Annotated in this window: 47 protein-coding genes and 3 pseudogenes (1 of these 50 cut by a window edge); 18 read left to right on the top strand and 32 right to left on the bottom strand. The window is 37.8% G+C overall.

Annotated features, from left to right (window positions below):
- Nucleotides 1-9: 9 nt before the first annotated feature.
- Nucleotides 10-126 (bottom strand): annotated as a pseudogene (gene rpsE / locus QM923_RS02615) (30S ribosomal protein S5); the annotation flags it as partial.
- 41 nt (nucleotides 127-167) lie between these two features.
- Between rpsE and QM923_RS02610 the strand changes: the two are divergent.
- The 3 genes from QM923_RS02610 to QM923_RS02600 all read left to right on the top strand — a co-directional run bounded on the left by QM923_RS02610 (nucleotide 168) and on the right by QM923_RS02600 (nucleotide 7,283).
- Entirely contained in the window at nucleotides 168-2,447 is a 2,280-nt protein-coding gene (locus QM923_RS02610; protein ID WP_414290758.1) for a family 16 glycosylhydrolase, read from the top strand.
- 303 nt (nucleotides 2,448-2,750) lie between these two features.
- A complete protein-coding gene (locus QM923_RS02605; RefSeq protein WP_414290757.1) occupies nucleotides 2,751-4,970 on the top strand; it encodes an Ig-like domain-containing protein in 2,220 nt (739 codons plus the stop codon).
- Between the two features lie 345 nt (nucleotides 4,971-5,315).
- Nucleotides 5,316-7,283 (top strand): Gamma-glutamyltranspeptidase, encoded by a 1,968-nt coding sequence (locus QM923_RS02600; RefSeq protein ID WP_414290756.1) that lies wholly within the window; start codon nucleotides 5,316-5,318, stop codon nucleotides 7,281-7,283.
- 155 nt (nucleotides 7,284-7,438) lie between these two features.
- On the opposite strand, the gene QM923_RS02595 is transcribed toward QM923_RS02600, so the two are convergent.
- From QM923_RS02595 to rexB, 7 genes and pseudogenes are all read right to left on the bottom strand, one after another.
- On the bottom strand, nucleotides 7,439-9,529 hold the full coding sequence (locus tag QM923_RS02595; RefSeq protein WP_414290755.1) for a glucosaminidase domain-containing protein: 2,091 nt from the start codon (nucleotides 9,527-9,529) through the stop codon (nucleotides 7,439-7,441).
- Between the two features lie 221 nt (nucleotides 9,530-9,750).
- Nucleotides 9,751-10,176: a hypothetical protein gene (locus QM923_RS02590; protein ID WP_414290754.1), complete on the bottom strand. Its 426-nt coding sequence runs from the start codon at nucleotides 10,174-10,176 to the stop codon at nucleotides 9,751-9,753.
- Nucleotides 10,151-11,062, bottom strand: coding sequence for a phosphodiester glycosidase family protein (locus tag QM923_RS02585; RefSeq protein WP_414290753.1), 912 nt, complete (start codon nucleotides 11,060-11,062; stop codon nucleotides 10,151-10,153). The genes QM923_RS02590 and QM923_RS02585 overlap by 26 nt, the downstream gene beginning before the upstream one ends.
- A pseudogene (locus tag QM923_RS02580) lies at nucleotides 11,059-12,103 on the bottom strand (glycosyltransferase). The gene QM923_RS02585 and the pseudogene QM923_RS02580 overlap by 4 nt, the downstream one beginning before the upstream one ends.
- Before the next feature lie 211 nt (nucleotides 12,104-12,314).
- Nucleotides 12,315-12,812, bottom strand: coding sequence for a YkgJ family cysteine cluster protein (locus tag QM923_RS02575; RefSeq protein ID WP_006152239.1), 498 nt, complete (start codon nucleotides 12,810-12,812; stop codon nucleotides 12,315-12,317).
- Between the two features lie 89 nt (nucleotides 12,813-12,901).
- On the bottom strand, nucleotides 12,902-16,552 hold the full coding sequence (addA, locus tag QM923_RS02570; protein WP_414290752.1) for a helicase-exonuclease AddAB subunit AddA: 3,651 nt from the start codon (nucleotides 16,550-16,552) through the stop codon (nucleotides 12,902-12,904).
- On the bottom strand, nucleotides 16,549-19,800 hold the full coding sequence (gene rexB / locus QM923_RS02565; protein ID WP_414290751.1) for an ATP-dependent nuclease subunit B: 3,252 nt from the start codon (nucleotides 19,798-19,800) through the stop codon (nucleotides 16,549-16,551). Before rexB ends, addA begins: the two co-directional genes overlap by 4 nt.
- Before the next feature lie 116 nt (nucleotides 19,801-19,916).
- Between rexB and QM923_RS02560 the strand changes: the two genes are divergently transcribed.
- The 3 genes from QM923_RS02560 (at nucleotide 19,917) to QM923_RS02550 (ending at nucleotide 22,673) form a co-directional block, all read left to right on the top strand.
- Nucleotides 19,917-20,726: a Cof-type HAD-IIB family hydrolase gene (locus QM923_RS02560; protein WP_414290750.1), complete on the top strand. Its 810-nt coding sequence runs from the start codon at nucleotides 19,917-19,919 to the stop codon at nucleotides 20,724-20,726.
- Between the two features lie 269 nt (nucleotides 20,727-20,995).
- Nucleotides 20,996-21,904, top strand: a complete 909-nt coding sequence (locus QM923_RS02555) for an ATP-binding cassette domain-containing protein (RefSeq protein ID WP_414290749.1) — start codon at nucleotides 20,996-20,998, stop codon at nucleotides 21,902-21,904.
- 10 nt (nucleotides 21,905-21,914) lie between these two features.
- Complete coding sequence (locus QM923_RS02550; protein ID WP_414290748.1) at nucleotides 21,915-22,673, top strand: ABC transporter permease; 759 nt, start codon at nucleotides 21,915-21,917, stop codon at nucleotides 22,671-22,673.
- Between the two features lie 38 nt (nucleotides 22,674-22,711).
- Here QM923_RS02550 and QM923_RS02545 read toward each other — a convergent pair whose 3' ends face one another.
- From QM923_RS02545 to glmU, 8 genes and pseudogenes are all read right to left on the bottom strand, one after another.
- The gene (locus tag QM923_RS02545) at nucleotides 22,712-23,590 is read right to left on the bottom strand and encodes a sensor histidine kinase (protein WP_414290747.1); all 879 of its coding nucleotides are present in this window, start codon (nucleotides 23,588-23,590) and stop codon (nucleotides 22,712-22,714) included.
- A pseudogene (locus QM923_RS02540) lies at nucleotides 23,587-24,287 on the bottom strand (response regulator transcription factor). The gene QM923_RS02545 and the pseudogene QM923_RS02540 overlap by 4 nt, the downstream one beginning before the upstream one ends.
- 105 nt (nucleotides 24,288-24,392) lie before the next feature.
- Nucleotides 24,393-24,653: a SemiSWEET family transporter gene (locus QM923_RS02535; RefSeq protein ID WP_045763891.1), complete on the bottom strand. Its 261-nt coding sequence runs from the start codon at nucleotides 24,651-24,653 to the stop codon at nucleotides 24,393-24,395.
- Nucleotides 24,654-24,783: 130 nt separating this feature from the next.
- Nucleotides 24,784-27,072 carry a DNA helicase PcrA gene (gene pcrA, locus QM923_RS02530; protein WP_414290746.1) on the bottom strand — a complete coding sequence of 763 codons (2,289 nt, stop codon included), beginning with the start codon at nucleotides 27,070-27,072 and terminating at the stop codon, nucleotides 24,784-24,786.
- A 126-nt stretch (nucleotides 27,073-27,198) separates the two neighbouring features.
- A complete protein-coding gene (locus QM923_RS02525) occupies nucleotides 27,199-27,894 on the bottom strand; it encodes a 5'-methylthioadenosine/adenosylhomocysteine nucleosidase (RefSeq protein ID WP_414290745.1) in 696 nt (231 codons plus the stop codon).
- A 10-nt stretch (nucleotides 27,895-27,904) separates the two neighbouring features.
- Nucleotides 27,905-28,216 (bottom strand): cell wall synthase accessory phosphoprotein MacP, encoded by a 312-nt coding sequence (macP, locus tag QM923_RS02520; RefSeq protein WP_016465808.1) that lies wholly within the window; start codon nucleotides 28,214-28,216, stop codon nucleotides 27,905-27,907.
- A gap of 11 nt (nucleotides 28,217-28,227) precedes the next feature.
- Complete coding sequence (locus QM923_RS02515) at nucleotides 28,228-28,773, bottom strand: NUDIX hydrolase (protein WP_414290744.1); 546 nt, start codon at nucleotides 28,771-28,773, stop codon at nucleotides 28,228-28,230.
- A 9-nt stretch (nucleotides 28,774-28,782) separates the two neighbouring features.
- The gene (gene glmU, locus QM923_RS02510) at nucleotides 28,783-30,162 is read right to left on the bottom strand and encodes a bifunctional UDP-N-acetylglucosamine diphosphorylase/glucosamine-1-phosphate N-acetyltransferase GlmU (RefSeq protein ID WP_414290743.1); all 1,380 of its coding nucleotides are present in this window, start codon (nucleotides 30,160-30,162) and stop codon (nucleotides 28,783-28,785) included.
- Nucleotides 30,163-30,319: 157 nt separating this feature from the next.
- Between glmU and QM923_RS02505 the strand changes: the two genes are divergently transcribed.
- The 5 genes from QM923_RS02505 to lysS all read left to right on the top strand — a co-directional run bounded on the left by QM923_RS02505 (nucleotide 30,320) and on the right by lysS (nucleotide 34,802).
- Nucleotides 30,320-31,120 (top strand): glycoside hydrolase family 25 protein, encoded by an 801-nt coding sequence (locus QM923_RS02505; protein ID WP_414290742.1) that lies wholly within the window; start codon nucleotides 30,320-30,322, stop codon nucleotides 31,118-31,120.
- Between the two features lie 105 nt (nucleotides 31,121-31,225).
- Entirely contained in the window at nucleotides 31,226-32,068 is an 843-nt protein-coding gene (locus tag QM923_RS02500) for a DUF368 domain-containing protein (RefSeq protein WP_414290741.1), read from the top strand.
- Nucleotides 32,068-32,550: an aminoacyl-tRNA deacylase gene (locus QM923_RS02495; protein ID WP_414290740.1), complete on the top strand. Its 483-nt coding sequence runs from the start codon at nucleotides 32,068-32,070 to the stop codon at nucleotides 32,548-32,550. Before QM923_RS02500 ends, QM923_RS02495 begins: the two co-directional genes overlap by 1 nt.
- Nucleotides 32,550-33,176 carry a histidine phosphatase family protein gene (locus QM923_RS02490; protein WP_414290739.1) on the top strand — a complete coding sequence of 209 codons (627 nt, stop codon included), beginning with the start codon at nucleotides 32,550-32,552 and terminating at the stop codon, nucleotides 33,174-33,176. The genes QM923_RS02495 and QM923_RS02490 overlap by 1 nt, the downstream gene beginning before the upstream one ends.
- 135 nt (nucleotides 33,177-33,311) lie before the next feature.
- A complete protein-coding gene (lysS, locus tag QM923_RS02485) occupies nucleotides 33,312-34,802 on the top strand; it encodes a lysine--tRNA ligase (RefSeq protein ID WP_074324119.1) in 1,491 nt (496 codons plus the stop codon).
- 84 nt (nucleotides 34,803-34,886) lie between these two features.
- On the opposite strand, the gene QM923_RS02480 is transcribed toward lysS, so the two are convergent.
- Nucleotides 34,887-36,557, bottom strand: a complete 1,671-nt coding sequence (locus QM923_RS02480) for a formate--tetrahydrofolate ligase (RefSeq protein ID WP_414290738.1) — start codon at nucleotides 36,555-36,557, stop codon at nucleotides 34,887-34,889.
- A 233-nt stretch (nucleotides 36,558-36,790) separates the two neighbouring features.
- Between QM923_RS02480 and coaB the strand changes: the two genes are divergently transcribed.
- The 3 genes from coaB to QM923_RS02465 are packed head-to-tail and all read left to right on the top strand — an operon-like array spanning nucleotide 36,791 to nucleotide 38,590.
- Nucleotides 36,791-37,477 (top strand): phosphopantothenate--cysteine ligase, encoded by a 687-nt coding sequence (gene coaB / locus QM923_RS02475; RefSeq protein ID WP_414290737.1) that lies wholly within the window; start codon nucleotides 36,791-36,793, stop codon nucleotides 37,475-37,477.
- A 14-nt stretch (nucleotides 37,478-37,491) separates the two neighbouring features.
- Entirely contained in the window at nucleotides 37,492-38,043 is a 552-nt protein-coding gene (gene coaC, locus QM923_RS02470) for a phosphopantothenoylcysteine decarboxylase (RefSeq protein ID WP_414290736.1), read from the top strand.
- Nucleotides 38,027-38,590: an ECF transporter S component gene (locus tag QM923_RS02465; protein ID WP_049496359.1), complete on the top strand. Its 564-nt coding sequence runs from the start codon at nucleotides 38,027-38,029 to the stop codon at nucleotides 38,588-38,590. The genes coaC and QM923_RS02465 overlap by 17 nt, the downstream gene beginning before the upstream one ends.
- Before the next feature lie 34 nt (nucleotides 38,591-38,624).
- Here QM923_RS02465 and udk read toward each other — a convergent pair whose 3' ends face one another.
- The 3 genes from udk to QM923_RS02450 form a co-directional block, all read right to left on the bottom strand.
- Complete coding sequence (udk, locus tag QM923_RS02460) at nucleotides 38,625-39,263, bottom strand: uridine kinase (RefSeq protein WP_004253618.1); 639 nt, start codon at nucleotides 39,261-39,263, stop codon at nucleotides 38,625-38,627.
- A 121-nt stretch (nucleotides 39,264-39,384) separates the two neighbouring features.
- Nucleotides 39,385-41,118 carry a phosphoenolpyruvate--protein phosphotransferase gene (gene ptsP, locus QM923_RS02455; RefSeq protein ID WP_414290771.1) on the bottom strand — a complete coding sequence of 578 codons (1,734 nt, stop codon included), beginning with the start codon at nucleotides 41,116-41,118 and terminating at the stop codon, nucleotides 39,385-39,387.
- A 4-nt stretch (nucleotides 41,119-41,122) separates the two neighbouring features.
- Entirely contained in the window at nucleotides 41,123-41,386 is a 264-nt protein-coding gene (locus QM923_RS02450) for a phosphocarrier protein HPr (RefSeq protein WP_000146952.1), read from the bottom strand.
- Between the two features lie 361 nt (nucleotides 41,387-41,747).
- On the opposite strand from QM923_RS02450, the gene nrdH reads away from it, so the two are divergent.
- From nrdH to QM923_RS02430, 4 genes are all read left to right on the top strand, one after another.
- The gene (nrdH, locus tag QM923_RS02445) at nucleotides 41,748-41,966 is read left to right on the top strand and encodes a glutaredoxin-like protein NrdH (protein WP_004253610.1); all 219 of its coding nucleotides are present in this window, start codon (nucleotides 41,748-41,750) and stop codon (nucleotides 41,964-41,966) included.
- Between the two features lie 69 nt (nucleotides 41,967-42,035).
- The gene (gene nrdE, locus QM923_RS02440) at nucleotides 42,036-44,195 is read left to right on the top strand and encodes a class 1b ribonucleoside-diphosphate reductase subunit alpha (protein WP_414290735.1); all 2,160 of its coding nucleotides are present in this window, start codon (nucleotides 42,036-42,038) and stop codon (nucleotides 44,193-44,195) included.
- Nucleotides 44,196-44,332: 137 nt separating this feature from the next.
- Nucleotides 44,333-45,295, top strand: coding sequence for a class 1b ribonucleoside-diphosphate reductase subunit beta (gene nrdF, locus QM923_RS02435; RefSeq protein WP_004253599.1), 963 nt, complete (start codon nucleotides 44,333-44,335; stop codon nucleotides 45,293-45,295).
- Nucleotides 45,296-45,425: 130 nt separating this feature from the next.
- The gene (locus tag QM923_RS02430; RefSeq protein WP_414290734.1) at nucleotides 45,426-46,193 is read left to right on the top strand and encodes a DeoR/GlpR family DNA-binding transcription regulator; all 768 of its coding nucleotides are present in this window, start codon (nucleotides 45,426-45,428) and stop codon (nucleotides 46,191-46,193) included.
- A gap of 39 nt (nucleotides 46,194-46,232) precedes the next feature.
- Here the strand turns inward: QM923_RS02430 and lacG are convergent, their stop codons facing one another.
- From lacG to QM923_RS02370, 12 genes are all read right to left on the bottom strand, one after another.
- On the bottom strand, nucleotides 46,233-47,639 hold the full coding sequence (gene lacG / locus QM923_RS02425; RefSeq protein ID WP_414290733.1) for a 6-phospho-beta-galactosidase: 1,407 nt from the start codon (nucleotides 47,637-47,639) through the stop codon (nucleotides 46,233-46,235).
- 213 nt (nucleotides 47,640-47,852) lie between these two features.
- The gene (locus QM923_RS02420) at nucleotides 47,853-49,544 is read right to left on the bottom strand and encodes a lactose-specific PTS transporter subunit EIIC (protein WP_414290732.1); all 1,692 of its coding nucleotides are present in this window, start codon (nucleotides 49,542-49,544) and stop codon (nucleotides 47,853-47,855) included.
- Nucleotides 49,544-49,861: a PTS lactose/cellobiose transporter subunit IIA gene (locus tag QM923_RS02415; protein WP_414290731.1), complete on the bottom strand. Its 318-nt coding sequence runs from the start codon at nucleotides 49,859-49,861 to the stop codon at nucleotides 49,544-49,546. The genes QM923_RS02420 and QM923_RS02415 overlap by 1 nt, the downstream gene beginning before the upstream one ends.
- 33 nt (nucleotides 49,862-49,894) lie before the next feature.
- Nucleotides 49,895-50,731, bottom strand: a complete 837-nt coding sequence (locus QM923_RS02410; RefSeq protein WP_414290730.1) for a PRD domain-containing protein — start codon at nucleotides 50,729-50,731, stop codon at nucleotides 49,895-49,897.
- A gap of 231 nt (nucleotides 50,732-50,962) precedes the next feature.
- A complete protein-coding gene (lacD, locus tag QM923_RS02405) occupies nucleotides 50,963-51,943 on the bottom strand; it encodes a tagatose-bisphosphate aldolase (protein WP_006152000.1) in 981 nt (326 codons plus the stop codon).
- 1 nt (nucleotide 51,944) lies between these two features.
- Nucleotides 51,945-52,874 (bottom strand): tagatose-6-phosphate kinase, encoded by a 930-nt coding sequence (locus QM923_RS02400; RefSeq protein ID WP_414290729.1) that lies wholly within the window; start codon nucleotides 52,872-52,874, stop codon nucleotides 51,945-51,947.
- A gap of 10 nt (nucleotides 52,875-52,884) precedes the next feature.
- Nucleotides 52,885-53,400, bottom strand: a complete 516-nt coding sequence (gene lacB, locus QM923_RS02395; RefSeq protein WP_001216925.1) for a galactose-6-phosphate isomerase subunit LacB — start codon at nucleotides 53,398-53,400, stop codon at nucleotides 52,885-52,887.
- Nucleotides 53,401-53,548: 148 nt separating this feature from the next.
- The gene (lacA, locus tag QM923_RS02390; protein ID WP_006148584.1) at nucleotides 53,549-53,974 is read right to left on the bottom strand and encodes a galactose-6-phosphate isomerase subunit LacA; all 426 of its coding nucleotides are present in this window, start codon (nucleotides 53,972-53,974) and stop codon (nucleotides 53,549-53,551) included.
- 263 nt (nucleotides 53,975-54,237) lie between these two features.
- Entirely contained in the window at nucleotides 54,238-55,131 is an 894-nt protein-coding gene (locus QM923_RS02385; protein ID WP_414290728.1) for an aldose 1-epimerase family protein, read from the bottom strand.
- A gap of 94 nt (nucleotides 55,132-55,225) precedes the next feature.
- Nucleotides 55,226-56,701 carry a PTS galactitol transporter subunit IIC gene (locus QM923_RS02380; protein WP_074324129.1) on the bottom strand — a complete coding sequence of 492 codons (1,476 nt, stop codon included), beginning with the start codon at nucleotides 56,699-56,701 and terminating at the stop codon, nucleotides 55,226-55,228.
- 44 nt (nucleotides 56,702-56,745) lie between these two features.
- Nucleotides 56,746-57,051: a PTS sugar transporter subunit IIB gene (locus QM923_RS02375; protein ID WP_006148587.1), complete on the bottom strand. Its 306-nt coding sequence runs from the start codon at nucleotides 57,049-57,051 to the stop codon at nucleotides 56,746-56,748.
- A gap of 41 nt (nucleotides 57,052-57,092) precedes the next feature.
- A protein-coding gene (locus tag QM923_RS02370; RefSeq protein WP_414290727.1) for a PTS sugar transporter subunit IIA crosses the window boundary here: on the bottom strand, nucleotides 57,093-57,375 show its 3' portion. 194 nt of this gene lie beyond the right edge of the window; the window shows 283 of its 477 coding nt (coding positions 195-477); its start codon lies off the right edge, out of view; its stop codon occupies nucleotides 57,093-57,095.

The raw sequence follows: 57,375 nt of genomic DNA, 5'->3' as shown, positions 1-57,375 counted from the left end.
TCCCCTTTCTTATGCCAAATCAGAAACTGAAATACCACGAAGGGCAGCAACTTCTTCAGCGCGTTTCAATTGTTTCAAACCTTCAACAGTTGCACGAACAATGTTGATTGGAGTGTTAGAACCAAGTTGAATTTATCATTTAAAAATTTGGAATTAGGAGGATAATTATGAAAAATATTCCTAGTAAGTACAAAAAATTTAGGACAGGACTAATCATATTAGGTGCCAGTACTATTTTAAGTAGTAACTTTTTTACTTCAATCAACACAGCCTACGCTGAGTCTGGTACAGGTAGTGAAGCACCTAAGTATACATTGCCTGAAGGAGTACCTAGTAATTACAACGTGCTCTGGAATGATGAGTTTAACGGAAATGAGTTAAACCAAACAAAATGGGGTTATCTGTATTCGGCTTTCGATACTAGAGCAAAAACTCAAATGCATTTTACTGATAAACCAGAAAATGTTTCAGTGTCTGATGGTGTCTTGCATCTTACAGCTCGTTACTCACCAACACGCGAAAAATGGAATCCAGAAACCAAACAAATGGAAACAGTTCCTCGAACAAACACGAGAAAAGATAAAGATGGTAAGGTTATAGAAGAATATCCTGCTCCATTCACATCTGGCGCAATCCAAACCGTGGATTCTAATGGCAATGTTAAGGTAGCGTTTAAGGGTGATTATTATGCTGAAGCTCGTGTCAAATTGCCTATGAGTGAGTCTTCCTGGTCAGCATTCTGGATGTTTGGTACAAAGTATCCAGATTGGCCTGCTAGTGGTGAAATTGATATCCTAGAATCTAAAGGATATGATCCGAATTACTTACAAGCTAATGTTCATTCACCGTTTAAAGTTGGTGCTGATTATAGTCAACAGAACGCAAAGCGTATCCCTAATAATGGTGACACACAAACTGATTTTCATACATATGGCGTCCTAAAACAAAGTAATAAAATGACTTTTTTTTATGACGGTAAACCAGTTCACACAGTTGATTATAATAAACTGAATGTGAAAACTCCTTTTGTAGACCCAGATAACACAATGGCTCTTCGATTTACTCATATTGTTGGAGGATCATTTCTTAAAGATGGAAAAAATAGTCCACGTGACTTCACCGATGCTACTAAACATATTGATAGTTATCGAGACGGTTCGCGTTCTGATATGCTTGTAGATTATGTACGCGTTTGGCAGCCTGAAGAAACAACAACAGAAGAGTCAACTACGACTACTTCTACAACTACAACAGAAGAGCCAACTACGACTACTTCTACAACTACAACAGAAGAGCCAACAACGACTACTTCTACAACTACAACAGAAGAGCCAACTACGACTACTTCTACAACTACAACAGAAGAGCCAACAACGACTACTTCTACAACTACAACAGAAGAGCCAACTACAACAACGACTACTTCTACAACTACAACAGAAGAGCCAACTACAACAACGACTACTTCTACAACTACAACAGAAGAGCCAACTACGACTACTTCTACAACTACAACAGAAGAGCCAACAACAACGACTACTTCTACAACTACAACAGAAGAGCCAACTACAACGACTACTTCTACAACTACAACAGAAGAGCCAACAACAACGACTACTTCTACAACTACAACAGAAGAGCCAACTACAACGACTACTTCTACAACAACAACAGAAGAGCTAACTACAACGACTACTTCTACAACTACAACAGAAGAGCCAACTACAACGACTACTTCTACAACTACTACAACAGAAGAGCCAACGACTACTTCTACAACTACTACAACAGAAGAGCCAACTACGACTACAACAGAAGTTCCTGTAACTACTGATAAAGCTCCTGTAACTACTCATGAAGCTCCTGTAACTACTCATGAAGCTCCTGTGACTACTGATGAAGTTCCTGTGACTACTGATGAAGTTCCTGTGACTACTGATGAAGCTCCTGTAACTACTCATGAAGCTCCTGTAACTACTCATGAAGCTCCTGTAACTACTCATGAAGCTCCTGTAACTACTCATGAAGCTCCTGTAACTACTCATGAAGCTCCTGTGACTACTGATGAAGCTCCTGTAACTACTCATGAAGCTCCAGTGACTACTGATGAAGCTCCTGTAACTACTCATGAAGCTCCTGTAACTACTGATGAAGCTCCTGTAACTACTGATGAAGCTCCTGTAACTACTGATGAAGCTCCTGTAACTACTGATGAAGCTCCTGTAACTACTCATGAAGCTCCTGTAACTACTCATGAAGCTCCTGTGACTACTGATAAAGTTTCTGTAGCGGGTGAAAATTACAGCGTTTCTGAACACAATAATAAGAAAGATACACTGCCATCTACTGGTGAACATACTGGTACATTAACTAAAGTTATTGGTGTTCTACTTCTTGTTAGTACTATTTTAGTAGTAGTCTATATTCGTAAAAATAGAAAAGATTAACTCTTATTACTGACCCCAAAAAGTTAGACAAATAATTCACACAAAGGATTTAGTTCTGTATTGCACAGGACTGAGTCCTTTTTAGTTAATTGATGATATTTAAGCAATCAAACACATATAAACTTGCTAAGCATATCAACATGTGATATAATTAACGTAAAAGGTGCTTTTTATTAACAGAATAGAAGGAGGCGAAAAGTTTCTTATCTAAAAATATATTTTTTAGTTGTTTATCTACTAGATTTATCATTCTATATTTATCAACCGTTTAGTTTATTCTATCTTCAATAGAAAGGGAGAAACATGAATAAGAAAAAAATAAGAATAGTTGCATTTTTGGTGTGCTTACTAACTTCTTTACTTTCATTAGGTTATAGTAGTATCTTTGCTGAAACTCCTGAGGTTTCAGTAACTGGAAAATTTGTAGATGCTATTACAGATGTCAAAGTTGTAAATAATGAAGGTGGAGATCTAACTTGGGATTTAGGTCAATGGGCTACATTCCGTATCAATGCAAATTTTGATTTAACTGGAAAAAATGTCAAAGCAGGGGATACTACTGTTATGACTGTACCAGACGCTTTGGTGGTTACTTCACAATCATTCGAAATTAAAGATATCAATACAAATGAGATTATCGCTTACGCTAAAGTAAATGCGGATAACAAGTCCATTTCTTTAACTTATACGGATTATGTTGAAAAACACGACGATACAAATGGCTCTTTCTTCTTTTATGCTCGTGTCGATTTCAAAAAACACCCTCAACAAGGAGAAATTCCAATTGAGATTACGATAAACAAAGAAACAAGACCTGCTGGGAAGATTACATTTAAAGGTATCGGAGATGGAGATCCAAAAGTTTTAACAAAGACTAGTTGGGTTAACTCTAATGACCCAAGAGAGGTCCAATATACTATTTCAGTCAATCGTACAAAACAAAACATCAAAGGTGTAACGATTGAGGACCACTTGCAATTTACAAATGCTTCTTATGTAAAAGATAGCATTAAGGTTATGAAAGGTAAATTCTCTTTCGAAACTGGTGAATGGGTATTCTCAAACAGCGTTGATGTGACAGACCAACACAAGATTACAGTTAGTGAAGACGGCCAATCCTTCGTTATCGAATTAGGGGACATTACAGATCAAGATCAGTATCGTATTAATTATAAAGTACGTTTAAATTACGACCCTGTCGATGGTGAGGTCTTGAAAAATGATGCAACTCTTAAAGGTGTTGGTATTGAAAGTAACAGCATAACTAATGCTGCTGCAGTTCAAATTGCTGGTGGTGCTGGTCTTGGTTATGTTTACTCAATCAATATCCATAAAGTAGATGAGGCGAATCAACCACTTAAGGGTGCTAAGTTTAAAGTAGTTCGTCAAGCTAATAACCAAGTTATTGGTGAGTTTGTATCAGATGATAATGGTAATATTGCTGTTAACAAACTGTTAAAAGACAAATATACCATCACTGAAGTTGAAGCACCATCAGGTTATGTTATCAAAGTTGCAGATACAGAAGTTAACGTTGACGATTTTGGAGCTGAGCGTTCAGCGACTAAAACAATCGTAAATCCAAAAGAAGAAACAACCACAACGACTACAACTACAACTGAAGAGCCTACAACTACTTCAACTACTACAACGACTACTTCTACAACTACAACAACAGAAGAGCCTACTACAACTACTTCTACAACTACAACAACAGAAGAGCCAACGACTACTTCAACGACAACAACGACAGAAGGGCCAACTACGACTACTTCTACAACTACAACAACAGAAGAGCCTACTACGACTACTTCTACAACTACAACAACAGAAGAGCCTACTACGACTACTTCTACAACAACTACAACAGAAGAGCCTACTACGACTACTTCTACAACTACAACTGAAGAGCCTACTACGACTACTTCTACAACAACTACAACTGAAGAGCCTACTACGACTACTTCTACAACTACAACAACAGAAGAGCCTACTACGACTACTTCTACAACTACAACAACAGAAGAGCCAACTACGACTACTTCTACAACAACTACAACTGAAGAGCCAACTACGACTACTTCTACAACTACAACAACAGAAGAGCCTACGACTACTTCAACTACAACAACTACAACTGAAGAACCTAAGACTACTTCAAGCACAACAACTACAACTGAAGAACCTAAGACTACTTCAACTACAACAACTACGACTGAAGAGCCTACAACTACTTCAACAACCACAACTGAAGAACCTAAGACCACTTCAAGTACTACAACTACAACTGAAGAGCCTAAGACCACTTCAAGTACTACAACTACAACTGAAGAACCTAAGACTACTTCAACTACAACAACTACAACTGAAGAACCAAAATCTACAGTCACAACAACAAATGACAAACCAGGACTTCCAAATACCGGTGAAGGAAAAGGAACATTGGTTACTATCATTGGATTTATAACTCTCATTTCATCAATAGGTGCTATTGCATTCTTACGTAAAAATGAAAAAGAATAAGGTTAAAGATTGATTAACTATCTAAAGGACTATTTCAAAAATAGTCCTTTTTCATTTCCTCGACGAATGAATCATTGCTTACAAGCATTGTTCAAAGTAAATATTTAAATTTTTTCAGCGAATTTAATATAATTTTATACTTAAAACAGTTAAATACTTGAAGTCTTATTTATTTGTGATATAATTCACTTTATAGGATATTTTTTTGATAATTGACTAGTAGGAGGTGCATTTTTAGTAGTGTTGTCTTGAAAAAAATAACCTATATAATTATGCATGTATTTGTAAGTTTTAGTTTTAACATACAAATAAGTGTAAAAATTTGGAGACAAATAGGAGAAGGAAATGAAAAAAAATAATCTAAGTAGACTTACAAAAGTCTTCTTTCTTGTATTTTTACCCTTATTATTCATAGTATTTTCTCAGTCTGATGTGGTAAAAGCTGGAGATGTCAGTAATAATATTAGCTCACTGACTGTTTCATCAAATGAAATCACAGATGGTGGACAAACAACTGTTAAGTTTACATTTGACGAGCACGCACAAAAAATCCAACCAGGTGATACATTAAAAGTTAATTGGACTAGTTCTGGTACAGTCTTTGGGGTAGGTTTTAAAAAGACTATTCCTCTAAGCATTGAAGGAACTTACGTTGGTGACATGGTCATTACTGATGGCTCTGCTACCGTTACTTTTAACGAAGCTATCAAAAACCTTCAAAACATCCGTGGTTGGGGTGAATTTGAGATTGAAGTTCATAATAATACAGCAACTGATAAAGAACATGTTGGTAAATTTACTATCATCAGTGGAGATAAGACAGTTGATTTAAGCGTTAAGAAAATGGCGACTGGCGTAAACAGCGCTCCATTCTACTTAAAAGCTGGGGATATGCACGCTGACGACCCTGAACACATTCTTTGGACATTAACGATTAACGCGATGAACTTAGAAGTGGATGGCGACGTTCGTGTCGAAGACGAAGTGCAAGGCGGACACAAATTGGTGACAGACAGCTTTAGCATTACAACAACAGGAAACAAACCTGGCTACTATGGTGGCGATACAGCGATTAAAGACTTCAAAGCCGCTTTCCCTGGATCAACATTTACAGTGGATGCTTCTGGAAAAATCACTGTAACGATTCCTAAAGACTTGATCAACAAGACTGGAGTTCTTATTTTCTATCGCACAAAAGTAGAAAATGAAAACCAAAAAGACTTCAAAAACAACACAAAAGTTTGGTACCAAGTCAAAGGTGAAACTGCGGTTGTGGCCAAAGAGGTAAACGCATCTGTGGCAAACATCAATGCAAACGGTGGTGTGGATGGCGATCAAACTACAACTACAACTACTACAACGACTGAAGAAACAGTAACAACTACTTCAACAACTACGACTGAAGAGTCTACAACTACTTCAACAACTACGACTGAAGAGTCTACAACTACTTCAACTACAACAACTGAAGAGCCTACAACTACTTCAACTACAACAACTGAAGAGCCTACAACTACTTCAACAACTACGACTGAAGAGTCTACAACTACTTCAACTACAACAACTGAAGAGTCTACAACTACTTCAACTACAACAACTGAAGAACCTACAACTACTTCAACAACCACAACTGAAGAACCTAAGACTACTTCAACTACAACAACTGAAGAACCTACAACTACTTCAACAACCACAACTGAAGAACCTAAGACTACTTCAACAACTACGACTGAAGAGTCTACAACTACTTCAACTACAACAACTGAAGAGCCTACAACTACTTCAACAACCACAACTGAAGAACCTAAGACTACTTCAAGTACTACAACTGAAGAACCTAAGACTACTTCAACTACAACAACCACAACTGAAGAGCCTAAGACTACTTCAAGCACAACAACTACAACTGAAGAGCCTAAGACTACTTCAACTACAACCACTGAAGAACCTAAGACTACTTCAACAACCACAACTGAAGAGCCTAAGACTACTTCAACAACCACAACTGAAGAACCTAAGACTACTTCAAGCACAACAACTACAACTGAAGAGTCTAAGACTACTTCAAGCACAACAACTACAACTGAAGAGTCTAAGACTACTTCAAGCACAACAACTACAACTGAAGAGCCTAAGACTACTTCAACTACAACTACTGAAGAGCCTAAAACTACAGTAACTACAACTAAGGATAAACCAGGGCTTCCAGAAACTGGTGAAAGAAAAGGAACATTTGTAACAATTCTTGGTACTATCATCCTTGTTTCATCAATTCTAGTTGTTAGAAATTCACTTAAATCTAAAAATAACTAATTTTAATGAACAAAATTAAAGTGGACTAATTTTAGATGATTTAAGTTCATAAACAGAAAAAGGGTTTACTAAAAGGTAAATCCTCTTTTTGTTTCATGATCATTAAGACAAACAAAAATCGATAACCATTTTATAGTCATCGATTTTAAAATATTTTAGTCCTTTTCACCAAGTTTACTATTGATAGTCATCATGATACTTGCAATCTTTTCACCCCAATATGGATCAGAAGCGTAAAGAGTGTTCATTCCAGATGATTTATTACCAAGATGAGTTCTACCTTCATCAATATAATTCTCTCGGATCCATTTAGCTGCCCCCAAGATTCCTTTGTCGACATTGTCAAAACTCTTTGCTGAATCATATGGAGTTGTATCATAGGCAGCAATACCAAAGAAGTTATTCTTATCCTTAGCAATCTGACTACGTCCCCATGCACTTTCTAGAGCGCTGTGAGCCATGAGATAGAGTGCATTGACCTGATAACGTTTCTCTGCTTCTTTGAAGACCTCTCCTTTACCTGCGAGACGACTTCCGTTAATATTCATAAGAGAATAAGCTTTATCTAGTTCAGCTGCTGTATAATTGGTTGGCTTTCTTAAGTCTCTATAGAGGAATGGATTCTCGACTTTAAAGGTATCAAAGTTAACACCATCCGCTGAATAGTATTTTTTACCAATAGCCATAGATGAACTATGAGGTGCTACACGAACGCTTGTATATGGTGATAACTCGTGATAAACGTAACGACCGTCACTCGTATAATGAGGAATAAACTCATCGCTAGCATTTACAGCTACAAGGTCACTCTTATTCATAAAGCCTGAAAGTCCAGAAATCTGAACGGGTAGTCTTTCTCCTTGAGCTCCTGAGGCAGAAACAGCAACGATAGAACCTTGCGAAATATAGCTAAGTCTTGCTCCAGAAGCACTATAAACATAGGCTGTTATTGGTTTTACCTTATAGTAAGTTGACGTAGATGGATTAGAGATCCATTTTCCATTATTCTCGAAACTATAATCTTTACCTTTGATTTTAAGAGTTCCAGTAGCATATAGTCCATCTTCTTTCAGATAATACCAAGCATTGTATGAGTTATCAAAAATCCACTCATTTTTGGCCATATAGCCACCTGATTTAAGATAGTAGGACCCTTGCCATTGATTTTCAGCATAAGTCCCATCTGGTTTTAAGTAGAACCAGCTATTGTACTGTTTGTCAAAAAACCATTCACTTTGAGCCATGGCACCACTATCTTTTAAATAGTATTTCTTTTTCCAGGTGCTACTTTCCATTACACCTTCCGCATCAAAGTAATACCAACGGTCTTTAATTTTTTCCCATTTATTTCTAGTTATCTTACCAGAGGCGTCAGCGTAATACCACTTGTTAGAAATTTTAACCCATGATGATTCAGCTAAGGCTCCACTCTTGGTGAAGAGATACTCTTTGTAAATCGTATCACTGAGCATGGCACCATTTTGGTCAAAATAATACCAGATGTTCTTAATTTTTTCCCACTTATTACGAAGAATTTTCCCATCTTGATTACCATAGTACCATTTATCACCAATTTTAGTCCAAGTGTTAATTACTAAAGCTCCACTACTATTGAACAAATAGTCTTCGTAAATGACATTACTAAGCATGATACCGTCTTGATCAAAACGATACCAATCTCCAGAAATACTAGCCCATTTATTTCGAGTTACTTTTCCTTCTTCAGTCGCATAATACCATTTATTTTCAAGTTTTACCCATGATGATTCCGCTAGGGCTCCACTCTTATTGAAAAGATAGTCGTTAAAGACAGTATTGCTAAGCATGGTACCATCCTGGTTAAAATAATACCAAACTCCAGCAATCTTCTTCCAATTTTTGACAGCCTTTTTATTTTCATAATAACGCCATTGGCCATTCTCTTTTTGCCAACCTTCTTTGTTGACCTCTTCAGTAATTTCTTCTGTTGAAGAGTTATCCTTGGTAAGGGCTGTTTCTTGTTTCTGTGTGGTTTGAGAAGAATCCTTTTCTGCCTTGTTTTGTGTTTCGTTCTGATTCTGTTTATCGTTCTGCTCTTGACCTTGAGCTTGCTTTATCTCTTTATTATCCTTACTAGTTCTATTTGCTACAGTTTTGTCAGAACTTTCTATTTTATTTGTAGCTTGGTTTTCTTCAGCCAATACTGTTGTTTTTGAAATACCTGCAATGGAAAGAACAACAGTACTTGCTAGTAATATCTTTTTCATTTTTAACCTTTCAATTTTATATTCCCTAAATTTTTTACTTCTTACTTATCGTTTTAAAGACAACATTTATCCACTTTATTATACAATATAATTTTAATTATAAAAGTAAGGTCTTTAAGAAGAAAGAAAGTTGTAATATTGTTAAAACAATTTAGAAATAAAAGTCAACAAAAAGTAGTCGTTCTGATATTGTTCGACTACTTTTTTTGTATTATCAATAATTAACTCTCTATTACTCTGCTAGTTTTATTAGTTAGAAGTGGATGTATAATAATAGATAGAATGGCTAAGATTGCAAAACTGATACCGACATACCAGTATGGTGCATCAAGTGTGGTTGAACGACCAGAAAGATTGACAATACCTCGGAATAGTGTCCCTGTTGTAATAATAGCTACTGCCGAATTCCATAAATTAAGGCTAATTCTGGAAAAATATGGAAGGACTTTGAGCAAGATTGCTAGTATTATCCCACCGACCAGAGGTACGGTGAACAAGTAATGCATGTAAACTGATGTCTCTCCAAAACTAAATGCTTCATAAATTCTAGAAAAAGCAAAGAAGAAAATCGTAATTAGTGTATAAGAGATGACTGTTTTCTTAAAACGTTTTTTACCAAGATTAATAACCGATGTAGACAATATCACTCACCGCCCTTTCTGAAATTTTGTTTCCTCCAGTCGTTGGTTTATTGATAACCTGACCGTTGAAGTAAAGTGTAGAGGATCCACCACCATCAAGGTTGTAGGCAGTTTTTGCACCATAGGATTTCATAACCTCAGCTAGTTGGTACAAAGAGAGACCTTCACTTTCAGAAGTACGTCCGTCAGAAACTACAATAATGTAGTGGTTTTCGTCGATAATACCAATAGCTGTACGTGGATTCGAAGCCATAGCTTGTCCAACTTCTTGGTTTTTTCCTACTACTACTTCACCATTTTCAACCAAGGCAGGACCAAAAGCTAAGAGATTAACAACTCCGTCTTTGACTAGTTGGTCAGCTGAAATCTGATCCTCGTAAATAATCTTGAAAGAACCATCTTTATAAATGGCTAAATCACCATTATTAGAATTTTCACGGACAGTATCACGATAGACAACGCCATTACGGATAACATAACCTGAAGAATTGGCACCGTAATAGTCACCATTGACTGCTAAAATTGCATCATTATCTGCAGCAGTGACAGATGTTTTAGCTGTTACGTTTGTTCCAAATGAGTTTTGAGCAAATGCTGTTTTTAGATATTCTGATGAACTTACTGTAACATCTGCAACATACACTTGGGTATGATTAACCGTCGTTTCAGTCAAATTGATAGAGATATTCTCGTCCTTATAACTTGAGTTAGTTACTGTTGCTGTCTTAGCTGCTTGGCTAGCTTGAGCTGTATCGGAACTTGTATTAGTTGTTGCTACTGTCGAAATAGTCTCAGCGAGTACAAAAGTTTTCAACATTGAGTAACTAAAGGATCCTGTCAAGAGTAAACCAAGAACCGAGGCATAAGCATATGGTTTCTTTAAAAATTTCATAATACAGTTGATGTCCTTTCCTTAAAAATCAATTTCTTTTGCACTGTCCAAGAGACAGCGAAGAGAAGGACGCCGACGATAACTTTGGCAATCAGAAGGTTGATACCAAATACAGTAAAGAATAGACGAATAAGCAGAGTATCTAAAACAAAGAGTCCAACTGCTAGACCAAAGTACCCCATCCCTGTTTTCACAAGGCTATCGTCGTTTTTAAAGACTAGTTTTTTATTTGTAGAGTAGTTAAAAATGGAGCTTGTCACACGAGCTAGTCCGTTAGCTAGGAAAATTCGAAAACTTGTTGGCGCTGTTGGTAAAAACAAGATTGTAATAGCGTAAACGATATAGTCTACAACAAAGCTACTGAGAGATGATAAGGCAAATTTAAAGATATTTTTTATAAATCATGAGCCCATCTTTTATTGGTCGGAAGTGTGAATCCTCATTATCATTGATATAGACAGTTTCAATGGGAACTTCTAAAATTTGATATTCTTTAGTAGCCTCAAGTAACATATTCATTTCGTATTCGTAACGATTTCCCTCTATTTTCAACATAAAAGGAATGAGATTTGTTGTAAAAGCACGAAGTCCAGTTTGTGTATCTGTTACACCTACTCCTGTTTGTATTTTAAAGAGTGCTTTTGTTAAGCTATTTCCGAAACGGCTACGAAGGGGTACTTTACCAGTGAAGGCCCGCACACCCAAGATTAACTTATTAGGATTTTCAGAAGCTTTGTTAGCCGTACGGAAAATATCCCAAATCTTATGTTGTCCATCTGCATCTGCCGTTACAACCGTTCCATAGCTATTTTGTTGTTGGATATAAGTAAAGGCCGTTTTAAGCGCTTGGCCTTTACCTTGGTTCACTTGGTGACGGAGTACCGTAGCATATTGTTCTGCTTTATCAAAGATATTTTGACACTTTGATGAACTACCGTCGTCGATAACTAGAATACGAAAATCACTCTTTTCGTGGATTTTTTCGATGAGTTTGATAAGTTTATTATCAGGTTGATAAGCTGGAATTACTATATAGTTCATACCGGCACTCCTTTCTTAGTGATGGTATAACTATACATAACATCGCTTAAAGATACCTTATATCAGTTTTCTTTAAGAAAAAGTTAAAGAAACTTTAAGACTAGAACTCATTTTCTTTAAAAAGCAAAGATAATAAATATTAATAAATATACAAAAAAATCCTCAAATAGCAAATGAATTTGAGGATGGAATTTATTATAAAATAAACTATTTATTCTATTTTATCTCTTAATTTCTCAACAAAGAGATAGGCCGCAGGACAGGTTAAAGTGTTTTTGATAGTCAGATTATTAATTTGATAAATCTTTTTACGGTCGGTATGTGGAAATTCTCTACAAGCCTTGGGACGGACATCATAGATGGAACAGAGATTATCGCCACCGAGAAATGGACATGGCATTGACTTAAAGATCTTATCACCGTCTTCATCTACCTGTAGAAATTCATCTTCGAAGGCTGGTAATTTCATTTTAAAATACTTGGCAATGCGTGTGATATCTGCTTCTTTAAAATCTGGTCCAAGGCTCTTGCAGCAGTTGGCACAGGCTGTACAATCAATTTCTTCAAAAACTTCCTGGTGAATTTCAAGGGCAATCTTATCTAGGTTTTTTGGAGCTTTCTTTTTCAGATTTCCAAGAAATTTACGATGTTCTTTTTGCTTTTGTAAAGCTAATTGGTGATAGTATTCGATATCGATTTCTTTTGACATAGATTCTTTTACATCCTTTTCTGAAACTAGTATACCATAACTGAACATAAATAAAAACTACTGCCATTAAGGCAATAGTTTATACAAGATTAGTTCACTTCGACCACCTCAACCATATCTTTTCCAAGTAAGATTAAATATTTTTTAACTTGATTTATTTGGTAAGAACGAGACAAGGCTTCTGCATATAGAGATAATTGACCTCTATAACGTTCAATCAGTTGACTTGGAAATTCATAATGATCTGTCTTGTAGTCAAAGAGAACAATTTTATCCTCATAGAGGAGATAACCATCTAAAATCCCACGAACAACAAAGTCTTCCTGACTCTTATCATCCCGTTTTAACATAGAGAAGGGTTGTTCTCGATAAAGTTTATCTTGATTTTTTAGAATCTCTTGACCAAGAGCTGTATCAAAGAAGGACAAGATTTTTTCGAGATTAACTTTATCTTTAACAGCTGAAGTTGCCTGAACTTGCTCCAAGGCTTCTGTCAAGGTTTCCAAAGTAGGTTTCTTAGAGAGATTGATTCGTTGCATCAATTCATGAGTAGCACTACCAATTTCAGCTCCAGTGACTTTTTCTGTCTTGGAGAAGTCTGGAAGTTCAAACTGAATCATAGTTTCTTTTGGTTTAGATTGACCAGCTACTACTACACCTTCCATATCCATGACTGGTTCATAAAACTTCTTAATCTGACTTGGAGTTTGAACACTCGGAAGATTAATCGCTGCACGGTGGATTTCATTATACACTTCCACTTCTTTCAGCATTTGTAAAGCTTCCTTAATGGCATCAGACTGACGGTTGCTTGCCTGGGAAAGATCTTGGAGCTGGCTTTTAGTTTCCAATTTACCGATAGCTTCTTCTGTCAGTTGTTCTTCACCCTCGAAACGAACACTAAAGTGTAAGTTCTCTTTAGAAAAAGCTTGATAGATGGCCCAAATCCAGTCCTGGAAATTTTGAGCATCTAACCTGGTTTGACGAGTTAGGAGACCTTGCCCATTTGTCGGGTATTCTTTAGACTCTAACTTTTCCCTAGATCCCTTTCCGACTAGATAAAGTTTTTTCTCAGCACGAGTCATGGCTACATACAGTAAACGCATCAACTCAGAATAGCTTGCTAATTGGAGCTCCTCCTCATTTTGACTATAAGTCAAGCTTGGAATGGATAACTTAATCGTAGATGGAAGATATTCCTCTTTTGCATTTGTAGCTACTCTAGCAACATACTTGAGACCAAGGCCATTTTTACGACTAAGGATAACTTCAGACATGGAATCTTGCTTATTAAATTGCTGATCAATATTGAGAATAAAGACATATGGGAACTCAAGCCCCTTACTCTTATGAATACTCATAAGCTCCACAGCATCCTTAGGTGGAGCTACAGTGACACTGGCAAGGTCGTGCTTGGCTTCCAAGACTTGATCAATCATAGTTATGAAACGTGATAAGCCTTTAAAATTACTCTTTTCAAACTGGTCAGCTCGTAGTGCTAGGGCATAGAGGTTGGCCTGTCTAGCTTGACCATTTGGTAAAGCACCAACATAATCATAATAGAAACGTTCGCTATAGATTTTCCAAATAAGGTCATAAAGCGAATGAGTTTTTGAGAACAAACGCCAAGAATTAACAGTTTCCAAGAAAAGGTTAAGCTTTTTATGGAGTTCAGGCTTAATTAAATCCTTTTGGATACTAGTTTTTGCTTGAGCATTGACTAGTTTCTCATAAAAGTTTTCTTGAACCTTATCCTCGGAATTTTGAAGAGCTAGACGAGCCAATTCATCTTCATCAAAGCTAAACATAGGAGACTTCATGAGAGCTACTAAAGCGAAGTCTTGCAGAGGATTATGGATGACACGAAGAGTATCCAACATAACCTGTACTTCTAAAGATTGCAAATAATTGTTTAGAGCGCCATCCGTTTTAGCTGGGATCCCATATTCCGACAAAGCAAGTAAAACCTGGTCATTCCGACTTCTGCTGGCAGTCAAGAGAGCAATGTCATTAAAAGGAACCCCTTTATCATTATGAAGATGCAATATCTCCTTAATGACCATTCGCATTTCACCAGTTAGTTTGTTGGTCGAAAACTCTTCCTCTTCCTTAGAATCACCATCAACATCATTATCATACAAGAGGACTTCTGCATTGTTTTCTGGATCTGGGTGTAAATCAGTATTTCCGAAAACAAGTTGATGCATGCCGTCATAAGAAATCTCTCCAACTTCCTCATCCATGAGATGCTTAAAGACGTCATTGGTAGCATTTAGCACTTCTGAACTACTACGGAAGTTTTCCTTAAGCAGTATTAATTGACCTTCTTTGCTATCCTGAGCAAAACTATGGAATTTTTCATTGAAGATTTGGGGATCTGCCTGTCTAAAACGATAAATAGACTGCTTGATATCTCCCACCATAAAACGGTTATGCCCGTTAGAGAGAAGCTCCAACATTCTTTCCTGGATATGGTTGGTATCTTGGTACTCATCGACCATGACTTCGTGGAAACGTTCCTGATACTCTTTTCGAACTTGAGGGAAGTTTTCCAATATCTCAATGGTATAGTGACTAATATCCGCAAATTCAAAGGCATTCTCTTCGCGTTTACGCTTTCGATAGGCATCAACAAAATCACTCATGAAAACTTGAAAAGTCTTTGCCAAGTCCCAAGACTCTTGATGATATTTTTCCTGGAATTTCAATAAAGTAATTTGGTCATTTAGTGAAATTAGCTTTTCAAACTTGTCTTTTCTCTCTTGGTTGTACGCTTCTTTCAGTTCTAGGAGTTCAGCCTTGCGACTAGCATTTGTGAGAGAACGGCCACCCTTATCTTTAGAAATACTCACAACTCGCTCTAGAACTTCTTGATATTGATTAAAAGTAGATTCGTTGGTTAAAGCTCCAATTTCATCAAGAACTTGTTGGACAGCTTCTAAGTAGGCTGCTTTCCCAAATTCCTTAGCATCATTCTCTAGATGGTAACGGAAGAAACTTTCCAAATCCCAGAGTCTTTGCTGAATGTCTTGAGCCAACTTCTCTTTAGAATTTGTAAAATCAGCCTTTTCAAAGCCTTTTAGAAAAGAATTTTCTAGCCAAGCCTGAGGATTACTAGTGGATTGTAAGAACTCATAAATCATATAGACCTGTTTACGCAATCCACGTGCATCCTTACTTTTACCCGCAAAGTTCTTGACCAACTGACTAAACTGTTCTTGTTCCTTATCTTGGTAGTGTTTTTCAAAAACCTGCAGAAAGACTTCGTTTTTTAAGAGGAGTTGCTCACTTTCATTCTCAAGAATGCGGAAATTTGGGGCGAGGTCAATCAGATAACCATGTTTAGCTAGAAACTTCTGAGTAAAAGAGTCCATAGTTCCGATAGCAGCGTTTGGTAAATCAGCTAATTGTCTTCCAAGATGCTTTTTTAGCTCCATATCTTGAGTCTCTTGGATTTGTTGGCTGATTTTCTTTTCCAAGCGTTCTTTTAACTCGGTTGCTGCCTTTACCGTAAAGGTTGAGATAAAGAGTTGGCGAATTTCTACTCCACGCGCTAGTTGATCAAGAATTCGTTCAGCCATGACAAAGGTTTTTCCTGAGCCAGCTGATGCTGAGACCAGAATGTTTTTACCAGAACTGTAGATAGCTTGGATTTGCTCAGCAGTTTTCTTGGGTTTCTTGTCAGAATGAGCTTCTTCTATTTGCAACTTTTCAATCTCTTCTTGGGATAAAAATTTCATCGCTCCAACTCCTCTCTAATTTTATTAAACCATGTTTCTTTATCATTGCTCTTAGCGACCTTATCTAACAATCTAGCCTGACCTAAATGGTAATTAGCTTCAAAACCAGTTATCGACTGATATTGTTGGACATAAGGGGCAATACTTCTGCCGTCTTCTGTGTAAGGATTGATAGCAAATCTACCAGATAAAATCTTCTCTGCAGCTTTCTTATAGATAAGGGCGTTATAGTCCAGCAATAACTGGAATTCCTCATCAGACAACTGATAGGTCTTGTTTTTATTATATAGTTCACCAAGATTCTTTATTTCTTTTTCAAGAAATAGCCCTTGATATTTCATACTCTTAGCCGTTTCTGCTAAAGCCTTAGAAAGAGTTTTAACAGATTGTAAGGACTGAACTGGCTCAGCCATCTCTAAATACATGGCACCAAAGAAGTCGGTATTTCCTTCTTTCCTAAGAGCAGCTAGATAGGTCGGTAACTGTGAATTAAGGCCGTTATAAAAGAGAGGGAAGTTAAACTGAGTTAGAGAAGATTTGTAATCGACAACACCAATTGCATCACTGGTTTTTAAGCGATCTATACGGTCAACTTTACCACGGACATAGACATTTCTGCCGTTTTCTAACTGAACAAAAGCTTGTTCCTTACCACCAAAAACTGCTTCTTCCTGAATGGTTTCAATTTCAGAATTGTGACGAAGTATATGCCCAGTAGCACGCGCAACGTCTAAAAGAACTTCCTTGGTTAATTGGGCTTCCAAACTTTCTTGATAAATAGCTTGAAACTCTCGTTCCTGGCTGGTTTCAGAGATTGCTTGTTCTAAACGTCGGTCAAAAGGTGTATCAATAGGAAGTTTCATAGCCCGTTCAAAAATACGATGCAAGAAATTCCCATGACTTCGTGCATCAGGTCGCAGTCGCAATTCTTCCTGCAAGCCTAAGACATATCGAAGGAAATAACTGTATTCGTTTCGATAAAACTCTGTCAATCCCGAAGTTGATAGATAGAAATCTTGATCTTGAGGATACAAGGCTTCCAAAGTTTCAGTAGCTAAGGTCTTACTTTTTGGACTTGTCGGTAGGACAGGATTATCAAGACCTTGATCTTCTAATTTTCTCCCCATGACACGAGCTAGAACCTTAATAAAGGTTAAGTCTTGCTCACTTGTCTCCGTATCACCTTGCTGGTGATAAGCAACAAGACTAGATAAAAGACTGTGATAAGAACCAATATCATCCTTTGATAGGTTTTTTCGATCGATTCTCTTTTCAATCTTGGTAAAACCAAAATCCTGCAATTCTTTCAGATAAACCGACTCTTTACTCTCGCTTTCATTGAGTAAACTTGGCGCTGATAAGACCAATTGCTTCTTAGCAGAGTTTGCCAAAGAAAGCATGGTATAGCGATTTTTCTTAAGATTTTCATGGCTAGCAATCAATAATTGAGAACCTTCTTGAGTCCTTTGGTTCAGTACTTCTCTTTCTTCATCACTCAATAAACTCATGTTTTGAGAAATTTTAGGTAGATGATCCTGGGTTAAGCCAAGTGCATAGATGTAATCAGAAGTTAAAGGCGAAATCAAATCATAACTTTGCACCAGAACCGTATCTACCGTTGCAGGGATTGTACGATAATTTGATAAGGACATCCCTGAATGAAGAAGAGCCAAGAAATCATCTAAAGCAACCTGAGTCCCCTCAAATACGGTCGCAAATTGCTCCATTACGTGGCAAAATGCTTTCCAGACCTCTTCTTGTCTTTCTTGCTCTGTCGCATCCATCGTTTCAGATAAGGATTGTAATTGCTTGGTCACAGATGCATCCTTCAAAAAGTTATTCCATTTTGTAAGGATATTTTCAATCTTTTGCTTACGACTGGATAATAAAGTTTCTAGTGGATTTAGGACACGGACACGCAGCTCATTTAATTTTTCTAAATCAAATTTTCCATGATGATTTTTTGTAAATTCTTGTTTAAAGTTAGAAAGACCATCAATACCTAAATAGCGGATATATTGTTCAAAGCTATCGATTTCTTCTTGAGTAAGGTCGGTATATAAGCCAGTTCGCAAGAGATTAATCAAATCTTCCTGACGGAAATAGTACCGTTTGAGACGTCCCACAGATTCTACAAATTGAGTCAAAGGATGATGAGCCATAGACTCGCTTCTCCCCAGATAGAAAGGGAGCTGATATTGATTAAAAATTGTCTGCAAAGACAGTTTATAAGACTCTACGTCTCCTAGTAAGATACGAAAATTTTTGTAGCTTAGTTTAGGATCTTGGTGCAATTTCTGGCGAATGCTACGAGCAACGAGCTCCAGCTCTTCTTTTTGTGTCAGACAAGACCAGATTTGTAAGTCTTCTCTATCCTTAGCATCCACTTCTAAGCTAATTTCAGAATAATCATAAGCACTTTCCAGTAATTTTGAGGCCTTGGCAAAAGCATCAAGATTTCCGTGTTCTTGACATGCATCTTCGGCCTTGGTCTGATATTTAAAGGCTAAATGACGTAGAAACTCAACACTAGCTTGATAGAGATTCCCTTCACTAAAAGGACTAGTGTATGCTTTCTTAGTTGCATATACACCAATAATAATCTCAACACCCTTACGATGGAGCAAATCCACTAGGTGTTCCTCTTCTGCTGAAAAACGAGTAAAACCATCAATGACTAGGGCAATTTTACTAAAATCACTGCTAACCTTGTTTTCTTCGATAGCATCAATCAGATAGGATAATGGACTCCCCTGTGAAACTTGACCTTGATTTAAATATGCTGTTATCTTTTCAAAAATCAAGATTAAATCAGAGCGTTTATCAGCATCTGTCAAACTTTCCAAGTCCAAAAAACTCATCTTTGCAGTTGAAATTTCATGATAAATCTCAATCAGTTGCTGGATGAATTGCGGATCTTGTTTAATAGCCCCGTAAACACGTAAATCCTTAGCATCTATCTCAGACAGACATTTATAGAAAGCCATACCAAGACCAATATCATCGAGACTTGACCTCTCAGGAATATCATTTAAAACCAGATAACGAGCCATTTGAGCGAAGCGCGTGACTGTGATAGCAAAAGAAGCCTGCTGACTCAAGCACTCCAGCACGGCACGTTCCTTTTCAAAAGAAAGAGAGTTAGGGGCGATATAAAAGACTCGTTTGCCTTGGGCAACTAGTCCTTGAGCCTCCTTGGTTAGGATTTCTGTCAAAGAAGTCCGAATATCGGTATACAGTAGTTTCATCTCTGCCTCGTTTGTTTTTTCATTACTCTATATTATACCATGATTTAACAGAAGATTCTGCCTCTGATTCCCAAAATATGCTATAATATAGGCAAAACACGTGAAAAGGAACTACTATGATTAAACTACTTGCTCTAGATATGGATGGTACTCTGCTCAACGAAGCCAAAGAAATCCCTCAAGCTCATATTGATGCCATTCATAAGGCTATCGAAAAAGGTGTCAAACTGGTTCTCTGTACTGGGCGCCCTCTCTTTGGAGTTCTTCCCTACTATAAAAAACTAGGTCTTGATTTACAGAATGAATACGTCATCGTCAACAATGGATGTTCTACCCACCAAACTAGTGACTGGGGCCTTGTTGACTGGCGAGAACTTAGCAAATCTGATATTGAATACCTGAATGACCTTGCTGAAAAGAGTGAGGTGCAGTTGACTCTCTTTGACGAGGAACACTATTTCGTTCTCGGAGGCAAACCAAATCCTATTGTTCAATATGATGCTACACTTGTCTTTGCTGACCTGACTGAAATCTCACTGGAAGAAGCTACTTGTGGGAAGTATCGTATGTTCCAGGGAATGTTTTTAGGGACAAAAGAACAAACAGATGACTTTGAACAACGATTTGCTGATGAACTTTGTCAGAGATTTAGCGGTGTTCGTTCTCAACCAGTGATCTATGAAGCAATGCCACTCGGTACAACCAAGGCTTCTGCTCTTTCTCGTTTGGCTGAGATTTTAGATATCCAACCTTCTGAAATCATGGCTATGGGTGATGCCAATAACGACATTGAGATGTTAGAGTTTGCTGGGCTGGGGATCGCCATGGGAAATGCCAGCGACCACGTCAAATCTCTCGCTGACGCCGTAACTGCCAGCAATGAAGAAGACGGCGTTGCCCGCGCTATTGAGAAATATATTTTGTAGAAAATAAGCCCAGTCAACTAGTATTTCTAGCCAACTGGGCTTTTATTTTCTTTTAATTTAAAAACTTTAGAAACTCTTTAGAAATGCTTGACGATTCTTTGATATCTATGCTTTATACTAGAGTTATAAAAATAAAACATCTTATACTCTTCGAAAATCAAATTCAAACCACGTCAGCTTCGCCTTGCCGTACTCAAGTACAGCCTGCGGCTCGCTTCCTAGTTTGCTCTTTGTTTTTCATTGAGTATTAAAGGTTAAAGGAGAAAACTATGAAAACAGTCCTCGAAATCCATGGCTTGTCCAAACAATTTGGCAAACAACCTATTCTACAAGATCTTAGTCTCTCAGTTAAAGAAGGAGATATCTATGGACTTATCGGAAAAAATGGTGCTGGTAAAACAACCCTGATTAAAATCGTTACCCAATTATTATCTGCTGACCATGGAACTATTTCTCTCTTTTCTAGTCAAGGGTATAAGGAGTGCACGAAAGCCCTATCTCGAGTAGGTTCAGTCATTGAATCCCCAGTAGCTCACAATCATTTAACAGCCTATCAAAATCTAAGGTACTATTGTACTATTCGACATATCCCAAATGCTGATCAAGTCATTCAGGAAACATTAAAGTATGTGGGGTTAACAGATACAGGTAGAAAAGTTTTTCGAGATTTCTCTCTTGGAATGAAACAACGCCTAGGCATTGCTATTGCCCTACTATCAAAACCGGACTTTCTCATCCTTGATGAACCTATCAATGGACTTGACCCAATTGGTATCAAAGAATTTCGTCAAATGATTCAACGTCTGAATCAAGAATTAGGAAAAACAATTCTCATCTCTAGTCATATTTTGTCAGAACTCTATCTGGTTGCCAATCGCTTTGGAATTCTTGACCAAGGGAAAATCATTCGAGAAATCAGTAAGACCGAATTTGAGACACTTAATGAAGACTATATCGTTCTAAAAACAAGTGACAAAGAAAAAGCTAGTCAAATCTTAAAAGACAAAGTGCATCTTGAATTTAAAGTTGTTAATTCTGACAATGAGATTCATATTTTTAGTCATGAACAAGATATCAAACGCATTCTCAAAGAACTTACTCTAGCAGATGTTGCCGTTGATGAGATTTACTATGCTCGTCAAAATCTTGAAGAATACTTCACACAATTAGTAAAATAGGAGGAACACCATGATACACACAATTCAAGCAGACTTTTACCGTCTTTTCCGTTCCAAAGGTTTTTGGATTACAGAGATTGTTCTCTTTGCACTCATGTTAATGGGAGCTACTATTGGGGCTACAGGACATCTAATGTCAGTTGATACAACACCTCCAGAAACTGAACTTCCAAGTAAAGGCTGGGATGGTATTCAAGCCCTGATTAACGCATCTAGTCAAGGTTCAAACCTAGTTTTCCTCTGTATTATCCTTGCTTGCTTAGTTCTAGGAGTTGATCTTATCGGAAAACTCTATAAAAATAGTTTGACAGTGGGTGTTTCTCGCACAGAATTCTTCCTAGCTAAGTTTGTAGTATTAGCAAGTATCGCTCTAATGCAAATTCTTGTTAGCCTAGTTATTGCTTTCGTACCAGCGACTATCCTAAACGGTCTTGGTACGATGCCAGAAGGATTTATTGGCAATCTCCTTCTAACAATTACTCTTCAATTCCTCTGTCTTCTAGCTTGGCTATCTATTGTTTCCTTCATTCTCTATGTGACTCATTCTTATTTGGCTGTTTTCATTGGCTATTTAATTAGTTCTATCTTACTTTCAATGCCAATGCTTATCTTTCCAGATATCGAGATTTTGCGCTATTTATCCTTGAATTTTGCCTATGCTATGACTGCCTATAGTCAAGCTGTTCTGTACACCATTATCGTTACAGTAACTATTATTCTATTCTTTACCATTGGTGGACTTGCTGTTTTCAAAAAGAAAAGCTTATAAAAATGACCTCCTCTATTCAAAAAGAGGAGGTTCTTTGTTTAAAAGAGAATTCTAACTGTAAACCAAGCACCATCAGTACTTAGTTGTAGTTCTGCACCAAGTAGATGGGATAATTCTTCTGTAATATAAAGACCTAAACCAGAGGATTCTTCTGTATCTGAGAGGTTTTCAGAGTAAAATCGTTGACTGAGATTTTCAATTTTACGAATGGGTTGTTTAACCAGATTAGCAATTTCCAAACAGATATGATTGTCCACTTCTTTCAAAGAAAATCTCGCTTCATCCTTACCATGTTTTAGAACATTGCCAACGAGATTTTGCAAGATACGCTCTAATAAATCCGAGTCTGTCAGTAAATACAAACCAGGTTCTACTTGCAAATCAAGGTTAATCTTTGCCGTCTGAAATGAATCATAATAGGCCAGCAATTTTTGCGTCATAAAAGTCGAGACTTCTAACTCAGATAAGTCAGGTTTTACTGCTCCCTCCATTAACCGACGATAGTCCAAAAGAGCCTCTAGCCGTTTTGAAACTTGATTGAGATGATGGGAAATTTTTTTCAAACTCTCAGACTCAGGATTTTCTGTTTTAAGCAATTGCTGAGTATAACCTGACGCAATCGTTAAAGGTGTTCGAATATCGTGTGCAATATTGCTAATAGCCATGTCTAAAGTCTGCTTCTCTCGCTTCATAATCAAGCGTGACTGCTCAACTTCTTGAAAGAGATGATTGATTTGCTGGTAAAGATGTAAAAAATCCTTGGAGAAAGTTGACACTCCGATTCTCTTCATACTTCCAGTCAGAATCTTGTCTTCAATTTGTTGGCTCAAGTTTACGAGTGCTAGATGATAGCGAATCAACCCTATCGTCAATAGGATAATAACCAGCAGTAGCAAAGAAAGTAAAATATAGATCATTGCACATCTCCTTTTAACCGAACACCAACTCCCCAGATAGTTTCAATATACTCTTGCTCTGGATCCAGTTGGCTTAATTTTTTACGGAGATTACTTAAATGAGTGTTGAGAGTATTGTCGCCTGGTAAATAAGTATCCTCCCAGACCAATTCATAGAGTTCTTCTTTCGTGAAATTTTCTTAGGATGTCTCAGCAAGGTTTGGAGAATCAAGCATTCTTTCTTAGCTAGGCGAATAGTTTCCTGGCTATTTTTGATTTCAAAACTATCTGAATCAAATTGAATATTTTTTAACTGTTGAATCAACTTGTCAGGATGTTCCATCTCAGCTGATTGCTTGTCACTATTTTGACGTAATTGTACCGTAACCCTGGCAAAAACTTCATCCAAATCAAAAGGCTTTACAATATAATCATTAGCACCATCTAAGAGATATTGGCTGATGATCTTTTTATCGCTTAGGGCAGTTAGCATGATGACAGGAACTGAACTATCGTGTCTAATGGCTTTTAAAACCTGATCGCCATTTTTTCCTGGAAGCATAATATCTAACAAGATTAGATCAATGCCACCTTGTTCAAATCGTATCATTCCTTCAGTACCAGAAAAAGCCTGAATCACCTCATGCTCCTCAGAAAGAAGAGTTCTCAAAATTTCTTGAATCTCATTATTATCTTCAACGATAAGTATTCTAGCCATAAACACCAACCTTTCTAATAGTATTATATCATGTTTTTTTAGGAATTTCGGATAAAGAAAAACTCTTCTTCATACTTAAATACGAAGAAGAGTCCACTCTATGTATTAAATTAAAGCTGTCAAAGCAGTGATAAGTCCAAAAACGATACCTGGTGCATTGGCTGCTGCCAAAGGAATATCACGTTCTTTTTTAAAGAGACCGTAGTAAACCCAAAGACTGCAGTTAAGTGCAGCTACTGCTGGTTGGATAAAATTCCCTTTTTGACCAGCAAGGTTATTCATAATTTGAGGAATATAAGAGACATACATCATTACAGACATAAAGGTTGCAATCCAACCTAAAGTTTTCATTTGTTTTTCAGTCATTTTTTCTCCTTTCAAAAACAGTCTCAATTATACACTATTTTTTAAGATAGTGAAGTTTAAAAAGCTATTTGTTAAAAACTTGTAAATTATCACAGTCTTGTGATAAGGGAATCTTATTCATTTAGATAACTTACTTCTTCTCAATCGGTGCTACACTAGCCAAAAGTTTTTTCAAACCGACTTCTGGGAAGTTGATTTTTAGTTCCTGGGTAGCTCCACTACCTGATACTTCAAGGACAGTCCCTTGACCCCATTTTTTATGAAGGGCAATATCACCGATAGACCAGCTAGTTTCACTGGAAGCTGATTTAGAACCAGCCGCAAATTGTCCAAATGGTAAACCACTTGATTGGATAGATGTAGGCGCAGTATTCCGTTTTCGTTCTTGAAGAGCCTGTGCCAGACTCATTCCTTGCCCAAATGTAGTACCACCACTACTGTATGATGCTTTAAAACTTGTATTAGCTGGACGAGCCAAACCTTGATAAGTCAACAAATCTGAACTAATCTCGTTGATAAAACGGGTCGGACGATTGTAACTTGTTCGCCCGAAAAGTAAGCGAGAGTTGGCGTTGGTTAGATAGAGAATTTTCTCAGCGCGCGTGATTCCTACATAGGCCAAACGACGTTCTTCTTCTAATTCATCAGGATCTTCAGAGGCGCGACTAAGAGGAAAGACATTTTCTTCCATACCGATAATAAAGACAACCGGAAACTCGAGTCCTTTAGCCGCGTGTAAGGTCATTAAGGTTACTTCTGACGTCTCCTGACTACCAGAGTCCGTATCTGCAATTAAAGCAAGATCATTCAAGAAACGACTGAGTTTATCTAGTCCTGTTTCCTCTTCTTGGCTTTCAGAATTGTCATCAAAGTTTTTGGTAACAGATAAGAATTCCTCTATATTTTCAACCCGAGCCTTACTCTCCAATGTTGCTTGTGCATTTAGAATATCAACGTAACCTGTTTTTTCAAGAACCGCCTCAACCAGCTCTGTAATGGTTAATTGGTCCAGTTGCTCCCTCAAATCCAGAATCATATTTGCAAAGTCCCAAATAGACTGGGCTGCCTTACCCTTGATTCCTGATAACATGATATTTGCTGAAGCATCCAGCATGGACATTTCTTGCAAATTAGCAAAATCACGAATCTTCTCAACAGTACCTGGGCCAATTCCACGCTTTGGTTCATTGATGATACGCTCAAAACTAATATTATCACTCAGGTTGGCAATGAGATTGAGGTAAGCAATGATATCACGAATTTCCTTACGGCTGTAGAATTTTGTTCCTCCAACCATAGTATAAGGAATATTGGACTTGAGCAGAGCTTCCTCAATAGTACGTGACTGGGCATTAGTACGATAAAGGACTGCAAAGTCTTTATGTAGGAAGTTTTGACTTCGACCAAGTTCATCAATGGTTTTGGCTACAAAAACAGCCTCATCCTGTTCATCGTTAGCTCGGTAGTAAATAATTTGTTCGCCATCTTCGTTCTGTGTCCAGAGATTCTTAGGACGGCGATTTTTATTGTTTTTAATAACATCATTTGCTGCTTGGAGAATGGTTTTGGTTGAACGGTAATTCTCCTCTAACAAGACAACCTTGGCATCTGGATAATCCTTTTCAAAATCCAAGATATTCTGCATATCAGCACCACGCCATCCGTAGATAGACTGGTCCGCATCCCCAACAACACAGATATTTTTAAAGCGAGAAGCCAACAGTTTGACCAGTTGGTACTGGGCATGGTTGGTATCTTGGTACTCATCGACATGGATATATTGAAACTTTTGCTGATAGTAAGTCAAGACATCAGGATTTTGATCAAAGAGACGCAAGGTCAACATAATCAAATCATCAAAGTCAACTGACTCAGATTGACGGAGTTCCTTTTGATAGGCCTCATAACATTTAGAGACAATGTTTGTATATAAATCTCCTGCTTGTGCAGCATAAGCAACATCGTCAATCAGATCATTCTTAGCATTAGAAATAGTCCCTAAAATAGAGCGTTCATTCCACTTTTTAGGATCCATATTTAATTGCTTGAGAATGCGTTTCATCAGTGTACGCTGCTCACCTGGATCGATAATGGTAAAGTTACGATTGTAACCAATATGATCCGATTCACGACGTAAGATACGAACGCACATAGAGTGAAAGGTCGCTATCAAACAGTCCTGTGTAACTGGATTGAGCCCATAGGCACGTTCTTTCATTTCACGAGCAGCCTTATTGGTAAAGGTAATGGCTAAAATATTCCAGGGATTAACCATCTTTTCATCAATTAAGTAGGCAATACGATGGGTCAAAACTCGTGTCTTACCAGAACCAGCCCCCGCCATGATCAGCAGTGGACCTTCTGTTGTTTGGACCGCTTCAGCTTGTCGGTCATTCATACCGTTTAATAAAGGGTTCATTTTCTCTTCCTATTCCTATTCTTCAAATCAATGTTTCTATTATATCAAAAAAGACTGAAAATAACTCTATCAGAGACAAGCTTCCTTTTTTGCTAAAAAAGAACACTAACAAGTGTTCTTTTGATTTTATTCATGAATAGATTGTAAAAGTGTCAACAAGGCTTGAGCCGATCTGCGTCCTGCTTCTACGATAAATTCATCAAATGAAATAGAAGCTTCGTGGTTAGCATTATCACTCATGGCACGGACAACTAAGAAAGGTAGATTAAGCGCGTGAGCTGCTTGAGCGATAGCCGCTCCTTCCATCTCAACCGCAAGCACCTGAGGAAAATGTTCTTTTATAGCTTTAATCTTATCGTCACCCGCAATAAAACTATCACCGGTCGCAATCAAACCTAGATGCCAATTTTGGTCTAGTTTAGACAAGCTTTCTTGAATCAAGCTAACTAACTTTTTATCTGTTTCAAAGTAGAGTGGTTGTTGGGCCATTTGACCGTATTCATAACCAAAAGCAGTCACATCAACATCATGATAAGCTAGCTTATCAGCAATCACTACATCTCCAACTTCGATTCCTTCTGCTAAAGCACCAGCTGAACCAGTGTTGATAATAGCATCTACTTTAAAGTGGTTAGCTAAGATTGCTACACTCATAGCAGACATGACTTTACCAATTCCACTCTCGACCAAGACAAGCTCGACTGAACCAATTTTACCCGTATGATACTTATTTCCTAATACCGTCTCTTCTTGAGCGTTTTCTAAATGTTGAATCAGATAAACTAGTTCTTCTGGCATAGCTGCTATAATTCCAATTTTCATGACATTCCCCTTAAATAAATCTCATTGCTAAAACTAGCAAAATCAAGAGAAGAATAACAGCAAATAGAATCTTATTCAGTTTTGAGTTAAAAACATTTCTCTTAGTATTTTCAATTCGACGACTTTTATGGATTTGTGGTTCAACCTCAATCGTTAGGGTATCTTGACTAAAACCATGGTCACTTGAACGTGAAGCTCTATAATGTTGAGATGAAGTCGATAATATCTTTGTTTCTTGATCATCTACTAAAGTAGGACCAGAGATATCTTCACCACGATTTGCACGTTCGATTATTTCGTCTGTTAATAAAGGTTTTCCCATAGGTTCCTCCCCTATTTTTCTTGTAATTCCCAGTACTGGATAGCCATGATAGTCTTGGCATCACAGATATCACCAGACTGGATCAGTTGTTTAGCTTCTTCAAGACTAACTTCAAGTAATTCTAAAGTTTCATCTTCATCCTGCGGACGTGGATTTTTAACCTTTGTCAAATCACTTGCTAAATAAAGTTTTAATCGCTCATTACAGAAACCAATAGCAGAATAGAAATCATACAAAAGAGTCAGTTTTCCAGTGTAGGCAACTTCTTCTTCCAATTCGCGAAGGGCTGCTGCTTCAGGATCAGCGTTTTCTCCAATTTCTAGTTTTCCTGCAGGAATTTCAACAGAAACTTTTTCAATCGCCTTGCGATATTGCTTGACTAGAACAATCTTATTTTCTGAAGTAACTGCAAGAATACATACTGCACCATTATGGAAAATCAAATCACGTTGAGCAGTCCCTTTTCCATTAGGAAGTTCAACCTGATCTTGTACCAATTGGAAAATAGGACCTTTATAGATTTCTCTACGGCTGAGTGTTTTCTCTTCAAATTCCATGGTTAGCTCCTATTTGTTTTTAGGATGGTGAGGGAGATGAGTTGCATATTCGTCTTTGTTAACTTGGCGGCCACGACCGATGGCAATAGCATCAGCAGGCACGTCTTTAGTAATGGTTGAACCTGCTCCAACAAGAGAGTTATCTCCTAGTTTAACAGGAGCAATGATGGTTGAATTCGAACCAACAAAGACATTGTTGCCAATGACTGTCTTGAATTTGTTCTTCCCATCATAGTTCACTGTTATAGTACCAGCACCAAAGTTGACATCACTGCCAACTTCACAGTTACCAATGTATGTCAAATGGCCAGCTTTTGTATTTTCTCCAACGCTAGAACCTTTCACCTCAACAAAGTTTCCAATATGAACATCTTTTGCTAGGCTAGAACCTGGACGAATATGAGCGTAAGGTCCGACTGTAACACCATCAGCAACTGTGCTCTCCTCAATCATAGAGTTGGTAATCACTGCACCTGAACCGATAGTACTATCGACAATATAAGTTCCATTCGTCAAAATAGTCTCAGCACCAATCTTACTAGAACCTTTGAGGGTTACATTAGCTTCAATTTGTACATCTGGAGCAATTTCAACATCCACATCAATATAAGTCGCTTCTGGATTTACAAAACTAACGCCATTAACCATGTGAGCTTGGTTAATACGACGACGCATAACAGCTTCTGCTGTAGCGAGCGCTACACGGTCATTTACTCCAAGACTTTCATCAAAGTCTTTAAGAGTATAAGCTCCTACTTTTTCTCCAGCTTCACGGAATATTCCAATCACATCCGTGATATAGTATTCACCTTGAGCGTTGTTGGTATTGATGTTTTTAAGAGCTTCAAAGAGACGAGCGTTATCAAAAACATAAGTTCCTGTATTGATTTCTTTGATTTGCTTTTCAAAATCAGTCGCATCTTTTTGTTCTACGATGCGTAGTACTTCAGCATTATCATTGCGAACAATACGTCCATAACCAAATGGTTCTTCAGCTTCTGCGGTAAGGATAGTGGCTACGTTCTTGTGATTTACATGAAAATCAATCAAGTGTTTCAAACTTTCACCCGTGATTAATGGTGTATCACCTGCAATAACCAATGTTTGTCCAGAAAGACCCTCAAGAATTGGTTCGGCCATCATAACCGCATGACCAGTACCTAATTGCTCAGATTGTCTCACAAAATCAGTCTGTCCTGCTAAAACTTGCTCTACAAGTTCAGCCTTATGACCAACAACTGTAACAGTTTTTTCAGGGTCAATTGCGCCTACACTACGAAATACATGCTCAAGCATTGAAATTCCTGCAACCTTGTGCATAACTTTAGGTAGATCTGATTTCATACGGGTACCTTTACCCGCTGCTAAAATAATTGCATAATTTGCCATATTTTTCTCTTTTCTATAGAAATTCTTTATCATTATACCATATTTTAGTTCATCTTACACAAATTTGTTGAAGTCAAGGCCGCTCAAATTACTGCCACTGTCCTATTTTGAGTAAATTTTTTGATTTTTTCCACAAATTACGATAAACTATAGGAGTATGAGAAAAAAAATTCGCCCAGCATTTATAGTTATTATATTTGCTGCATTTATAGGACTCTTGTTTCTCAATCGTCCCCGATTCGAAGAACATCCTGTAAAAACTAAACAAAATCCAGTACAAATAGAAACACAAGCTCTACACAACTTGGATAAGCCTATCATCGATATCTCTGGTTGGCAAAGACCGTCAGAGATTAACTATGATATTTTATCTCAAAACATCTCTGGTGCTATTGTTCGAGTCCACGGAGGAAACCAGATTACTACTGAGAACGATGCATCTTATACGAATGGAACAGATAAAGCTTATAAAAGTCATATCTCAGAATTCCAAAAAAGGAATATTCCAGTTGCTGTCTATGCATATGTATCTGGAAAAAGTGTAGAGGAAATGGAAAAGGCTGCTGAATCTTTCTATAATTCAGCTTCACCATACAACCCTAGCTACTATTGGTTAGATGTCGAAGAAAAAACCATGTCAGATATGAACAAAGGGGTTGAAGCTTTCCGTGCTAAGTTAGAATCACTTGGTGCAAAAAACATCGGTATCTACATTGGTGTTTACTTCATGGAAGAACATAGCATCAGCACAGATAAGTTTTCTGCTATTTGGATTCCATCCTACGGACTTGACTCAGGCTACTTTGAAAGTTCACCAAATACAGACCTTGACTTTGATCTTCATCAATACACCTCAAAGGGTAAACTGGTTGGATTTGAACACTATCTAGACCTAAATCTTATTTCTTTGTCAAAAGATAAGGAAGAGACGTTTAGAAAATTATTCTTAAAACCTTAATTTCATTCAGCAAGCCAGATATTACTTCTGCTTGCTTTTTTATTTCTCTTACTTTGTGATATAATACAAGAAGAGAATTTTAGAGAATAAATATGGAGAGAGTTTATGTTATCTTGGATTTCAAAAATGATTAAAGGAATTGTTATTGCCCTAGGATTTATCTTGCCTGGTATTTCTGGTGGAGTCTTGGCAGCTATTTTGGGTATCTATGAGAGAATGATTCGTTTCCTTGCCCATCCATTCAAAAACCTAAAAGAAGATATCCTTTATTTCTTACCTGTTGCTATCGGTATGTTACTAGGTATTGGGCTATTTTCTTATCCAATTGAGTACTTACTAGAGTATTATCAAGTTTATGTTTTATGGAGTTTTGCGGGTGCTATTATTGGTACAGTCCCTAGTCTTGTAAAAGAGGCTACTCAAGATTCTGAAAGAGACAAAGTCGATCTTATCTGGTTTTGGGTGACCTTTATTGTTTCTGGAATTGGTCTTTACGCTTTAAACTTTGTGGTTGGTTCACTAAGCGCAAGTTTCACAAGTTTTATCCTAGCTGGTGCTCTTCTTGCTCTAGGTATTTTAGTTCCAGGATTAAGCCCCTCAAATCTTCTCTTGATTTTAGGTCTCTATACCCCAATGTTAACTGGATTTAAAACTTTTGATTTATTTGGTACCTTCCTTCCGATAGGAATTGGAGCTGCTGCTACTCTTATTATTTTTTCAAAATTGATGGACTACGCTCTTCGAGAGTATCACTCTCGTGTTTATCACTTCATCATTGCAATCGTTCTTTCAAGTACACTCTTGATATTGATTCCAAATGCGGGTAATGCTGAAAGTATTAACTACAGTGGTTTATCTCTTGTGTCTTATGTGATTGTTGCCTTCTTTTTTGCTCTTGGCATTTGGTTAGGTATTTGGATGAGTCAGTTGGAGGATAAATACAAATAATGGCTAAGAAAGTTAAAGTAAAAAAAACCTTAGTAGAGCAAATTTTGACTAAGGCAGGTGTTGACCATCAAGGCATTCAAATCAATGCTTTAGAAGGAGAACTTCCTTCTGATTATGATAGAAATCATATTTTTAAGACCTTAGCATTATTGGGTGATAAGACAGGTCCGGTAATAGGAATTATCCCTATCACCGAACACCTTTCTGAAAAGAAATTAGCAAAGATTTCTGGAAATAAAAAAGTGGCCATGATTCCTCAAAAGGATTTAGAAAAAACGACTGGATATATCCATGGGGCTAATAATCCTGTAGGTATCCGTCAAAAACACAACTACCCTATTTTTATTGATGAAACAGCTTTAGAATTGGAAAAAATGATTGTCTCTGCTGGCGAGGTTGGACACAGTATCATCATCGCACCTAAAGATCTGGCAAACTTTGTAAAAGCCAGCTTTGTTGATATCTTGGAGGAGATAAACTGATGAAACTTTACTTTGTCCGCCATGGTCGAACAGTCTGGAATCTAGAAGGTCGTTTTCAAGGTGCTGGCGGAGATTCACCACTTCTTCCTGAATCTATTGAAACTTTAAAAGACCTGGGCCGGTATCTTAAAGATATCCCTTTTGACAAGATCTATTCGAGTGATTTACCAAGAGCGGTAAAATCAGCTGAGATTATCCAAAATCAACTGACAAACCCATGTCCCTTGGAAATTGTTCCTGAACTCAGAGAATGGCACCTGGGTAAACTGGAAGGTCTAAAAATTGCAACTTTAAATGCTATCTACCCTCAGCAAATTCAAGCCTTTAAAACTAACCTAGCTAAGTTTGATACTCGCATGTTTGAAGCTGAATCACTCTACACTACAACTCAGCGCACTATCCAATTTATCAAGTCCTTAAAAAACTCTAAGGCCGAACACCTATTACTCGTTGGTCATGGAGCAAACCTTACTGCAAGTCTTCGCACGCTTATAGGCTATCAGGAAGCTCTGCTTCGTAAAGACGGAGGTTTGGCTAATGCAAGTCTAACAATTATAGAAACTGATGACTTTAAAACATTTACTCTAAAGACTTGGAACGATACTTCTTATCAAAAAAAAATATAGAACTTGATATTAACAATCAAGTTCTTTTTAGTTTTTATAGAATATCCGTGAATTTCTTGACCATTTATGATAAAATGGAGTATCGTGAAAAATTAATTTATTATTTAAAATTTCGATTAAAATTAGGAGGAACTCATGTCAACAGAACACATGGAAGAATTGAATGACCAACAGATCGTTCGCCGCGAAAAAATGGCTGCGCTTCGTGAACAAGGAATTGATCCTTTCGGTAAACGTTTTGAACGTACTGCCAACTCTCAAGAACTAAAAGATAAATTTGCTGATCTTGATAAAGAACAACTACACGAACTAAACGAAACTGCTACTATCGCTGGACGTTTAGTGACAAAACGTGGAAAAGGGAAAGTTGGTTTTGCTCACCTGCAAGACCGTGAAGGTCAAATCCAAATCTACGTTCGTAAAGATGAAGTTGGTGAAGAAAACTACGAAATCTTCAAAAAGGCTGACCTAGGAGACTTCCTTGGGGTCGAAGGTGAAGTTATGCGTACTGATATGGGAGAACTCTCTATCAAGGCAACTCACATTACTCACTTGTCTAAGGCTCTTCGTCCACTTCCAGAAAAATTCCACGGTTTAACAGACGTTGAAACTATTTACCGTAAACGTTACCTTGATTTGATTTCAAACCGTGAAAGCTTTGAACGTTTTGTTACTCGCTCAAAAATCATCTCTGAAATTCGTCGTTATCTTGATCAAAAAGGTTTCCTAGAAGTTGAAACACCTGTTCTTCACAATGAAGCTGGTGGTGCTGCTGCTCGTCCGTTTATCACTCACCACAATGCCCAAAACATTGACATGGTGCTTCGTATCGCGACTGAGCTTCACTTGAAACGACTTATCGTCGGTGGTATGGAACGTGTTTACGAAATCGGACGTATCTTCCGTAACGAAGGTATGGACGCTACACACAACCCTGAGTTCACTTCTATCGAGGTTTACCAAGCTTATGCAGACTTCCAAGATATCATGGACTTGACTGAAGGTATTATTCAACACGTTGCAAAAGCTGTTAAAGGCGACGCTCCAGTTATCTATCAAGGAACTGAGATAAAACTTAACGAACCATTCAAACGTGTACACATGGTTGACGCTATCAAGGAAATTACAGGTGTTGATTTCTGGCAAGACATGACTTTCGAAGAAGCAAAAGCTATCGCTGCTGAGAAGAAAGTTCCAGTTGAAAAACACTACACAGAAGTTGGTCATATCATCAATGCTTTCTTTGAAGAGTTTGTAGAAGAAACTTTAATTCAACCAACATTTGTCTATGGACATCCAGTAGCAGTATCTCCACTTGCTAAGAAGAACCCTGAAGACGAGCGCTTTACTGACCGTTTCGAACTCTTTATCATGACCAAAGAATACGGAAATGCCTTCACTGAGCTCAACGATCCAATCGATCAGCTTAGCCGATTTGAAGCCCAAGCTAAAGCAAAAGAACTTGGTGACGATGAAGCGACTGGTATCGACTATGACTACATTGAAGCCCTTGAATATGGTATGCCACCAACGGGTGGTTTGGGAATCGGTATCGACCGTCTCTGCATGCTACTCACTGATACTACTACTATCCGTGATGTACTTCTTTTCCCAACTATGAAATAAAAACTAAACTCCTAGATGATTTCTAGGAGTTTTTTGTAGTTAAAAAGACAACCTTATCAAAGAGGTTGTCTTTTTGCTATTGAACTAGAATAATCCAAGAACAGTTCCATCACTTTCAACATCCATATTGAGAGCCGCTGGTCGTTTTGGAAGACCTGGCATGGTCATGACATCACCAGTAAGGGCTACGATAAAACCTGCACCAAGTTTTGGTACCAATTCACGAATAGTAATTTCAAAGTTTTCAGGTGCACCAAGAGCATTTGGATTATCTGAGAAACTGTACTGAGTCTTAGCCATACAGATTGGCAGTTTATCCCAACCATTTTGTACGATTTGTGCAATTTGTGTTTGAGCTTTCTTCTCAAAGTTAACTTTGCTACCACGGTAAATTTCAGTAACAATCTTTTCGATTTTTTCTTGAACAGAAAGGTCGTTGTCATAGAGACGTGTGTAGTTTGCTGGGTTTTCGTCGATTGTTTTTACGAGAGTTTCAGCTAGAGCAACTCCTCCTTCAGCTCCATCAGCCCATACGCTAGCTAATTCAACTGGTACATCGATTGAAGCACATAGTTCTTTCAAGGCTGCAATTTCAGCTTCTGTATCAGAAACAAATTCATTGATAGCAACAACCGCTGGAATACCGAATTTACGAATATTTTCAACGTGGCGTTTCAGGTTTGCAAATCCAGCACGTACTGCTTCTACATTCTCTTCTGTCAGAGCATCCTTTGCAACTCCACCATTCATTTTAAGGGCACGAAGAGTCGCTACAATGACTACTGCACTTGGAGCTGCTGGCAAGTTTGGAGTCTTGATATCCAGGAACTTCTCTGCACCAAGGTCTGCACCAAAGCCAGCTTCTGTTACAGTATAATCAGCTAAACGAAGAGCTGTTTTTGTCGCCAATACAGAGTTACATCCGTGAGCAATATTGGCAAATGGTCCACCGTGTACGAATGCTGGTGTACCATATATTGTTTGCACAAGGTTTGGTTTGATAGCATCTTTCAAAATCAATGCCAAGGCACCCTCAACCTGTAAATCACCAACTGAAACTGGTGTGCGGTCATAACGGTAGCCGATGACGATATTAGCCAAACGACGTTTCAAATCTTCAATATCAGTTGCTAAGCAAAGGATAGCCATGATCTCTGAAGCAACTGTGATATCAAAACCATCTTCACGTGGAATACCATTAAGTGGACCACCAAGACCAACAGTTACATGGCGAAGAGCACGGTCATTCAAGTCAACAACACGTTTCCAGAGAATACGACGTTGATCGATTCCTAGCTCATTTCCTTGATGCAAGTGATTGTCAATCAAGGCAGAGAGAGCATTGTTGGCAGTTGTGATAGCGTGCATATCACCAGTAAAGTGAAGGTTGATGTCTTCCATTGGTAAAACTTGGGCATAACCACCACCAGCAGCTCCACCTTTAATCCCCATAACAGGGCCAAGAGAAGGTTCGCGGATGGCAATCATAGTTTTCTTACCAATCTTGTTCAAAGCATCAGCAAGACCAATGGTAATGGTTGATTTTCCTTCACCTGCTGGCGTTGGGTTGATAGCTGTAACAAGAATCAACTTACCAACTGGATTGGTTTCGACTTCACGAATTTTATCAAAGCTTAGTTTAGCCTTGTACTTTCCATACAACTCCAAATCATCGTATGAAATACCAAGTTTTTCAACAACATCAACGATTGGTTTTAACTCAATACTCTGTGCAATTTCAATATCTGTTTTCATAAAAAACTCCTCTAGCCTCTAATGTGTTAATTCATTATATCATAAAACAAGATTTTTAACAGTCATTATGATTTGTAACGTTCGTAAATATGGCTAAATAACAGACTTTCTTTATCTCTATTTAATTTTTTATATGCCTTTATAGATTTTAACTATGGATTAACATCCTATTTTCGGTCCTTGTTACATCGCTTTCATTTTACTTAATGCTCATTTTTTTGTACAATAGTTCTATGAAAATTTTAGTTACTTCTGGTGGTACAAGTGAAAAAATAGATCGAGTTCGTTCTATTACCAATCACTCTTCCGGTAAACTTGGAAAAATTATCACCGAAACTCTTCTAAAGGCTGGTCATGAAGTTTGTTTGATTACCACTCTTCAGGCAGTTAAGCCAGTTAGTCATCCAAAATTGACCATCATCGAAATTAAAAATACTGCTGATTTGCTGCAAGTCATGAAAGATAAGGTTACGGATTACCAGGTCTTAATCCATTCAATGGCTGTATCAGATTACACTCCTGTCTATATGGCTGGTTTTGATGAGATTGAATCTAGTCAAGATTTAACAGAGTTTTTAGATAAGAAAAATCAGGAAACAAAAATCTCATCTAAGGAAGACGTTCAGGTTCTATTTCTCAAGAAGAATCCAAAAATTATATCTCTTGTTAAAGAATGGAATCCTAACATTCACCTGATTGGATTTAAATTACTGGTTGATGTCAGCCAGGAACATCTGATTCAAATTGCTCGGGAAAGTCTTGAAAAGAACCAAGCTGATTTAATTGTCGCAAACGACCTTACTCAGATTAGTAGCGAGCAACATAAGGCTTACTTAGTTGAAAAAAATTCTTTCCAAACTGCTATGAGTAAACATGAAATTGCTGTTTTACTCCTCGAGAAAATCAAAAGTTATGACTAAAAGAAAGGAATTTTATGGCCCGTATTACACTCGCTATTACAGGATCTATTGCTGCATACAAGACGGTTGACCTAGTTAGTTCTTTAAAAAAACAGGGGCATTCTGTTACTGTTCTTATGACTCAGTCAGCAACAGAATTCATTCAGCCATTAACTTTACAAGTACTATCTCAAAATACTGTACATCTCGATGTCATGCACGAACCTTTTCCAGATCAAGTGAATCACATTCAAATAGGAAAAGAAACAGATTTATTTATCGTAGTTCCTGCGACAGCCAATACAATCGCTAAATTAGCTCACGGTTTTGCTGACAATATGGTGACTGCTACTGCTCTTGCTTTGCCACACTTTGTACCCAAACTATTGGCTCCAGCTATGAACACAAAGATGTATGACCATCCTGCGACCCAAGCTAATCTTAAAACTTTAGAAAATTATGGTTATACTATTATTTCTCCCAAAGATTCTCTACTGGCCTGTGGGGATACAGGTCATGGTGCTCTCGCTGATCTCGAAACTATTTTACAAGAAATAAAGGATAAAATTCATGAACAAACGCTCTAATATTGCTCCCATCGCTATCTTTTTTGCCATTATGATTGTTATTCATTTACTAAGCTCGATTTTATTTAATGTACTTCCCTTTCCAATCAAACCAACCATCGTTCACATTCCAGTAATTATTGCAAGTATTATCTACGGACCAAGAATTGGCGCAACCTTAGGTTTTCTGATGGGAATGCTTAGCTTAACGGTTAATACTCTCACAATCCTGCCAACAAGCTATCTCTTCTCACCATTTGTACCAAATGGTAACTTTTATTCAGTTGTGATCGCAATTGTTCCTCGTATCTTAATCGGTTTGACCCCTTATTTCGTCTATAAACTACTAAAGGGAAGAGCTGGACTCATCTTTGCAGGTGCACTTGGCTCACTCACTAATACAGTATTTGTCTTAGGTGGTATCTTCTTTCTCTTTGGTAATGTTTTTGATGGAAATATTCAAAAACTATTAGCGACTGTTATCTCAACAAATTCAATCGCAGAATTAATTATCTCAGCCCTCTTAACTCTCGTCATTGTTCCGAGACTTGAAAAAATTAAACAATAAAAACTGTATCTCTTGATACAGTTTTTTATTTCTATTACTGGGCTAAACGAGCTTCTTCTAAAATCTTTTCAATCTTTGTTGTCAGTAAATCAATTGCTACTGTATTTGTCACTCCTTCTGGAATAACGATATCTGCATAACGCTTTGTTGGCTCGATAAATTGATGATACATAGGTTTTACGACACCAAGATACTGATCAATAACGCTATCCAAACTACGACCACGCTCTTCCATATCGCGTTTAATACGACGGATGATACGAACATCATCATCAGTGTCCACAAAAATCTTGATATCCATCAAATCACGAAGACGTTTGTCTTCCAAAACCAAGATTCCTTCTACGATAAATACATCTTGAGGTTCTTGACGATAGGTTTTCGAGCTTCTTGTATGGGCAGCATAATCATAGGTAGGAATATCAACAGGACGCCCCGCCAACAATTCCTTAATTTGCGCAATCATCAAGTCAGTATCAAAAGCAAAAGGATGGTCATAATTAGTCTTAATACGTTCTTCAAAGGTTAGATGAGATTGATCTTTATAGTAGGAATCATGCTCAATCATGGCAATTTTTTCGTTGGGAAAATGCGATAAAATTGCTTTAGAAACACTGGTTTTTCCTCCACCAGATCCCCCTGTTACTCCGATAATGATTGGTCTGTTTTGCATAGTTGCCTCCGTATTTTTCCTTTGTCTATTTTACCATATTTTTAGAAAATTTTACAGGTGGACTTTTAAAATTATATTACAAAAAAACCTTGTAGTTTAGTTCTACAAGGTTTTAATGTTTTTAATCAAAGTTAACGTATTCTTTTGAAAGTTCAAGAACTTCTTCCATTGTTGAACATTCAGTAAGAGCACGGTTAGCGTATTCTTGCATCTTAGCTGTGTCAAGTTTCTTCATCAAGCTACGTGTACGAAGTACTGAAGTAGCTGACATAGAGAACTCATCCAATCCCATTCCGACAAGAAGTGGAACAGCAGTTTGGTCACCAGCCATTTCACCACACATACCAGCCCATTTACCTTCAGCGTGAGCTGCTTTGATTACGTTGTTAATCAAACGAAGGATCGATGGGTTATATGGTTGGTAAAGGTATGAAACTTGTTCGTTCATACGGTCAGCAGCCATTGAGTATTGGATCAAGTCGTTTGTACCGATTGAGAAGAAATCAACTTCTTTGGCAAATTGGTCTGCAAGCATAGCTGCAGCAGGAATTTCAATCATGATACCAACTTGGATATCATCTGCAACAGCAACACCTTCAGCAAGCAATTTAGCCTTTTCTTCTTCAAGGATACCTTTTGCAGTACGGAACTCTTTCAACAAAGCAACCATTGGGAACATGATACGCAATTTACCGTGAACAGATGCACGAAGCAATGCACGCAATTGTGTACGGAACATTTGGTTACCAGTTTCAGAGATAGAGATACGCAAAGCACGGTAACCCAAGAATGGGTTCATTTCTTTAGGAAGATCGAAGTAAGGAAGTTCTTTATCCCCACCGATATCCATTGTACGAACGACAACAGGTTTACCGTTCATACCTTCAAGAACCGCTTTGTAAGCTTCGTATTGGTCGTCTTCCGTTGGGAAATCTTGAGAATCCATGTACAAGAATTCTGTACGGTAAAGACCAACAGCTTCCGCACCATTTTCGTTCACACCTTCAACGTCTTTAGGTGTACCGATATTAGCTGCCAACTCAAAGTGTTTACCATCTGCAGTAACAGTTTTAGCATCTTTCAAAAGAGCCCATTCAGCTTTTTGTTTAGCGTAAGCTTCACCAGCTGCTTTGAATTCTGCAATTTGTTCTTCAGTTGGGTTGATAACGACTTCACCTGAAATACCTGAAACAGCCAAAATGTCACCATCTTTTACAAGTTCAGTGATGTTGTTTGTACCCAATACAGCTGCAATTTCAAGTGTACGAGCCATGATAGCTGAGTGACTTGTACGTCCACCAATGTTTGTTACAAAAGCTTTTACAAAGTTTTTGTCCAATTGAGCAGTATCAGACGGAGTCAAGTCATGTGCAATCACGATCACTTCTTCATTGATTGAAGCTGGGTTTGGCAGTTTCTTACCAAGAAGATTTGCCAAAACACGTTTGGTAACGTCACGAATATCCGCTGCACGTTCCTGCATGTATGGGTTGTCTTCCATGCCTTCAAAGATTGTGATAAACATGTCTGTAACTTCTTTCAGACCTGCTTCTGCATTTACTTTCTTAGCACGAATTGTTTCTTTAATCTGACCGATCAATTCAGGGTCAGCAAGAACCATCAAGTGAGCGTCAAATACTTGCGCCGCTTCTTCACCAAGCGTACCTACAGCCTTCTCGCGGATAAGAGAAAGCTCGTTTTGAGAAGCTTCAAGAGCAACATCCAAACGAGCCTCTTCTGCATTTGTATCTTCGACTGTAATAGTCTCGAATGATAAATCCGGTTGAACGAGTAGATATGCTTTAGCAACTGCAACACCATCAGATGCTGCGATTCCTTTAAGCATTTCTGTCATATCCTTATGCCAATCCTTCTTTTTCCATTGTTTCTGAGATAGCAGCGATAGCGTCATCAGCGTCTGCACCTTCAGCAGTGATTGTAACGTCAGCACCTTGACCAACACCAAGGCTCATAACACCCATGATAGATTTAAGGTTAACTGATTTACCTTTGTACTCAAGAGTAATATCTGAAGCAAATTTGCTAGCAGTTTGTACCAACAATGTTGCTGGACGTGCGTGAATACCTGTTTCTGCCACTACGTGGAAATCTTTAGAAGCCATAATTTGACTCTCCTTTAAATGTTTTCTTTTTGAGTTATATCTGATAACCCTTACAATTTGGTATTATATCATCTTCTAGGAATTTTTTCAAGCATTTTATGGGATTTCTTCTTTTTCCTTTCAGATAACTTGCTGAAAATCTTCTATTTTATGTATCAAAATACATCATATAGTTTTTTATGATTTTAACATTTAGAAAACGCTGTTATTTATGGGTTTTATTTTTTTACAATCACTATATATTGTGTTTAGATAACTCTCATCTAAAAAAAATCTACAATATTTAGTTTTTCTTCGTTGACAAAGATTTTTTTTCTGATATACTTAAGAAGTAATTAAATTTTGAAAGAGGAGTTACAGAATGGTAACCGTTTATTCTAAAAACAATTGTGTTCAATGTAAAATGACCAAACGATTCTTAGATAGTAACAAGATCGCATATCGCGAAATCAATCTTGATGAACAACCTGAATTTATTGAACAAGTTAAAGAGCTAGGCTTCAGCGCTGCTCCTATCATTCAAACACCAACTGAAGTTTTCTCTGGTTTCCAACCAGCAAAACTTAAAGAACTTGCTTAAGTATCAGGATTAAAAGCTTCTATGTCAATCTTAGAAGCCTTTCTTTTGTAATGAATTAAAGGAAATTTTATGGGATTAAAACAACTTGAGGATGTAACTTACTTCCGCCTAAATAATGAAATCAACCGTCCTGTTAATGGACAAATCATGCTCCACAAAGATAAAGAAGCCTTGGACGCTTTCTTTAAAGAAAATGTTGTACCAAATTCTATGGTTTTTGATTCTATCACTGATAAAATCGATTACCTTATTAAACAAGACTATATCGAAACGGCGTTTATCAAGAAATATCGTCCAGAATTCTTAGAAGAGCTTTACCAATTTATTAAGGATCAAAACTTCCAATTCAAGTCTTTCATGGCAGCATACAAGTTTTACAATCAATATGCCTTGAAAACTAATGACGGAGAGTACTATCTTGAGAGCATGGAAGACCGTGTCTTCTTTAACGCTCTTTACTTTGCTGATGGTGACGAAGCTATCGCAATTGATATTGCCAATGAAATCATCCACCAGCGTTACCAGCCTGCTACACCTTCTTTCTTGAATGCGGGCCGTGCACGTCGTGGTGAATTGGTATCCTGTTTCTTGATTCAGGTAACAGATGATATGAACTCTATTGGACGTTCTATCAACTCAGCTCTTCAACTTTCACGTATCGGTGGTGGTGTAGGAATTTCCCTCAGCAACCTTCGTGAAGCTGGAGCACCTATCAAAGGGTATGAAGGGGCTGCTTCTGGTGTCGTACCGGTTATGAAGCTTTTCGAAGACAGCTTCTCTTACTCTAACCAACTTGGTCAACGTCAAGGGGCTGGGGTTGTTTACCTTAACGTCTTCCACCCAGACATTATTGCTTTCCTTTCTACTAAGAAAGAAAATGCTGATGAAAAAGTTCGTGTCAAGACTCTTTCACTTGGTGTTGTGGTACCAGATAAATTCTACGAATTAGCACGTAAGAATGAGGAAATGTACCTCTTCAGTCCTTATTCTGTTGAGAAAGAGTATGGCGTACCTTTTAACTACATCGATATCACAGAAAAATACGATGAATTGGTGGCAAATCCAAACATCCGTAAGACAAAAATTAAGGCCCGTGATTTAGAAACAGAAATTTCTAAATTGCAACAAGAATCTGGCTATCCTTACGTAGTCAATATCGATACTGCTAACCGTGCAAATCCTGTCGATGGTAAGATTATCATGAGTAACTTGTGTTCAGAAATTCTTCAAGTCCAAGAGCCGAGTCTTATCAACGATGCGCAAGAATTCCTTCAAATGGGTACTGACGTTTCATGTAACCTTGGTTCAACCAACGTTGTAAATATGATGACATCACCTGACTTTGGACGTTCTATTCGTGCAATGGTTCGCGCTTTGACCTTTGTAACAGATAGCTCTCACATCGTTGCTGTTCCAACTATCGACCACGGAAATAGTCAAGCTCATACATTTGGACTTGGTGCTATGGGGCTTCACAGCTATCTTGCTCAGCAATTAATCGAATATGGATCTCCTGAGTCTGTTGAATTTACAAGCATCTACTTTATGCTTTTGAATTACTGGACTTTGGTAGAATCAAACAATATTGCGCGTGAACGTGGCATTACCTTCCACAACTTTGAGAAATCAGACTATGCAAATGGTACTTATTTCGATAAGTATACGTCTGGTCAATTTGTTCCAAAATCTGATCGTGTTAAAGAACTCTTTGATGGAATCTTTATCCCGTCTGCAGCTGATTGGGCTGAACTTCGTGATAAAGTTAAAGCAGATGGACTTTACCACCAAAACCGTCTTGCTGTAGCACCAAATGGTTCTATCAGCTACATCAATGATGTGTCTGCTTCTATCCACCCAATTACTCAACGTATTGAAGAACGTCAAGAGAAGAAAATTGGTAAGATTTACTATCCTGCTGCAGGATTATCAACTGAAACTATTCCTTACTACACTTCTGCCTATGACATGGATATGCGTAAAGTTATCGATGTCTACGCTGCTGCAACTGAGCACGTAGACCAAGGGCTTTCACTCACTCTCTTCATGCGTAGTGATATCCCAACAGGTCTTTACGAATGGAAGAAAGAGAACAAACAAACAACACGTGACCTATCTATCCTTCGTAACTACGCCTTTAACAAGGGCATTAAGTCTATCTACTACGTTCGTACCTACACAGATGACGGCGGTGAAGTTGGTGCTAACCAATGTGAAAGCTGTGTGATTTAAAATCTCACAAAAATCTTGTTTACAAAGATAAGGTAACATCAAAAAGTCGGAGTACCGACTTTTTGTGCGGTAACCTAATCACACAAGGCTAGAACATTCATCACTATTTTAATAAAATCAAAAGAAAGAGATTTGTAATGGAAACTTACTACAAAGCCATTAACTGGAATGCCATCGAAGATGTCATCGATAAATCAACATGGGAGAAACTAACTGAACAATTTTGGTTGGATACACGTATTCCCTTATCTAATGACTTAGATGACTGGAGAAAGTTATCAAATAAAGAAAAAGACTTGGTAGGAAAAGTCTTTGGCGGTTTGACACTTTTGGATACCATGCAGTCTGAAACAGGGGTTCAAGCGTTACGTGCAGATATCCGTACACCACATGAGGAAGCTGTGTTTAACAACATCCAATTTATGGAATCTGTCCATGCTAAATCTTATTCTTCTATTTTCTCAACCTTGAATACCAAGACTGAGATTGAAGAAATCTTTGAATGGACTGATACAAACCCATATCTTCAGAAAAAGGCACAAATCATCAATGAGATTTACCTTAACGGAACACCACTTGAAAAGAAAGTGGCTAGTGTATTCCTTGAAACCTTCCTCTTCTACTCTGGTTTCTTCACTCCACTCTACTATCTAGGAAATAACAAGTTAGCAAACGTTGCTGAAATCATCAAACTCATTATTCGAGACGAGTCAGTTCACGGAACATATATTGGTTATAAATTCCAACTTGGTTTCAACGAATTACCAGAAGAAGAGCAAGAAAAGTTAAAAGACTGGATGTACGACCTGCTCTACACACTTTATGAAAATGAAGAAGGTTATACAGAGAGTTTATATGATGGTGTTGGTTGGACTGAAGAGGTTAAAACTTTCCTTCGCTACAATGCCAATAAAGCTCTTATGAATCTAGGACAAGATCCTCTCTTCCCTGACTCAGCTGACGATGTCAATCCAATCGTTATGAACGGGATTTCAACTGGTACATCCAACCACGACTTCTTCTCTCAAGTTGGTAACGGATATCTACTTGGTGAAGTTGAAGCTATGCAGGACGATGATTATAACTACGGATTAGACTAATTAAAAAATATAAAAACATCTGAGTTAAAAACAAACACAGATGTTTTTTGTTTTTGTTTATTTTTGTTTTATTTAAGTTGCTTAGATGTTTTAAATGTGATAAAATGATATTGGATATGGGGGTGATTCAATGCTAAAACAAGAAAAACTAGATGTGATTTTAGAGATTGTCAATACAAGAGGAACCATCACAGTCAAAGAAATAATGAATCGTTTAGATATTTCTGATATGACTGCTCGACGTTATCTGCAAGAGTTAGCTGACAAGGATCTACTTGTTCGAGTGCATGGAGGTGCTGAAAAACTTCGTTCTGGTTCTCTATTAGCAAATGAACGCTCGAATGTCGAAAAACAAGGTCTTCAGATTGCTGAAAAACAAGAAATTGCAAAATTTGCTGGTCATTTAGTCGAAGAAAGAGAAACGATTTTTATCGGTCCAGGTACTACTCTTGAGTTCTTTGCGCGTGAACTTCCGATAGATAATATTCGTGTGGTAACAAATAGCCTTCCTGTTTTCATTATCTTGAATGAACGAAAACTGACTGATTTAATTTTGATTGGTGGGAATTATCGGGAAATCACCGGTGCCTTTGTCGGAACCTTAACGCTCCAAGATATCGAAAGTCTTCAATACTCTAAAGCTTTTGTTAGTTGCAATGGTATAAAAGATCATGCTATCGCTACTTTTAGCGAAGATGAAGGCGAAGTACAAAAGCTAGCATTAAATAATGCTAATAAAAAGATTCTTCTTGCTGACCACAGTAAATTTGATAAGTTTGATTTTTATACTTTCTATAATATCGCTGATATTGATACGATTATTTCAGATTCAAAACTTAGCCAAGAAACCCTAAAAACTTTGTCCAAACAAACAAAGATTATTAAATCGACACCTTAAAAAGTCTCACCAATGGTGAGACTTTTTTTATCGTTATATTTACTCAATAAGGCCTGTTTCTGCTACTTTCTTGTACCAATGAGCTGATTTCTTAGGATAACGTTCTTGTGTATCGAAATCAACGTAGAAGAGTCCGTAACGTTTTTCATAACCATTAGACCATGAGAAGACGTCCATGAGTGACCAGATGAAGTATCCTTTGACGTTTGCACCATCAGCAATCGCATCAGACAATACTTCCAAGTGTTGTTTCACATAATCAATACGGCCATCATCGTAAACCGTATTGTCCACAAACTCATCTTTGTAGCCAAGTCCGTTTTCAGTAATGTAGATTTTCTTATAGTTTGGATAATCCGCCTTCACACGCATGATCTGATCATATAGCCCTTGAGGATAAATGATCCAGTCCCAGTCAGTGCGAGGTACATAGTCAGGAGCTACTCGTCGACCAACACCTTTAATTTGGTACTTAGAGCTTCCTTTTTCCCCTTTACCGTTGTGGATGATTTCAGTTTCACCATCAAATGCTTCCATCCAATCACTCATGTAGTAGTTAATTCCAAGGAAGTCATTCAGGTCTTTAGCTGCTTCAAGTGCCACAAAGTCTTCGTCTCGAAGATCCAACTCACCACTATTAACTGAAAGAATGTGATTTACACCTTCCATGGTTGCATCTGAATAGTGTCCGAGGTAAGTGGCATCCAAGATAAATTTGTTGTGGATGATATCTTCCAACTCAGCAGCACGTACGTCTGCAGGATTTTTAGGATCCAATGGGTACTTAGTTGGAAGGGCGTGAACAACCCCGATTTCACCTTTGTAGCCTTTGTCTTTGTACAATTTCACAGCACGTGCATGAGAAACCATCATATTGTGGTGAGATTGGAAGACTTTGGCAAGGTCATACTGAATCCCTGGAGGGAATTTACCAACCAAGTATTGACCATCACCGATTGGGCCAATTTCATTGAAGGTTGTCCAGTAGTTTACTTCTGGGAATTCTTCAAAACAGAAGGCTGCATAGTCCACAAAATGGTCCATATTCTCACGATTCAAGAAATCTCCATTTGAGTGAAGAGCTTCTGGTGTATCAAAGTGATGGAGGGTTACAAAAGGTTCTACATTGCGCTTGTGGCATTCATCAAATAAATTATGATAAAACTCGACACCTTTAGGATTTACTTCACCATAGCCAGTTGGGAAAATACGTGACCAAGCAATAGAAATACGAATTCCGTTTACGCCATATTCTTCAGCCAACTGTAAGTCTACTGGATATTTATGGTAGAAATCACTTGCTGGTTCAGCAGTATACCAATAGTTGTCTGCTAAGTATTTGTCCCAAGCAACTGGTCCTTTTCCGTCAGTATGGGTAGCTCCTTCTGCTTGATAGGCGGCCGTTGCCCCACCAAAAATAAAATCTTTAGGAAGTGTTTTTGTCATTTTTTCACCTATTTCTTGATTGTATAAAATGAAAAGTGAGTGGAGAGGAGTTAGTGAGCCATCCATCTCCATCTCACTTCTTGTTCCAAGCCACCGAATTGTGACATGAGGAGGTAAAAACGATATATTTTTACCGACGAATTAACAAGGCGATTAGGAAAATCGCCATAGCGATTTCCGTTACGATAGGAGACTGTTTCACAGTCCTTATCGTTAATCGAATTGAGCTTGAACGAATGCGAGAGCGCCTTTACCATCACGAGTCAACTTAATGTATTGAGCTCCTTCAGTCTTAGCCAATTTGATGCCTAGTTTATCTGTTTCAGCCTTCATATCTTCGAAGTTGGAAGCAACCTGAGGCGCCAAGATAACGAGGTCAAATTCTGGCAACATTTCACGGTGGGCTCCATAGCCACCTGCTGCAGCTTTAACTGGAACTTTATACTCTTTTGCGGCTTTATTCAAAGCATTGGCAAGAAGACCACTTGTTCCTCCACCCGCACAAAGAACGAGGACATTTGTTTCTTCAGTAATTGTATTTTTTGCTGATTCTACTCCAGCTTTTTCAAGAATGGCATCTGCTTTTGCAGTGTTAAAGTTTGCTGCAACTTTTTCTTTTAATTCATCATTAGCTTTACCTGAACGTTCTTCTTCAAGAATTTGTTCATCATAAACCTTGAGGAATGGATAGTAAATAGCAATATCTACTACAATTAACAATGCTGCAAGAGCGAATGATAAGAACTGGAAGTTTGTACCAAGAACAATACCAAGAGGTCCTGGTGTAGTCCATGGAAGGTTGGCAGTAAATGAGTTCATGCCAAGTGTTTCAATAAAGAACTTAAAGATCCATACGTTTGCAATTGGTGCAAAGATGAATGGGATAAAGAAGATTGGGTTCAAAACAAGTGGTGCACCAAACAAGATTGGTTCGTTTACACCAAAGAATGTAGGAACTACTGAAGCGCGTCCAATAGCACGATTTCGTTTCGATTTACACAACCACATAAACATGAATGGAACCACAAGAGTTGCACCAGTACCACCCATAGTGACGATAAACATTTGTGTACCAGATGTAAGGATCTTATCAGCGTGCATACCTTGTTGAAGAAGGTTCAAGTTGACTTCGGCATTTGCATAAGTAATCGCTGCAATCGCAGGCTCAACGATAGATGGGCCGTGAATACCAATAAACCAGAAGAATGCAAAGGCACCGAAAATAATCGTAATACCAACATAACCGTCTGCTGCTGAGAATAGAGGCGCAAAGAATTTACCGATTGATTCTGCTACGCTTGCACCAACAAAATGACGAGCAAGTAAGTCAAGACCGTATAGGGAAACGACAGAAAGCGTAAATGGAATAACATCTTTAAAGACCTGTGAGATATTTGGTGGAACTTCGTCAGGCATTCGAATAGTAACATTATTCTTCACACAAACCTTATAGATTGCTACAGTCACAAAGGCTGCTAGGAAAGCTGAAAGTAAACCTTTTGTTCCGAGGAAACCTGTTGCAAAGCCCCCTTCAATTGGGTCAGCTGCCAACATCAATAACCCAACAATAGCAGCTAATAGAGTTGACATATAGTTGATTTGGTTGGTTTTTTCCATGCTACGGTTAACAGAGTCTGTTAAAGATTTAGCAGTTGTACCAGCAACCAAAAGTGCGAGAATACCCATTGAATAGCTATAAGGTTTCATCAATAGTGCCACTACATCATCTGACCACTGGAAGCCCCATGAATTTGGTACAAAGGCAATTAAGATAAAAATACTTGAGAATAGAATGACTGGCATTCCTGCGATAAATCCATCACGAATAGCACGAAGATAGATATTACGAGATAGTTTTTCAAAGAAAGGTTTTCCTTTCTCGATAAAGGCAATTAACTTATTCATTATTTAGCTCCTCTTTTATAAAGTTCAATTAAATGATGCATCAAATCTTTTAGCAAGATTGTTGTCATCAGGTGATCTTGGCCATGCATCATGGTCACGCTATAGGCTAAATCTTCACCTGCAGCTTCCTTTGTTAACAAGCTTGTTTGGGCGTGGTGAGCCTCAGCAATACAGCTACCAGCTTCCTCTACCAGATCGTCCGCTTTTGCAAAATCACCAGCTTCAGCAGCTTTCAGAGCTTCTAAGAGTTTTGAACGAGCATCGCCAGCATAGGCAACAATCTCAAAACCTAACAATGTTACTTCTTCTCTATTCATGATAGATTTCTCCTTATATAATTTTTAGTAATATTATGACAATAAACGTTGAATATGTAGAACAAGGTAAACTCGTTCACTCTTATAAAGATCAACACCCGTTTCCTGAGCAATGACTTCATAAATTTTGCTACCAATCTCGAATGCTTCTGGATAGGTGTTTTTTATATGTTCTTCCATATCGAGCAAGGATTGATTATCATCGCGACTACGATCAAGGTAATCCAAGAAATAATTTAGATGAATCATAAAACGATCGTAGAAATTATTATTTTCATGGGTTCTTTGAATGTCATAGCTCCTGAGAAGACTCTCAACCTTCTTTATGATTTCCTTTCTCTTATCAATAGCTTCTGCAACTTCTACCTCATTCTCACCCTCGGCATTAATAAAGTGGTAGGCTATTCTTTTTATTTCATCCTTTGGTAAATTACCAGATAGTTTACTATTATAGATTTCAAAAGACTCTTGAGCTATTTGAAAAGCAATAGGATACTCCTTTGAAATATCAGGTAAATTACTATCCTTATAACGCCCTTGGCTAATCGCTTGATAAGAACAATAGATATGGTCTGTTAAGGTTACGTAGAGGTACTCTTGAACAGGATATTGGTATTTTTTTGAAAGATTATCGATAATTTCATAAGTAACGGTAATAAAGTCTAACGGAACATCCTTGAGCAGAGTCATAAAATTTTCTCGAGATTCTTCAGTCTTCATCCGAAAAACTTTTTCAACTTGCTCTTCGGAAATCAAATCACCTTTCTTTTTCCCAAAGGCAATCCCTTTCCCAATTACTACAAGCTCTTCACCGTTTCCGTTCCGCACAAGAGAAACATTGTTATTCATTGGATTTAATATCCGATACATGTCGACCTCCTTGTTCTCTCATTTAAGAGCTAGAGCATAAAAAATGACCACAAATGACCCTGAAAATAAATTTCTGAGTCATCTGTGATCATGCCTAATATTACTTAGTAACACTCACTCTTATTAACTTGTGACTTAAGTATAGCACAAGTTTTTTATTTTGTAAACCTTTACATACAACTTTTTTTAAAAGTTTTTTAGCTGGGTTTTAGACATAAAAAGGGTGGAAAGTTACACACGTTCGGTCCATGAAGTTGCTGTTGTTTTAAGAACTTTGTTGAGTTCATCGATGTTCTCAAAACCAGTTGTACGAAGCCATTCGCGAGCTGCTGCTTCACCGTCTTTGATATAAGCTTCAACTGATCCAGCCCATGTTGCACGTCCACAAAGAACACCATTGAAGTTTGCACCTGATTCGTGGGCAAATACAAGAGTTTCTTGGAAGAGCTTAGCTGATACACCTGCACTCAAGTAGATGTATGGCAAGTTAGTAGCTTCGTCTTGAGCTTTAAAGAAGGCTGCTGCCTCTTCACGTGTATGAACGATTTCGCCATCGCCAAATCCTTCAACATATTTAACGTTAACTGGAACTTCCACTTTTAAGACATCAATGTTAAAGCGTGGGTCTGAGAAGACCTTCATAGCACCGATAACCTTGCGTGGTTTTACTTTAGCGTATTCTGCAGAACCAGCATCCGCAATCTTTTCATCGTAAGCCAAGATTTCAAGGAAAAATGGAATGTCTTCAGCTACACACTCAGAACCGATACGTTCGATGTAGGCTTGTTTTTGTTGGTTAAGTTCATCAGAGCTATCTACGTCATAGTAAAGCAAGAACTTAACAGCATCTGCACCTTGTTCCTTGATACGTTTTGCAGACCAAACGTCCAAGCAGTCTGGCAAGCGTTTTGTACTTGTTGTATCGTATCCTGTTTTTTCATAAGCAAGGAGAAGACCTGCATTTGGATCAAGAGCTTTTGTAGCTGGAAGTCCGTACTCAGGGTCAAGTAGCATAGATGAAGCATATTTAGTCAATTCATCTGCTACCAATACTTTAAGTTCTTCCATTTGAGCAACTGTTGGCTCTTCTGTTTGGTATTGAGCCATGAGGCGTTTCAAAGCACCACGTTGGTCAAAGGCGAGAGCTGAGATGATACCATTCTCATCAGAGAGTTTTTGCATACAAGCGCGTTTATTTTCTGTTAAAACCATTTTATACCTCTTTTACAATTAATTGGTCATATAGACCTTGATAGTTAGCCATATTGACATGACCGGTCATTTTTTCTTGAGCATTAAGCATACCAAGGACATTTGCCTTGATCAACAGTTCTTGATCCGTTTCTTTATGGAAAAGACCTGAAGCAATACCTGCCACTGTAGAATCACCAGAACCGACTGGATTTACTACTTGAATTCTTGGAATATCTACTTTGTAGAAAGTGTTACCGTGTTTAGCGAATGCTCCGTTAGCACCTAAGGAAACAATAATCCACTCGATTCCATCAAATAGTGGTTCTTGAAGGACTTCTTTTAATTCATCCAAGTCTTTAGAAATTTCTCTTCCCAAAAGTTGAGATAATTCTTCATTATTTGGTTTGATAACTGTTGGCTTATGTGGAGATTCAAGAACCGCCTGAAGTGCAGCGCCTGAACAGTCTAGAACAACTGGTTTTCCTGCGCGATTAGCAAGTTTAACTAAACTAGCATAGTAATCAACTGGAAGTCCTGCAGGTAGACTACCTGAAATGGCCACTACCTCTACAGTCTCTAAAAGTTCTTTGAAATGAGCCAAGAAATCTTGACCTTCTTTTTCTTGAACTTCAGGACCTTTTTCTAGGATTTCTGTTTGGTTTTCTCCATGTAGAATTGCGATACAGTTACGGGTTTCACCTTGAATAGAGAAGAAACGTTTGCTTACTTTATCATCAATATTCTCTACTAAAAAATCACCAAGTTTACCACCGACAAGCCCTGTTGCGACTACGGAGTCACCAAATTCTGATAGGACACGAGTAACGTTAAGACCTTTACCACCAGCCGTTTTAGTGACATCTACAACACGGTTGACAGTGTCAATTTTCAATTCATCCAAAGGATAGGAAATATCAATGGATGGGTTCATTGTGACTGTTAAAATCATAAGTCACCTCTTAGTCGTGGTATTCACCGCGATCCCATTTTTCAAGGAATTCTGTAAAGAAGTTGGCATCCGTTTGATGATCGTTATGAGTTTCAACGTGTTGGATTTTAGCGATCAATTTTTTGTTTTCTTCTGATGGTTTGTATTCAGCGTTGATGAAAGCTTCAATGATATCACACATGAGCAATTCACCAGTGATTTTACCACCAAATCCGATTACGTTGGCATTCAATTGTTCTTTTGCATATAAAGCTGTTGTCATATCACGAACTAATGCTGAACGAACACCAGGAACCTTGTTAACAGCATTATTGATACCTACACCAGTACCACAGATACATACACCAAGATCAGCTTGGCCACTAACTACTGCTTCACCAACTTTTTTACCAAAGATTGGATAGTGGGTACGAGCGTGGTCATAAGTACCAAAGTCGATGACTTCATGTCCTTTAGATTTCAAAAATTCTGAAACCGCCATTTTTTCATTAGTTACGATGTGATCACATCCAATTGCAATTCTCATTAGTTATTCCCTCCGATTAATTATATAAATCTAATATCATTTATCCTTACTCAAGAAAAATCAAGATTAGCTTAGGAAGCGAACTGCGAGCATAACTGAGGTTAGCTAAAGTGAGCTGACGACAGATTATCTTGATTTTTGAAGAGTATTAGCACATTTTGTTCAACATGTCGACCCTGATTTGGTGACGACCGCCGTCGTATTTACCATTTACAAAGCCTTTAGCAATGTTTTTAGCTAATTCATCACCAACAAGTTGAGCACCCATCGTAATCATACGTGAGTTGTTGTGACCGCGAGTCATATAAGCTGAACGTTCATCAGAAACTTCTGCAGCAACCATTCCTTTGATTTTAGTAGCAACCATAAACGGACCTGCACCATAAGCATCAATGACGATACCAAGATTTTGTTCTTCTTTCTTGACTTCTTCCGCAACTGCTAGAGTTACATCAACAAAGTCTTGACCTTCTGCTGTAACATCCACTACGTGGAAGTTTTCTTTTTCCAAGAAGTCTTTTACAACTTCTTTCAATCTTAAACCTGCAGCATCTGCACCAATAACAATAGCCATATTGTATACTCCTTTTTTATAATAGACCAGTAAAACTTTCTGATTCTAGCCTAAAAGAGACCTTTTTCAAATAGTTACTAGTAGTTTTGTTGACAATAATTTAAATTAAGAATAAATATCTTATTCGTTTCTTAATAAGCTTTCTTCAGAGAAAAGCCAGAACAGTAATCTTGTTAAAATAAACACAAATTGTTCTTTATAAACATAATATACTACTATTAGTTGGAAAAGTCAACAATTTATGTTTGTTTTTGTTTATTTTTTTATAAAATCTCGATATCAAATCCAACCTGATCAAAATCACTAGGTTTTATAATCCTAACATCTTTCTTATCTTCCAGTCTATCTCCTTCTTCTATTGAAGTAGACAAACCTGACCATGGTTCTAAGGCGATAAAAGGGCCTTTATTTAGAGTTGACCATATGATTAAATTTGGAAACTCTTTAAAATCTAGTTTCAAACCTTTATCATGTTTTCGTGAACGCAAAGCTACTGTTCGAGATTTCAACTCATCTAATGTCACAGCATCATAGCTAAAGAAGTCATAATTCAAGTCTATTTCTTTTTGATTATTTAACCAAGAACTTCTATCTTTGAAATCTAACATTCCTGTTTCTGGAAAAGGTTTTGGAACTGTACATGTTTCTGGCTTTTCAAATTCAAGATAGTAATCTTCATATACCTCGTCATCTAGTAAGGGACAGTTAAAACCAGGATGCCCACCAATAAAGTATGGCATCGATTTTTCTGATTCTTTATTATAGATTTTATACTGAGTACGTATGGTTTTTCCAGTTACTGTATAAGTGATTTCTAAACGAAAATGATAAGGGTAATTTGCATACATTTCTTCATCGTCTTCAATAGCGAATGTAACAGAATTATCTGTTTGTTCTTCTAATGTAAATTCTTTTTTTCTTACTAGACCATGTCGAGGGATTTTTCCTTCTTTTTGACTACCATCTTCATTATCATAAAGGACCGTATCATTTCTTACTGAACCACATATTGGAAATAATACGGGTGCTTGCCCACTCCAATAAGTTGGATCCCCCTGCCACAAATACTCTACGCCTTCCTTGTCCTTTATGGAAGAAAGGGCGCCTCCAAGTGTTTGAAACTCAACACATAATTGATCTGATTTTAATACAATCATAAGTCTTACCTCCAATTTTCTAAAAAAACTAGGTTGCTGCTCCATAGTGGAAACTGACAACCTAGTTTTTACAATTTACATTTTTAGGAGCAAATTATTTTGCGTTTGCTGCGTATTCTTCGTTACGTTTGATCATTTGTTTTCTGTACCATGCAAAGATACCAACGTAGAATACAAGGAATACTACTGCGCCAAGAATAGCTTTGATATCACCAGTTGTAGCGTTACCGATTGCCCAACCAAATAGTTTTTCGATTGGTCCTTCAAGAGTTGAGTGAGTAATCAATTGTGATTGGTTCACACCTTCTGGGAAGGCACCTACACCTTTAGCAAGTTCTGTTGCGAATGGTGCAATAAGTGTACCTGAAAGAAGGAAGAGTGGCAACAAGAGTGTTCCGAAGATAATCATACGGAGCAATTTACCACGAGTAACTACCAAGAGAGCTGGAGTCACACCCATCGCAATGATACCAGCAAGTGGCAAGATACCATTTCCGACATTAGAAAGAAGCACAGCTTCAACCAACATGATTGGTGCAAGTACGTTGGCACAAGCCCAGATTTCAGCACGACCAGCGATAAATGGCCAGTCAAGACCGATGTTGAATTTACGTCCTTGAAGACGTTTAGTAGCAACGTTTGTAATACCTTGTGAAAGTGGTTCTACGGCTGCGATGAACCATGAACCGATCAATGAGAAGAGCTCCAAGCAGACACCGGCAGTCAAACCAAGTGACAACCAGCCTTTAATGACAAGTTCCCATTTTTCAGCACCTTCAACACCAGGAACTGGATGTGGAGTTCCCATCAAACCGATTACGATACCAAGGATGAAACCAATGAAGAATTTAGATCCCCAGAAACCGATTCTCTTGTTCAATTTAGCAGCATCAAAGTCGTATTTATCAAGACCTGGGAAGAGTTTATCAAAAATCTTATCCAAAACCATGATAACTGGGTTCATCATGTAGTTCATGTGAGTTGAAGTCATTGGTGATGAACTTGGTGCGTTAAGCAGGTCATCAAATGTTGGTTTCATCAAGTCAGAGTTGATGATTTTAAGAACCCCTACAAGGACAACTGCTGCAGTCGCGATGAAGAGTGAAACTCCTTGGCTAACTCCATTGTTGTCAGCGTACCATTTAATCAAAAGACCAGTGATAGACAAGTGCCAGATATCAAAGATATCGACGTCAAGTGTATCAGTTTTCTTCATTGCAAGCATTACAATGTTGACAATCAACATGACAAGCAAGAAGTAGAGTGTCCAGGCAGAACCCCAAGTGATTGTAGCAAGTGGTGCCCAACCAACGTCGGTGATGTTCAATTGAATACCGGTATTTTCAACGAATTTTGCAAGAGAAGCTGAGAAAGCTCCGTTAAGCATTCCGATGATAGCACCGATACCAGTAAGCGCGATGGCAAGTTTAATACCACCTTCAAGTGCTTTGGAGAATTTCACTCCAAATAGTAAAGCCAATACTGTCAAAATGATCAGCATGATGATTGGGCCACCCATATCCAAGATTGGCTTGAATACTTTATTGGCCAACTCAATAATGAAATCCATAATTTTCCTCCCTTTATTTTTATGGAATATTTACAAATTAATAATTAGCTTAGACCGTGTTCTTTGATTGCTGCTTCAATATTGTCATAAACTGGAGCGCTCATTGCTGGAATACGGAACAAGATTGGGCCAGCTTCAACTACTGGGATACCAGGGTCAAAACCTAGGTCAGTTGCAGCAATTGGTGTGAAGATATCATAACCTTTAATCAAATCTTCATTGACATCTTTTACCATAACTGCGTCACACTGTACATCGTATCCACGATTTGAGAGCTCTTCTTCTAGAGCGCTTTTGATTTGGTGGCTTGAGTTGACACCTGCACCACATGCAGCAAGAATTTTAATCATTTGGATTTCCTCCGATTTTTATTTACTATTTATTTATGAATTTAAGCAGTTGCTTCTGAGATATACTGGAACAAAGCTTCTGGTTCTGTAATCTTAGAAAGTGCTTCTAGATGACCATTACCTGTAAAGAAGTCCATCAATTGAGCAAGAATATTAGTTTGACTCGAACTTGAATTATTGATGATAAAGAAGAGTAATGATACTTCTACTTCCTTGTCAGGAGCGATCATGTTGTGGAATGTTACTGGTTTCGCTAAGCGAACCACAACAACGTTTTCAGTTAAATTATGAATCGTGTCTGTGTGAGGGATTGCTACATTCGGC

Origin of the sequence: Streptococcus infantis, from assembly GCF_047463275.1 — a bacterium.
GTDB lineage: Bacteria > Bacillota > Bacilli > Lactobacillales > Streptococcaceae > Streptococcus > Streptococcus infantis_AF.
Note: the sequence above shows the minus strand (reverse complement) of the source record. Positions and strands in the feature narration are given on the sequence as shown.

What these genes read in the sequence shown, in the direction of transcription:
- QM923_RS02610 (WP_414290758.1), top strand. Translation starts at nt 168, where the DNA reads ATGAAAAATATTCCTAGTAAGTACAAAAAATTTAGGACAGGACTAATC.
- QM923_RS02605 (WP_414290757.1), top strand. Translation starts at nt 2,751, where the DNA reads ATGAATAAGAAAAAAATAAGAATAGTTGCATTTTTGGTGTGCTTACTA.
- QM923_RS02600 (WP_414290756.1), top strand. Translation starts at nt 5,316, where the DNA reads ATGAAAAAAAATAATCTAAGTAGACTTACAAAAGTCTTCTTTCTTGTA.
- QM923_RS02595 (WP_414290755.1), bottom strand. Translation starts at nt 9,529, where the DNA reads ATGAAAAAGATATTACTAGCAAGTACTGTTGTTCTTTCCATTGCAGGT.
- QM923_RS02585 (WP_414290753.1), bottom strand. Translation starts at nt 11,062, where the DNA reads ATGAAATTTTTAAAGAAACCATATGCTTATGCCTCGGTTCTTGGTTTA.
- QM923_RS02575 (WP_006152239.1), bottom strand. Translation starts at nt 12,812, where the DNA reads ATGTCAAAAGAAATCGATATCGAATACTATCACCAATTAGCTTTACAA.
- addA (WP_414290752.1), bottom strand. Translation starts at nt 16,552, where the DNA reads ATGAAATTTTTATCCCAAGAAGAGATTGAAAAGTTGCAAATAGAAGAA.
- rexB (WP_414290751.1), bottom strand. Translation starts at nt 19,800, where the DNA reads ATGAAACTACTGTATACCGATATTCGGACTTCTTTGACAGAAATCCTA.
- QM923_RS02560 (WP_414290750.1), top strand. Translation starts at nt 19,917, where the DNA reads ATGATTAAACTACTTGCTCTAGATATGGATGGTACTCTGCTCAACGAA.
- QM923_RS02555 (WP_414290749.1), top strand. Translation starts at nt 20,996, where the DNA reads ATGAAAACAGTCCTCGAAATCCATGGCTTGTCCAAACAATTTGGCAAA.
- QM923_RS02550 (WP_414290748.1), top strand. Translation starts at nt 21,915, where the DNA reads ATGATACACACAATTCAAGCAGACTTTTACCGTCTTTTCCGTTCCAAA.
- QM923_RS02545 (WP_414290747.1), bottom strand. Translation starts at nt 23,590, where the DNA reads ATGATCTATATTTTACTTTCTTTGCTACTGCTGGTTATTATCCTATTG.
- QM923_RS02535 (WP_045763891.1), bottom strand. Translation starts at nt 24,653, where the DNA reads ATGACTGAAAAACAAATGAAAACTTTAGGTTGGATTGCAACCTTTATG.
- pcrA (WP_414290746.1), bottom strand. Translation starts at nt 27,072, where the DNA reads ATGAACCCTTTATTAAACGGTATGAATGACCGACAAGCTGAAGCGGTC.
- QM923_RS02525 (WP_414290745.1), bottom strand. Translation starts at nt 27,894, where the DNA reads ATGAAAATTGGAATTATAGCAGCTATGCCAGAAGAACTAGTTTATCTG.
- macP (WP_016465808.1), bottom strand. Translation starts at nt 28,216, where the DNA reads ATGGGAAAACCTTTATTAACAGACGAAATAATCGAACGTGCAAATCGT.
- QM923_RS02515 (WP_414290744.1), bottom strand. Translation starts at nt 28,773, where the DNA reads ATGGAATTTGAAGAGAAAACACTCAGCCGTAGAGAAATCTATAAAGGT.
- glmU (WP_414290743.1), bottom strand. Translation starts at nt 30,162, where the DNA reads ATGGCAAATTATGCAATTATTTTAGCAGCGGGTAAAGGTACCCGTATG.
- QM923_RS02505 (WP_414290742.1), top strand. Translation starts at nt 30,320, where the DNA reads ATGAGAAAAAAAATTCGCCCAGCATTTATAGTTATTATATTTGCTGCA.
- QM923_RS02500 (WP_414290741.1), top strand. Translation starts at nt 31,226, where the DNA reads ATGTTATCTTGGATTTCAAAAATGATTAAAGGAATTGTTATTGCCCTA.
- QM923_RS02495 (WP_414290740.1), top strand. Translation starts at nt 32,068, where the DNA reads ATGGCTAAGAAAGTTAAAGTAAAAAAAACCTTAGTAGAGCAAATTTTG.
- QM923_RS02490 (WP_414290739.1), top strand. Translation starts at nt 32,550, where the DNA reads ATGAAACTTTACTTTGTCCGCCATGGTCGAACAGTCTGGAATCTAGAA.
- lysS (WP_074324119.1), top strand. Translation starts at nt 33,312, where the DNA reads ATGTCAACAGAACACATGGAAGAATTGAATGACCAACAGATCGTTCGC.
- QM923_RS02480 (WP_414290738.1), bottom strand. Translation starts at nt 36,557, where the DNA reads ATGAAAACAGATATTGAAATTGCACAGAGTATTGAGTTAAAACCAATC.
- coaB (WP_414290737.1), top strand. Translation starts at nt 36,791, where the DNA reads ATGAAAATTTTAGTTACTTCTGGTGGTACAAGTGAAAAAATAGATCGA.
- coaC (WP_414290736.1), top strand. Translation starts at nt 37,492, where the DNA reads ATGGCCCGTATTACACTCGCTATTACAGGATCTATTGCTGCATACAAG.
- QM923_RS02465 (WP_049496359.1), top strand. Translation starts at nt 38,027, where the DNA reads ATGAACAAACGCTCTAATATTGCTCCCATCGCTATCTTTTTTGCCATT.
- udk (WP_004253618.1), bottom strand. Translation starts at nt 39,263, where the DNA reads ATGCAAAACAGACCAATCATTATCGGAGTAACAGGGGGATCTGGTGGA.
- ptsP (WP_414290771.1), bottom strand. Translation starts at nt 41,118, where the DNA reads ATGACAGAAATGCTTAAAGGAATCGCAGCATCTGATGGTGTTGCAGTT.
- QM923_RS02450 (WP_000146952.1), bottom strand. Translation starts at nt 41,386, where the DNA reads ATGGCTTCTAAAGATTTCCACGTAGTGGCAGAAACAGGTATTCACGCA.
- nrdH (WP_004253610.1), top strand. Translation starts at nt 41,748, where the DNA reads ATGGTAACCGTTTATTCTAAAAACAATTGTGTTCAATGTAAAATGACC.
- nrdE (WP_414290735.1), top strand. Translation starts at nt 42,036, where the DNA reads ATGGGATTAAAACAACTTGAGGATGTAACTTACTTCCGCCTAAATAAT.
- nrdF (WP_004253599.1), top strand. Translation starts at nt 44,333, where the DNA reads ATGGAAACTTACTACAAAGCCATTAACTGGAATGCCATCGAAGATGTC.
- QM923_RS02430 (WP_414290734.1), top strand. Translation starts at nt 45,426, where the DNA reads ATGCTAAAACAAGAAAAACTAGATGTGATTTTAGAGATTGTCAATACA.
- lacG (WP_414290733.1), bottom strand. Translation starts at nt 47,639, where the DNA reads ATGACAAAAACACTTCCTAAAGATTTTATTTTTGGTGGGGCAACGGCC.
- QM923_RS02420 (WP_414290732.1), bottom strand. Translation starts at nt 49,544, where the DNA reads ATGAATAAGTTAATTGCCTTTATCGAGAAAGGAAAACCTTTCTTTGAA.
- QM923_RS02415 (WP_414290731.1), bottom strand. Translation starts at nt 49,861, where the DNA reads ATGAATAGAGAAGAAGTAACATTGTTAGGTTTTGAGATTGTTGCCTAT.
- QM923_RS02410 (WP_414290730.1), bottom strand. Translation starts at nt 50,731, where the DNA reads ATGTATCGGATATTAAATCCAATGAATAACAATGTTTCTCTTGTGCGG.
- lacD (WP_006152000.1), bottom strand. Translation starts at nt 51,943, where the DNA reads ATGGTTTTAACAGAAAATAAACGCGCTTGTATGCAAAAACTCTCTGAT.
- QM923_RS02400 (WP_414290729.1), bottom strand. Translation starts at nt 52,874, where the DNA reads ATGATTTTAACAGTCACAATGAACCCATCCATTGATATTTCCTATCCT.
- lacB (WP_001216925.1), bottom strand. Translation starts at nt 53,400, where the DNA reads ATGAGAATTGCAATTGGATGTGATCACATCGTAACTAATGAAAAAATG.
- lacA (WP_006148584.1), bottom strand. Translation starts at nt 53,974, where the DNA reads ATGGCTATTGTTATTGGTGCAGATGCTGCAGGTTTAAGATTGAAAGAA.
- QM923_RS02385 (WP_414290728.1), bottom strand. Translation starts at nt 55,131, where the DNA reads ATGATTGTATTAAAATCAGATCAATTATGTGTTGAGTTTCAAACACTT.
- QM923_RS02380 (WP_074324129.1), bottom strand. Translation starts at nt 56,701, where the DNA reads ATGGATTTCATTATTGAGTTGGCCAATAAAGTATTCAAGCCAATCTTG.
- QM923_RS02375 (WP_006148587.1), bottom strand. Translation starts at nt 57,051, where the DNA reads ATGATTAAAATTCTTGCTGCATGTGGTGCAGGTGTCAACTCAAGCCAC.